The organism is Bacillus canaveralius, from assembly GCF_002860125.1.
In the GTDB taxonomy this organism is placed as follows: domain Bacteria; phylum Bacillota; class Bacilli; order Bacillales; family Cytobacillaceae; genus Bacillus_BJ; species Bacillus_BJ canaveralius.
The window spans coordinates 1-51627 of record NZ_PGVA01000007.1; the positions used below are offsets into that span (position 1 = coordinate 1).

49 protein-coding genes, 1 tRNA gene and 1 other RNA gene are annotated in these 51627 nt (G+C 44.2%); 43 read left to right on the forward strand and 8 right to left on the reverse strand.

The genetic code is table 11. The features are described from left to right. Positions 1-287: 287 nt before the first annotated feature. From CU635_RS04210 to CU635_RS04240, 7 genes are all read left to right on the forward strand, one after another. The gene (locus CU635_RS04210) at positions 288-1136 is read left to right on the forward strand and encodes an STAS domain-containing protein (RefSeq protein WP_101575933.1); all 849 of its coding nucleotides are present in this window, start codon (positions 288-290) and stop codon (positions 1134-1136) included. A 48-nt stretch (positions 1137-1184) separates the two neighbouring features. Next, entirely contained in the window at positions 1185-1418 is a 234-nt protein-coding gene (locus CU635_RS04215) for a CsbA family protein (protein ID WP_101575934.1), read from the forward strand. A gap of 293 nt (positions 1419-1711) precedes the next feature. Further along, positions 1712-3691 (forward strand): excinuclease ABC subunit UvrB, encoded by a 1980-nt coding sequence (gene uvrB, locus CU635_RS04220; RefSeq protein ID WP_101575935.1) that lies wholly within the window; start codon positions 1712-1714, stop codon positions 3689-3691. A 7-nt stretch (positions 3692-3698) separates the two neighbouring features. Then, the gene (uvrA, locus tag CU635_RS04225) at positions 3699-6575 is read left to right on the forward strand and encodes an excinuclease ABC subunit UvrA (protein WP_101575936.1); all 2877 of its coding nucleotides are present in this window, start codon (positions 3699-3701) and stop codon (positions 6573-6575) included. 335 nt (positions 6576-6910) lie between these two features. After that, positions 6911-8032, forward strand: coding sequence for a DUF4097 family beta strand repeat-containing protein (locus CU635_RS04230; RefSeq protein ID WP_101575937.1), 1122 nt, complete (start codon positions 6911-6913; stop codon positions 8030-8032). Positions 8033-8037: 5 nt separating this feature from the next. Beyond that, positions 8038-8232: a PspC domain-containing protein gene (locus CU635_RS04235; protein WP_101575938.1), complete on the forward strand. Its 195-nt coding sequence runs from the start codon at positions 8038-8040 to the stop codon at positions 8230-8232. Positions 8233-8235: 3 nt separating this feature from the next. Beyond that, on the forward strand, positions 8236-8592 hold the full coding sequence (locus tag CU635_RS04240; protein WP_101575939.1) for a phage holin family protein: 357 nt from the start codon (positions 8236-8238) through the stop codon (positions 8590-8592). A 49-nt stretch (positions 8593-8641) separates the two neighbouring features. Here CU635_RS04240 and CU635_RS04245 read toward each other — a convergent pair whose 3' ends face one another. The 6 genes from CU635_RS04245 to CU635_RS04270 all read right to left on the reverse strand — a co-directional run bounded on the left by CU635_RS04245 (position 8642) and on the right by CU635_RS04270 (position 15141). Continuing rightward, complete coding sequence (locus CU635_RS04245) at positions 8642-9370, reverse strand: GntR family transcriptional regulator (RefSeq protein WP_101575940.1); 729 nt, start codon at positions 9368-9370, stop codon at positions 8642-8644. A 23-nt stretch (positions 9371-9393) separates the two neighbouring features. Beyond that, positions 9394-10119 carry a glucosamine-6-phosphate deaminase gene (gene nagB, locus CU635_RS04250; RefSeq protein ID WP_101575941.1) on the reverse strand — a complete coding sequence of 242 codons (726 nt, stop codon included), beginning with the start codon at positions 10117-10119 and terminating at the stop codon, positions 9394-9396. Continuing rightward, positions 10116-11309 carry an N-acetylglucosamine-6-phosphate deacetylase gene (nagA, locus tag CU635_RS04255; RefSeq protein WP_101575942.1) on the reverse strand — a complete coding sequence of 398 codons (1194 nt, stop codon included), beginning with the start codon at positions 11307-11309 and terminating at the stop codon, positions 10116-10118. The genes nagB and nagA overlap by 4 nt, the downstream gene beginning before the upstream one ends. A 281-nt stretch (positions 11310-11590) precedes the next feature. Then, the gene (gene murQ / locus CU635_RS04260) at positions 11591-12484 is read right to left on the reverse strand and encodes an N-acetylmuramic acid 6-phosphate etherase (RefSeq protein WP_101575943.1); all 894 of its coding nucleotides are present in this window, start codon (positions 12482-12484) and stop codon (positions 11591-11593) included. A 1-nt stretch (position 12485) separates the two neighbouring features. After that, a complete protein-coding gene (locus CU635_RS04265) occupies positions 12486-13553 on the reverse strand; it encodes a DUF871 domain-containing protein (protein ID WP_101575944.1) in 1068 nt (355 codons plus the stop codon). 214 nt (positions 13554-13767) lie between these two features. Beyond that, positions 13768-15141 carry a PTS transporter subunit EIIC gene (locus tag CU635_RS04270; protein WP_101575945.1) on the reverse strand — a complete coding sequence of 458 codons (1374 nt, stop codon included), beginning with the start codon at positions 15139-15141 and terminating at the stop codon, positions 13768-13770. 327 nt (positions 15142-15468) lie between these two features. Between CU635_RS04270 and hprK the strand changes: the two genes are divergently transcribed. The 20 genes from hprK (at position 15469) to CU635_RS04370 (ending at position 33092) form a co-directional block, all read left to right on the forward strand. Then, positions 15469-16404: an HPr(Ser) kinase/phosphatase gene (gene hprK / locus CU635_RS04275; RefSeq protein WP_101575946.1), complete on the forward strand. Its 936-nt coding sequence runs from the start codon at positions 15469-15471 to the stop codon at positions 16402-16404. A gap of 30 nt (positions 16405-16434) precedes the next feature. Next, the gene (lgt, locus tag CU635_RS04280) at positions 16435-17250 is read left to right on the forward strand and encodes a prolipoprotein diacylglyceryl transferase (protein WP_101575947.1); all 816 of its coding nucleotides are present in this window, start codon (positions 16435-16437) and stop codon (positions 17248-17250) included. Between the two features lie 16 nt (positions 17251-17266). Continuing rightward, the gene (locus CU635_RS04285) at positions 17267-18214 is read left to right on the forward strand and encodes a nucleoside recognition domain-containing protein (RefSeq protein WP_101575948.1); all 948 of its coding nucleotides are present in this window, start codon (positions 17267-17269) and stop codon (positions 18212-18214) included. Next, positions 18204-18848 (forward strand): pyrophosphatase PpaX, encoded by a 645-nt coding sequence (gene ppaX / locus CU635_RS04290; RefSeq protein WP_101575949.1) that lies wholly within the window; start codon positions 18204-18206, stop codon positions 18846-18848. Before CU635_RS04285 ends, ppaX begins: the two co-directional genes overlap by 11 nt. A 1-nt stretch (position 18849) precedes the next feature. Next, on the forward strand, positions 18850-19395 hold the full coding sequence (locus tag CU635_RS04295; protein WP_101575950.1) for an acyltransferase: 546 nt from the start codon (positions 18850-18852) through the stop codon (positions 19393-19395). A gap of 248 nt (positions 19396-19643) precedes the next feature. Continuing rightward, positions 19644-20831 carry an ATP phosphoribosyltransferase regulatory subunit gene (locus CU635_RS04300; RefSeq protein WP_101575951.1) on the forward strand — a complete coding sequence of 396 codons (1188 nt, stop codon included), beginning with the start codon at positions 19644-19646 and terminating at the stop codon, positions 20829-20831. After that, on the forward strand, positions 20824-21462 hold the full coding sequence (gene hisG / locus CU635_RS04305; RefSeq protein WP_101575952.1) for an ATP phosphoribosyltransferase: 639 nt from the start codon (positions 20824-20826) through the stop codon (positions 21460-21462). The genes CU635_RS04300 and hisG overlap by 8 nt, the downstream gene beginning before the upstream one ends. Before the next feature lie 30 nt (positions 21463-21492). Next, positions 21493-22764 (forward strand): histidinol dehydrogenase, encoded by a 1272-nt coding sequence (hisD, locus tag CU635_RS04310; protein ID WP_101575953.1) that lies wholly within the window; start codon positions 21493-21495, stop codon positions 22762-22764. Between the two features lie 198 nt (positions 22765-22962). Next, entirely contained in the window at positions 22963-23550 is a 588-nt protein-coding gene (hisB, locus tag CU635_RS04315) for an imidazoleglycerol-phosphate dehydratase HisB (protein WP_101575954.1), read from the forward strand. Beyond that, entirely contained in the window at positions 23551-24183 is a 633-nt protein-coding gene (gene hisH, locus CU635_RS04320) for an imidazole glycerol phosphate synthase subunit HisH (protein WP_101575955.1), read from the forward strand. It abuts the gene before it with no gap. Further along, positions 24183-24914: a 1-(5-phosphoribosyl)-5-[(5-phosphoribosylamino)methylideneamino]imidazole-4-carboxamide isomerase gene (gene hisA, locus CU635_RS04325; RefSeq protein WP_101575956.1), complete on the forward strand. Its 732-nt coding sequence runs from the start codon at positions 24183-24185 to the stop codon at positions 24912-24914. The genes hisH and hisA overlap by 1 nt, the downstream gene beginning before the upstream one ends. Continuing rightward, on the forward strand, positions 24915-25673 hold the full coding sequence (gene hisF / locus CU635_RS04330; protein WP_101575957.1) for an imidazole glycerol phosphate synthase subunit HisF: 759 nt from the start codon (positions 24915-24917) through the stop codon (positions 25671-25673). It begins immediately after the preceding gene. After that, on the forward strand, positions 25670-26311 hold the full coding sequence (gene hisIE, locus CU635_RS04335) for a bifunctional phosphoribosyl-AMP cyclohydrolase/phosphoribosyl-ATP diphosphatase HisIE (protein WP_101575958.1): 642 nt from the start codon (positions 25670-25672) through the stop codon (positions 26309-26311). Before hisF ends, hisIE begins: the two co-directional genes overlap by 4 nt. Positions 26312-26484: 173 nt before the next feature. Continuing rightward, positions 26485-27990 carry a tetratricopeptide repeat protein gene (locus tag CU635_RS04340; RefSeq protein WP_101575959.1) on the forward strand — a complete coding sequence of 502 codons (1506 nt, stop codon included), beginning with the start codon at positions 26485-26487 and terminating at the stop codon, positions 27988-27990. 121 nt (positions 27991-28111) lie between these two features. Then, complete coding sequence (gene trxB, locus CU635_RS04345; protein ID WP_101575960.1) at positions 28112-29065, forward strand: thioredoxin-disulfide reductase; 954 nt, start codon at positions 28112-28114, stop codon at positions 29063-29065. Between the two features lie 399 nt (positions 29066-29464). Beyond that, on the forward strand, positions 29465-29923 hold the full coding sequence (locus CU635_RS04350; RefSeq protein ID WP_101575961.1) for an NUDIX hydrolase: 459 nt from the start codon (positions 29465-29467) through the stop codon (positions 29921-29923). A 27-nt stretch (positions 29924-29950) separates the two neighbouring features. After that, positions 29951-30841, forward strand: a complete 891-nt coding sequence (gene rapZ / locus CU635_RS04355) for an RNase adapter RapZ (RefSeq protein ID WP_101575962.1) — start codon at positions 29951-29953, stop codon at positions 30839-30841. Then, positions 30838-31821 (forward strand): gluconeogenesis factor YvcK family protein, encoded by a 984-nt coding sequence (locus tag CU635_RS04360; RefSeq protein WP_101575963.1) that lies wholly within the window; start codon positions 30838-30840, stop codon positions 31819-31821. The genes rapZ and CU635_RS04360 overlap by 4 nt, the downstream gene beginning before the upstream one ends. A 37-nt stretch (positions 31822-31858) precedes the next feature. Then, the gene (gene whiA / locus CU635_RS04365; RefSeq protein WP_101575964.1) at positions 31859-32812 is read left to right on the forward strand and encodes a DNA-binding protein WhiA; all 954 of its coding nucleotides are present in this window, start codon (positions 31859-31861) and stop codon (positions 32810-32812) included. Between the two features lie 22 nt (positions 32813-32834). Next, entirely contained in the window at positions 32835-33092 is a 258-nt protein-coding gene (locus tag CU635_RS04370) for an HPr family phosphocarrier protein (RefSeq protein WP_101575965.1), read from the forward strand. A gap of 36 nt (positions 33093-33128) precedes the next feature. Here CU635_RS04370 and clpP read toward each other — a convergent pair whose 3' ends face one another. Beyond that, positions 33129-33743 carry an ATP-dependent Clp endopeptidase proteolytic subunit ClpP gene (clpP, locus tag CU635_RS04375; RefSeq protein WP_101575966.1) on the reverse strand — a complete coding sequence of 205 codons (615 nt, stop codon included), beginning with the start codon at positions 33741-33743 and terminating at the stop codon, positions 33129-33131. A gap of 327 nt (positions 33744-34070) precedes the next feature. On the opposite strand from clpP, the gene CU635_RS04380 reads away from it, so the two are divergent. The 15 genes from CU635_RS04380 (at position 34071) to ssrA (ending at position 48913) form a co-directional block, all read left to right on the forward strand. After that, positions 34071-34142, forward strand: a tRNA-Arg gene (locus CU635_RS04380). A 319-nt stretch (positions 34143-34461) separates the two neighbouring features. Next, on the forward strand, positions 34462-35784 hold the full coding sequence (gene rpoN / locus CU635_RS04385) for an RNA polymerase factor sigma-54 (RefSeq protein ID WP_101575967.1): 1323 nt from the start codon (positions 34462-34464) through the stop codon (positions 35782-35784). A gap of 16 nt (positions 35785-35800) precedes the next feature. Further along, positions 35801-36043, forward strand: coding sequence for a glutaredoxin family protein (locus CU635_RS04390; RefSeq protein WP_101575968.1), 243 nt, complete (start codon positions 35801-35803; stop codon positions 36041-36043). Between the two features lie 143 nt (positions 36044-36186). After that, positions 36187-37209 carry a sugar-binding transcriptional regulator gene (locus CU635_RS04395; RefSeq protein ID WP_101575980.1) on the forward strand — a complete coding sequence of 341 codons (1023 nt, stop codon included), beginning with the start codon at positions 36187-36189 and terminating at the stop codon, positions 37207-37209. A gap of 51 nt (positions 37210-37260) precedes the next feature. After that, a complete protein-coding gene (gene gap / locus CU635_RS04400) occupies positions 37261-38268 on the forward strand; it encodes a type I glyceraldehyde-3-phosphate dehydrogenase (protein WP_101575969.1) in 1008 nt (335 codons plus the stop codon). 151 nt (positions 38269-38419) lie between these two features. After that, entirely contained in the window at positions 38420-39604 is a 1185-nt protein-coding gene (locus tag CU635_RS04405; protein ID WP_101575970.1) for a phosphoglycerate kinase, read from the forward strand. A 51-nt stretch (positions 39605-39655) separates the two neighbouring features. Then, positions 39656-40417, forward strand: coding sequence for a triose-phosphate isomerase (gene tpiA, locus CU635_RS04410; RefSeq protein WP_101575971.1), 762 nt, complete (start codon positions 39656-39658; stop codon positions 40415-40417). Then, the gene (gene gpmI / locus CU635_RS04415) at positions 40410-41945 is read left to right on the forward strand and encodes a 2,3-bisphosphoglycerate-independent phosphoglycerate mutase (protein WP_101575972.1); all 1536 of its coding nucleotides are present in this window, start codon (positions 40410-40412) and stop codon (positions 41943-41945) included. Before tpiA ends, gpmI begins: the two co-directional genes overlap by 8 nt. Positions 41946-41971: 26 nt before the next feature. Beyond that, positions 41972-43267, forward strand: a complete 1296-nt coding sequence (eno, locus tag CU635_RS04420) for a phosphopyruvate hydratase (RefSeq protein WP_101575973.1) — start codon at positions 41972-41974, stop codon at positions 43265-43267. A 167-nt stretch (positions 43268-43434) separates the two neighbouring features. Further along, positions 43435-44145 carry a hypothetical protein gene (locus CU635_RS04425; RefSeq protein ID WP_101575974.1) on the forward strand — a complete coding sequence of 237 codons (711 nt, stop codon included), beginning with the start codon at positions 43435-43437 and terminating at the stop codon, positions 44143-44145. A 130-nt stretch (positions 44146-44275) separates the two neighbouring features. Further along, complete coding sequence (gene secG, locus CU635_RS04430; RefSeq protein ID WP_101575975.1) at positions 44276-44509, forward strand: preprotein translocase subunit SecG; 234 nt, start codon at positions 44276-44278, stop codon at positions 44507-44509. A gap of 192 nt (positions 44510-44701) precedes the next feature. Continuing rightward, positions 44702-45448, forward strand: coding sequence for an alpha/beta hydrolase (locus CU635_RS04435; protein WP_101575976.1), 747 nt, complete (start codon positions 44702-44704; stop codon positions 45446-45448). A 30-nt stretch (positions 45449-45478) separates the two neighbouring features. Further along, complete coding sequence (rnr, locus tag CU635_RS04440) at positions 45479-47800, forward strand: ribonuclease R (RefSeq protein ID WP_101575977.1); 2322 nt, start codon at positions 45479-45481, stop codon at positions 47798-47800. A gap of 133 nt (positions 47801-47933) precedes the next feature. After that, positions 47934-48401, forward strand: coding sequence for an SsrA-binding protein SmpB (gene smpB / locus CU635_RS04445; protein ID WP_101575978.1), 468 nt, complete (start codon positions 47934-47936; stop codon positions 48399-48401). Positions 48402-48550: 149 nt separating this feature from the next. Further along, positions 48551-48913, forward strand: a transfer-messenger RNA (tmRNA) gene (gene ssrA / locus CU635_RS04450). A 565-nt stretch (positions 48914-49478) separates the two neighbouring features. Here the strand turns inward: ssrA and CU635_RS04455 are convergent. Then, positions 49479-51020, reverse strand: coding sequence for a hypothetical protein (locus CU635_RS04455; protein ID WP_101575979.1), 1542 nt, complete (start codon positions 51018-51020; stop codon positions 49479-49481). A 370-nt stretch (positions 51021-51390) separates the two neighbouring features. On the opposite strand from CU635_RS04455, the gene CU635_RS23225 reads away from it, so the two are divergent. Further along, positions 51391-51564 carry a hypothetical protein gene (locus CU635_RS23225; RefSeq protein WP_180956490.1) on the forward strand — a complete coding sequence of 58 codons (174 nt, stop codon included), beginning with the start codon at positions 51391-51393 and terminating at the stop codon, positions 51562-51564. The last annotated feature ends 63 nt before the right edge of the window (positions 51565-51627 follow it).

The window sequence follows — 51627 nt, forward strand, 5'->3', positions numbered from 1 at the left end:
AGGTGGAACACCCTGAAACCCGAGGACAAGAAGACAATATCTAATTCCTGTTTTCTACTCTACGTGCTTCACTTAGTCTCTCTTTCGTTGTCTTTCTGGAGACAACTATAGTAAAATATAAAAGAGCTTCGCAATGCTGATAACTAGCATTAACAAGGTATTTTTAAAAAAGAACTCGCCTTTTCAAATTTCATTTTACGAACTGCATACTAATAGAATTGAAATTGTTCTGATTCACAGCGCAGATTTTGCTTGCATTCGATTGTTACCAGGGGGAGGACGCGGCTATGGAAAATAATAATAGCCAGCTTCATGATTATATGATCAGCCATACAAACGAAATGACAGATGAATGGCTTTCAAGCCGGGACACAGCTGGATCGCTGATGTATTCGCCGGATGCTCCTGAGGAAGTTGTCAACAGGCTTCGTGAACAGAATGGCCTGACGGTTGTGGCGGTCTCAAAAGTGTTTTTAGATTCTGAAAATGTTTTTAACGAATATATAGAAAATTGGGCGTCGGAAGTTGGGAAGGACCGGGCTAACAGCAGCGTACCGATTTTTGAGGTTATCCACCATGTGAAGGTTTTTCGGGACATCTACTGGAAGCAGGTTAAAAACTATTTCCTTGAACATCAAAAAGATGCACACCTCGAAGAGATCTTTCATTGGAGCAGCCGCGTCAATTCTGCTTTTGACACGATTATTGAAAAGTTCTCTGAGCACTATTACCGGGCAACGCTCGATATGCTTGTTTCTCAGCAGGCGTTGATCCAGGAGCTAAGCAGTCCGGTTATACCGATTTCCGATGACATTGGCGTGCTGCCGCTGATCGGTGATATTGATACCCGGCGGGCGAAGATTATACTGGAATCGACCTTAAATCAATGTATTCAAAAGCAAGTAAAGCATTTATTTATCGATTTGTCAGGCGTGATTATTATCGATACAATGGTCGCCCAACAGATCTTTCAAGTGATCGCTGCATTGCGAATTGTCGGCGTCAAAACGACTTTATCCGGTTTGCGGCCGGAGGTTGCCCAAATCGCGACGCAACTTGGCGTCAACTTTAAAGATGTAGATATTCAAAACAATCTGGCGCGGGCTCTTCGTAAACTGGGATTCAACCATTCCTAAAGCAATGTGAGGGTTTACAGCTAATTATGTTTAAAAGAGGTGTGGCTATTGGCTATTAAGTATTTATCAGCCCTTATATTGCCTGGACTGCTGGTGCTATTTTTCGCCAGGGTCACATACAGTAATGTTATCGGCTTAGTGTTAACCGTTGCATTAATTGCAGCTTCTGTCTATAAAGGCTACACGGATTCGTTCCTGTTGATCATTGTTGATGCTTTCTCATTAACAGCAGGATTCTGGTACGCTAAAAGAATGAAACAAAAGATAAAGAAAAGTGCTTAAAAAACCTGCCCCGGGAAGCCGCTGGCAGGTTTTTATTGTCGTGTTTAGAATCGTTACCCAGTATAAAGGAATCTACCTAGATTAGCATTGGTCAAAAAAGGTTAAATCTAACCATTTTTGGAAAAAACGAATATCCGTTCGCATTTTATTGGTTTGTTTTAGGTGGTTTGTGGTAGAATGTTGATATGAGTTTTTTGATGAAAACCTATAAAACGATCTTTTGTTTCTATATTTAAGGAAATGAGTAGATTGTTTCGATATATTTCTGTTTTGTTTGAAAAGGAGGTTTGTTTATGAAGGGCCAATTTGAGTTAGTCTCGAAATATTCCCCGCAAGGCGACCAGCCGGAAGCGATTAAAAAAATCGTTGCCGGACTCAAAGCGGGCGAGCGTTACCAGACCTTGCTCGGGGCAACCGGAACAGGGAAGACATTCACGATTTCCAATGTTATTAAGGAAGTCAATCGACCTACGCTCATTATTGCTCACAACAAAACACTGGCCGGACAGCTATATAGCGAGTTTAAGGAATTCTTCCCGAATAACGCCGTGGAGTATTTTGTAAGCTATTACGACTATTATCAGCCAGAGGCATATGTCCCGCACACGGATACATTTATCGAAAAAGATTCAAGCATCAATGATGAAATTGATAAACTGCGCCACTCTGCGACTTCTTCGTTATTTGAGCGGAAAGATGTCATTATTATTGCCAGTGTTTCCTGTATTTATGGTCTCGGTTCCCCGGAAGAATACCGGGAACTTGTTGTATCGCTAAGGTCAGGAATGGAGATTGAACGTAACCAGCTGCTCCGGCGTCTTGTTGATATTCAATATGCACGAAATGATATTGATTTTAAACGGGGAACATTCCGGGTTCGCGGCGATGTCGTTGAAATTTTTCCTGTCGCAAAGGATGAACACTGTTTGCGTGTAGAGTTTTTTGGAGATGAAATTGACAGGATTCGTGAAGTAGATGCATTGACAGGTGAAATTATCGGCGAGCGCGACCATATTGCGATTTTTCCTGCTTCCCACTTCGTTACCCGGGAAGAGAAAATGCGCAAAGCAATTGAGAACATTGAACAAGAGCTGGAGGAGCAATTGGCGAAGCTTCGTGCCGAGGATAAGCTATTGGAAGCACAGCGCCTCGAACAACGGACCCGTTATGATCTGGAAATGATGCGGGAAATGGGCTTTTGCTCGGGTATTGAAAACTATTCCCGCCATTTAACGCTGAGAGCTGCCGGGTCAACTCCTTATACTTTGCTTGATTATTTTCCCGAAGACCTCCTGATTGTAGTCGATGAGTCTCATGTTACACTCCCGCAAATTCGTGGTATGTACAATGGTGACCAGGCCAGAAAGAACGTCCTCGTTGAGCATGGTTTCCGCTTGCCATCTGCGCTGGACAACCGACCGCTCATGTTTGATGAATTTGAAAAACACGTCAATCAAATTGTCTACGTATCCGCTACACCTGGACCGTTTGAGATAGAGCATACGCCGACAATGATTGAACAAATCATCCGGCCAACCGGACTGCTTGACCCAACCATTGAAGTTCGCCCGATTGAAGGGCAAATAGACAATTTAATCGGCGAAATCCAGGAGCGAATTGACAAGAATGAGCGGGTTCTTATTACGACGCTGACGAAAAAGATGTCAGAGGATTTAACAGATTATTTAAAAGAAATCGGTATTAAAGTTCAGTATCTGCATTCCGAGGTCAAGACACTGGAACGAATCGAAATTATTCGTGAATTGCGCCTCGGAAAATATGATGCACTGGTCGGGATCAACCTGTTACGGGAAGGACTTGACATTCCGGAAGTCTCGCTCGTTGCGATTCTTGATGCGGATAAGGAAGGCTTCCTCCGTTCTGAACGTTCGTTGATCCAGACGATAGGCCGGGCGGCGAGAAATGCCAATGGCCAGGTAATCATGTATGCCGATCGGATCACCAATTCAATGGAACTGGCGCTTAATGAAACGAAACGGCGCCGTGAGATACAGGAAGAATATAATACGAAGCACGGTATTACACCGCAAACAATTCAAAAAGACATTCGCGACTCGATTCGTGCAACCTATGCGGCCGAAGAGAAGGAAGAATATAAACCGGCGGCATCTATTGGCAAGCTCAATAAGAAAGAACGTGAAAAACTGTTAGTCAGCATGGAAAAAGAAATGAAGGACGCGGCCAAAGCGTTAAACTTTGAACGGGCCGCCGAGCTTCGTGATTTAATATTAGAGTTAAAAGCGGAAGGATGACGGTTACATGGCTATGGATAAACTGATTGTGAAAGGTGCGAGAGCCCACAATTTAAAGAATGTTGATGTCACGATTCCGAGAGATAAGCTTGTTGTTTTGACAGGATTGTCGGGATCCGGAAAGTCGTCATTGGCTTTTGACACGATTTACGCAGAAGGCCAGCGCCGCTATGTTGAATCGCTTTCCGCCTATGCCCGCCAATTTCTCGGGCAAATGGATAAGCCGGATGTCGATGCCATCGAAGGGTTATCCCCGGCTATTTCGATTGACCAGAAAACGACGAGCCGGAATCCCCGTTCGACTGTTGGAACGGTGACGGAAATTTATGATTATTTGCGTCTGCTTTTTGCGCGGGTGGGCCGGCCGGTTTGTCCGGTCCACAACGTTGAAATCTCCTCGCAAACGATTGAACAAATGGTCGACCGTATCATGGAGTATCCGGAAAGAACAAAGCTGCAGGTTCTTGCTCCAATCGTTTCCGGAAGAAAAGGTACGCATCTTAAAGTACTTGAGGATATAAAAAAGCAAGGCTATGTCCGGGTCAGAATCAACGGGGAAATGCACGAAATCGGTGATGACATTGAGCTTGATAAAAATAAGAAGCACTCGATCGAAGTGGTCATCGACCGTATTGTTGTTAAAGAAGGGGTGGAAGCGCGTCTTGCAGACTCCCTTGAAGCAGCTCTAAGTCTGGGGGAAGGCAAAGTTGTCATTGATGTCATCGGGGAAGCTGAGCTTCTTTTCAGCGAGCATCATGCTTGCCCGCTCTGCGGATTTTCTATCGGCGAGCTTGAACCGCGCATGTTTTCTTTTAACAGTCCTTTCGGTGCTTGTCCTGACTGCGATGGCCTTGGCGCAAAGCGCGAAGTCGATGAGGATCTGGTCATACCTAACCGGGACCTGTCGTTGCGGGATCATGCGATTGCTCCATGGGAACCGACGAGCTCGCAATATTATCCGCAGCTTCTTGAAGCGGTATGCAATCATTATGGAGTTGATATGGATACACCTGTTAAAGACATCCCCGGCCATTTGCTTGATAAAATCCTTTACGGTTCAAACGAGGACAGAATTTATTTTCGTTATGAAAATGATTTTGGCCAAATACGGGAAAATTATATTGAATTTGAAGGCGTTATTCGCAATGTTGAGCGGCGCTTTAAAGAAACAAGCTCCGATTATATTCGCGAACAAATGGAAAAATATATGGGTGAAAAGCCTTGTCCAACCTGTAAAGGCAACCGTCTAAAAAAGGAAAGCCTTGCGGTTCTCATAGCAGGACAGCATATTAGCCAGGTAACGGCTCGTTCGATTGAAGAGGCATACCAGTTTTTTGAGAATTTACAGCTAACAGATAAAGAAATGAAGATTGCTAACCTTATTTTTCGCGAAATAAAGGAACGCCTTGGCTTTCTGATTAATGTTGGGCTTGATTATTTAACGCTAAGCCGGGCAGCCGGAACCCTTTCAGGCGGGGAAGCCCAGCGGATCCGCCTTGCAACACAAATCGGATCCCGTCTAACGGGCGTTCTCTATATCCTGGATGAACCATCAATCGGCTTGCATCAGCGCGACAATGATCGCTTGATTGAGACCTTAAAAAACATGCGTGACATCGGTAATACATTGATTGTCGTTGAGCATGATGAGGATACGATGATTGCTGCGGATTACTTGATTGATGTCGGGCCAGGTGCCGGGGTTCACGGCGGTGAAATTATTTCAGCCGGGACCCCTGAAGAAGTTATGAATGATCCGGCCTCATTAACCGGCCAATACCTGTCTGGCAAAAAGTTCATCCCGCTTCCGGTTGAACGGCGCAAAGCAAATGGCCGTTATCTTGAAATTAAAGGGGCACGGGAAAATAATTTAAACAATGTTTCCGTAAAGCTACCATTAGGGCTGTTTATTGCGGTTACAGGCGTGTCCGGCTCTGGTAAGAGTACGCTTATCAATGAAATTCTTCATAAAAAACTTGCCCAGCAGCTTCACCATGCGAAAAGCAAACCGGGTGAGCATAAGGACATAAAGGGAATTGACCATTTAGAAAAGGTCATTGATATAGACCAGTCGCCAATCGGGCGGACGCCTCGTTCAAATCCGGCAACCTATACCGGTGTGTTTGATGATATCCGCGATGTGTTTGCTTCGACGAATGAAGCAAAGGTGCGGGGCTATAAAAAAGGCCGTTTTAGCTTTAATGTCAAGGGCGGACGCTGTGAAGCATGCCGTGGGGATGGAATTATCAAGATCGAAATGCACTTTTTACCTGATGTATATGTTCCATGTGAAGTTTGCCATGGCAAGCGGTACAACCGGGAGACGCTCGAAGTGAAATATAAAGGCAAGAATATTTCCGACATTTTAAATATGACGGTTGAAGACGCGAATGAATTTTTTGAAAACATTCCGAAAATCAAACGAAAGCTGCAAACGATTGCTGATGTCGGGCTTGGCTATATTACATTAGGGCAGCCGGCCACAACGCTGTCAGGAGGAGAAGCACAAAGGGTTAAACTGGCCTCCGAGCTGCACCGCCGTTCATCCGGACGATCACTTTATATTCTTGACGAACCGACAACCGGACTGCATGTTGATGATATCTCGAGACTTTTGGTTGTCCTGCAACGGCTTGTCGACAACGGTGATACAGTGCTGGTGATTGAACATAATCTTGACGTCATCAAAGCGGCTGATTATATCGTTGACCTCGGTCCGGAAGGCGGGGACCGGGGTGGCACCATTGTTGCTTCTGGAACACCGGAACAGGTAGCCAAAGTGCCTGCTTCGTACACTGGAAAGTATTTAAAGCCGGTCCTCGATCGAGACCGATTGCGAATGAAGAAACTGATTGAAGAGAAAGAACGCGTTGCGAATTCATAAAATGAGCGAGCAGCTGTCTTAAAATAGGCAGCTGCTCTTTTAGTTTTTAAATAGATGTTGATCTCTTTTCACAACGTTAAAGGTCTTAATCCAAACTCATTCCCGGGGCCGAGGTGTCGATCCGATGCAGTGTGGTAAAGTAATAGTAAGTATATTACCGAAAATAAAATTGGCTGAAACTTTGGGTCACTTCCTTGCGTACTACAATTAAGGAGTTGAACGTAATCAATACAAAAAGGTTGCTTTAAGTTATTTTAATGTAATATTTGCCGTGTGTATTCAGTGATTGTAACTCAGAAATCCGTTCATAAATCATTCTTGTTGGAGGGAAGATAATGAAAGAGGAACGCAAGCGCATATTAAAGTTGGTCGAAGAAGGCAAGCTTTCTGTGGAAGAAGCATTAACCCTGTTGGAAGGGCTTGACGATGCAAGCAAGTCGAAGGAACCAAAGCAGCAGGATAGCGTCCATGAAATATCGACAAACGTCGAATTTCAGGAAGCAAAGAAAGAGCAGTCTACCCACCAAAAGCTGCAATCGACAAAAGACAAGATTTTTGAATTTGTCGATACCGCTTTCCAGAAAATAAAGGATTTCGATCTGGATTTTAACTTTGGTCATTCGGTCGATATATCGCATATTTTTCAGCATGGCGATGCGTTTTTAAAGGAGATAGACATTGACATAGCGAACGGGTCTATTCGAGTTTTACCGGGGAACGAGCGCGATGTCCGGATAGAATGCCACGCCAGGATCTACCGTGTCGAAAATCAGGACGAAGCGAGACGAAGCTTTTTAAAGGATACGATCTTTGCAATTGAAGGTGAGAAGCTCCGTTTTGTGACCCAGCAAAAGTGGATGAAAATTGATGCAACAGTCTATATTCCTGCGGACGAATACGAGCATGTGAAGGTGCGGATATTTAACGGGTATATTGCCGGCAATGGTTTATGCGCGAAAAATTGCAAAGTAAAGACAGCTAACGGGAAGATTAATCTTGATGGCGTAAGCTGCGAAAAGCTGGAAGCAGAAACAGCCAACGGTCCGATCACGATTGTTGGCAGCAGGATTGGAGAGGTTGATGCGGAAACGATTAACGGGCCGATAAAATTAGAAGGGGACTTTGCCGAGGTAGATATCCAGACCTTTAATGGCAATGTTCATTGCTCACTTACAGGGGATAGGGCCGAACGCATTATCGCAAAAGGAGCAACGGGGAGCATTGAATTATTCATTCCTGAGAAGCTCGCGGTCAATGGGAATTTGAGAACGAACCTCGGTGGTTTTACCGTAGACCTTGAGGGTATTCAAATAGTTGACGAAAAAAACGAAATTGCCCAAAAAACAATGACCTTCAAGCCTGTTAACGAGGAGATCAGAACTGTAAATCTGTCTGCAGAAACAAAAACAGGCTCGATTTCGGTGCGGAAATCTTTTGGAATTAATTTAAAAAAATAGGAGGAATGGAAATGAAGCTTGTCCGATCGCGAACAGACCGCAAGCTGGCAGGTGTCCTTGGTGGTTTAGCCCAGTCACTTGGCATAAATGCAACGATTTTACGAGTATTATTTGTCATTCTCCTTTTCTTGACCGGGTTTTTCCCGTTGACGATTGTTTACCTCGTTCTAGTGTTTATTTTGCCTAATAAGGAGTACTAACAGATGAGATGGCTGCTCGGTATAGGAATTAACTCGGTGTTATTTATGGCAATAGCCGGTTATTTTGAAGATTTTTATTTAGAGGGTTTTGGTTCGGCACTTGCTGCGAGTGTTATTTTAGCGGTGCTTAATATTCTTGTTCGTCCGATTCTGATTTTGCTCACATTGCCTGTTACAGTTCTGACCCTCGGTCTGTTTTTATTTGTCGTGAATGCAATCACGTTACTTTTGACAGATGGAATCATGGGCACTGCGTTTGAAATTGAAGGATTCGGTATGGCGTTGCTTGTAGCAGTGCTTATGGCGGCAGTTAACCTGATTATTCAAAAAGCTGTGATCAAACCTGCAAGTCAAAAATAAATCAGGGAAGCCGGCACTCCAATCGGTGCCGGCTTTTCCTTTTTCGAACCTATTTGCCACGCTGCATTGAGTGGATAAATTTATAACGGTCAGCGCGGTATGCCGATTTGACGTATTCAAACGGTGTGCCATCCTTTAAAAAGGAAGAGCGATGGATTAATAAGATAGGCGCGCCTTTTTCAATCTGTAAATGCTTTATTTCTATGTCTTTTGCGATTGCAGCCTCGATCTGCTGGGTAGCCTCATGGATAGTGAATGACAGCTTCTCCTCAATATAACGGTAGAGGGATTGGTTGATGATCTCTTCAGTGAGGCCCTTTATTAAGTTCGCAGGTAGATAAGTAGTCTCCAGCGCCATCGGAGCTGCATCTGCAAGGCGAACCCGCTTAATTTCGTAAACAGGTGTATTTTCTTTTATGTTTAGGCGGTGAGCTGTTTCAGCCCCGGCGGCAATGATCTCGAAAGAAAGCAGCTTACTGCTCGGCTTCATTCCCCGTTCGATCATATCCTCGGTAAAGCTCGTTAATCCGTGGAGCCGCTGCTCTACTTTTTTCTTATTGACAAATGTTCCTTTTCCTTTTTGTCGGTATAAATAACCATCACTAACTAGATTGTTCAGCGCCTGCCTGACGGTCATTCTGCTGATCTGGTACCGTTCCGCATATTCCCGTTCGGATGGAATCGCCTCGTCCGCTTTAATGGCACCGCTCTCAATTTTGCTTTTAAGGTGTTCTTCAAGCTGATGATATATAGGAATCGGTGAGTTTTTATCAATCATGGTCGATTCTCCTTGTCTTTATGCTAAATCAAATTCAATGCGTCCTCATCAGCAAAAATCGTGACGTTTTTATGCAACTTCAATGCTGAAGCCGGAAATTGTTCATCGGCATCACCGCCAATTAGCCGCGCGATCGCGTCTGCTTTGGAAGATCCGGACGCCAAAAGGTAAATTTCCGCACTGTCTAAAATTGTTGCAATTCCCATTGTGATTGCCGAAGTCGGAACTTCATCGACGGACGTGAAAAATCTGGAATTTGCCTGCCGGGTACTCTCTGCAAGGGAAACAACATGGGTTCTGCTAGTAAAAGGGGTACCTGGTTCATTGAAGCCGATATGCCCATTATGCCCGATTCCCAATATTTGCAGATCGATTCCGCCAAGAGCTTGAATCGTCTTTTCATAGCGGGCGCACTCAGTAAGCAGGTCCGTCGCAGTGCCGTTAGGTATGAACGCCCGCTCAAGCGGAAGATCGATATGATCAAAAAACTCACGGCACATGAAAGAATGATAGCTGTTCCGGTCCTTTTGATCAAGGCCGATATATTCGTCAAGATTAACGGAGGCAGCCTGCTGATAGGAGGTGCCGCAATGCTTGTGGTCTTCAATGATGCAACGATAGACGCCTTTCGGTGTGCTGCCGGTAGCAAGCCCTAAAGTAATATCGGGTTTGCTGCGCACCTTCTCAATAATCCCTTTTGCAGCTTTCATGCTCATTTCTTCATAGTTGCTTGCACGAACAATCTTCATTGCTTGTCGAACACCTCTTTTCCGTAGGCGATTTGGCCGCGGCATAATGTGATGATCACTCGAAGCTGTTCATCAAGGATGACAATATCGGCATCTTTTCCAGGCGCAATGCTGCCTTTGCGATCAAACATGTTCAGCTGCTTTGCCGGGTTGGCGCTTGCAAGCTTAATCACATCGAGGAGCGGGGCGTTTGTAAATTCATTCACATTTTTAACCGCATTATTCATTTTTAGAATACTGCCGGCAAGGGTACCGTCAGCTAACAGCGCTTTTCCATCGGCTACTTTTACGTTTTGTCCCCCAAGATCGTATTCACCATTTTTGAGGCACTTAGCTCGCATCGCATCCGTGATTAATATCATTCCATCCTTGCCCTTTGCGTTGAGAACGAGTTTGACCATTTCAGGACGGACATGGATTCCGTCTGCAATCAGTTCGATCTTAAGTTCATTGAGCAGCAAAGCCGCTCCGGCTGTTCCCGGCTCGCGATGGTGAAGCCCGCGCATTCCGTTAAAAAGGTGTGTCACGTGTCGGGCTCCGGCCCCGGCCGCTTTCGCCATTACCTCATAGTTGGCATCTGAATGGCCGATTGAGGCGATCACACCTGTTTCGTGCAAATAGTGAATAAAATCGAGGCCGTTCGCAAGCTCAGGAGCTACAGTGACAAGCTTAATTTGGTTTTCTGCCGCCTGTTGCCAATCTCTGAACAGGTCTATATCCGGATCAATAATATATTCCTCCGGCTGGGCGCCGGCACGAATTTTATTAATAAACGGACCTTCGAGATGGATGCCGAGCATTTCTGCTTTACCTGGTTTATTTTGCGTTGTGCTGTACTGGGCCGCATTTTCAAGCGCTTTTTTAATCGCAGTTTTCTCCTGAGTAATCGTTGTTGCCAGAAAGCTTGTCGTCCCTTCTGAAGGCAGGGTGGCTGCGATTGTCGTTAACGCATCCGGGGTGGCGTCCATTGTATCTGCCCCGCCCGCACCATGAATATGGACATCAATGAATCCGGGGACGGCGGTATAGCCGGCGGATAAATCGATAATTCGAGCTTGTTCATCAAGATTAGGAAGCTGGTCCATTGTGCCGATTTCCTTAATGGCAGTGCCTTCTATATAGATGAACCCATTATTAAGCCACTCGTTTTCAAGAGCGATCCTTCCGTTAACAATAAGAAGACGATCCAACCTCTTCATCTCCATTTCCTAATAACTTTATAGTTGAATGAATTCATAAAGCAATTCTTTAATTGAAAAACGAACAGTTATTTAAAATTAAGACAGTATTATTCGTTTCCTACGGCATACTCCTGTATATCCAGACAACTTCATTCGTTTTTCGGTTTAGCTTATTATTGTGAAATTGACTTAGTTATATTATAAACGTTTTATTATATAGTTGTCTATACCAGTTAGTGTAAAATAGACCCCCATACCACTATTAGCAAGGGTATGGGGGCCTGTTTTTTCTATTCTCCAATCGCTTTCCGCAAATAGCCAGAATGCTTTTCAAGCAGGTCTGCTGCTGCTTTCGCTTCCAACCCGGTGAGAATTTGTACAATCGCTGCTTTTGTATTGTAATTTTGTTCGTCCAATGCAGCTTTTACAGTTTCTTCGTCAGCACCGGTTGCCATTTTGACGATATTCTCGGCCCGTTTAAACAGCTTTTCATTCGTCATTTGCACGTCAACCATGAGATTGCCGTAAACTTTCCCCATCTTAATCATCGATGCGGTTGTCAGCATATTTAGAACGAGTTTTTGCGCGGTCCCTGCTTTCATCCTTGTTGATCCGGTCACGACTTCCGGCCCGACAATCGGGGCTATCGTTACCTTTGCGACCTTTTCCATTTCAGAATCCTTACTGCAGACGACAGCAACAGTGGCAGCACCGATTTGATTGGCATATTCAAGAGCGCCGATCGTGTACGGGGTGCGGCCGCTCGCAGCAATGCCGACGACAATATCCTGTGCCGATAAGTGAATGTCCTCTAAATCCTTCCGACCTTGATCGTGGTCATCTTCGGCACCTTCAACGGCTTCCGTCATCGCCTTTTTCCCGCCTGCAATGATGCCGACCACCATCTCGGGTTCTGTTCCATATGTAGGCGGGCATTCGGAAGCATCGATAATGCCGATCCGTCCCGATGTTCCTGCGCCGGTGTAAATAAGCCTGCCGCCGCTTTTAAAAGAAGCAACGATCATGTCAACTGTTTTTGAAATGGACGGCAGCTCCCGGGCGATCGCAATCGGAACGAGGCTATCCTCTTCATTGATAGTTGAGATGATCTCATCTGTTGCCATTAAATCGATATTCATCGTTTTTGGGTTACGCTGTTCTGTATTTAATTTCGATATATTCATATTAACCCTCCATGATAAATGTAAATTTTCCGCCAGCCCGAATTTGCCTGAGCAGGGGAATATCCTCATTCTCTACATAACCGATAACATTCACTCGTTCATCTTTCGGCAAATCTGTTAACGTGACCTGGAGCTCACCAGAGTATCGGCCGTAAAGCTGATTATCGAGCGTAATCGCGCCTGTACGGCGTTCAAGCTGATTTGCCGGCAGAATTTGTCCATTTCCGGTTTGGGCATATGACCGGGATTCTACGGAGCGAATGACGTCCCGGGCCGGATCCATCCGGTTTGTATGGATCTCGTTAAGTATCGGAAGAGAGTCGTTTTGATCGACAGGCTTCATTTTTAACAGTATCACGCCATTTACAAGGCTTGATAGCTGCTGTAAAGTGCTGTCAGTAACAGTATGATCTCCGATTAAAACTTTGTCTGTATAGAGTGAATACATTAATTCAGCGGCTGAAGCTGTCGGGGAAGCGCTTCGATGTTCCTCAACCGTTGGCAAACCGGCAAAGACCGGACCCCTTAAATCCAGGTTTCCCGGTATAAATGCCATTGTTGTCAAGCCTTTATTTTTTAAAAATTGATTTCTTTCCGATAGGAAGCGTGCATCGAGCCCGGTCTCAGGACGTGGGTAAAAGTTATGCCATGCTTCAACATTTCTAACGTTTAAGCCCATACTGATCCATTCATCAAGCTCCGTATGTGACACTGTACTGGCATTCATACCTACTTTCATCAGCGCTGACAACTGGACGATTTGTTCGGCACTAAACCCGTAATCAGCCCGGATTCCAGTAAGGCCCCAGTTTGTTAATTGGCCAATCGTTTCCCATGTCAAGCCAAGATAGCTTAATGATAAGGGAGAAACATCTGCCAGAAGCTCCATGTCATTTTCTTTGGCCAAGGTTCCTAATTCAATGAGCAGGTCTTTATACTTGGCATGGTCATCTTCGGGAATATGGAGCGATGTAAAGATAGACTTTAAGCCGCACGAAGAAGCTTTTTCAATCCAGATGCGGTTTTGCTCTCTTTTATTCTCTGTTAAATACACGGAGATCCCAATCAATATGTCCACCTACAATCATTCCGGATTTTTGAAAAACAAACACCAAGAAGGAGGAATAAGGTTTCCTCCTTGTTTTATTTTGTGCTTGAGCGTATACAAGCAACATTTGAGCCTACACCCATATTAAAAGTTATCAAGTATACGAGTTAAATGCAATTTCCTTCGGGACGAATCATTGTACAACCGGGTTATCCGGTCAAGTTGCACAGCGTCATTAAATATTTCTGGCCATTTCTTCTTTGAAACCAAACAGCCATGTGAAAAGGAATCCGAAAAAGTAAGCGATAAGCAAGCCGACTAAATACAAGACCATTTCGTTTGTATTGACGAGGAAGACAAGCGGAATTCCGGAAACGCCAATCGCAATGGTTGCGACATTAAAGAATGCCTGGAAGGCGCCGCCGACTGCTGCTCCTAAACATGCGGTTAGAAACGGTCGGCCAAGCGGGAGGGTGACCCCGAAGATCAACGGTTCGCCAATGCCGAGCATTCCAACCGGAAGTCCGCCTTTAATGACTTTTTTGAGGCGGGCATTTTTTGTTTTAAAGTAAATGGCGAATGCTGCCCCGACCTGGCCGGCGCCGCCCATCGCAAGAATAGGGAGTAGCGGGTCATCGCCAATCGTATTAATCAATTCCATATGGACGGGTGTCAACCCTTGGTGCAGACCTGTAACAACGAGTGGCAGGAATGTTCCGGCAAGGATCAGCCCGGCAAAAATTCCACCCATTTCAATTAATCCAAGCAGACCTTTTGTAATCAAGTCAGAGATGAGTCCGCCGACTGGCTGCAAAATAAACAGTGTTGCAACGCCAGTAATTAATAAGGCGAGAGTGGGTGTGACAATAATATCAATAGATGCCGCAACGACTTTGCGAAGTCGCCGTTCCAAGAAAGCGATAAATGCGGCAGCGAGCATAACGCCAATTAAACCGCCCCGTCCCGGAACGAGTGCCTCACCGAATAATGTGATGTCAGCAAGACCGGGATTATATAAAATAATCGCAGCTGCGCCGCCAAGTGCTGGTGAGCCTCCAAATTCTTTGGCCGTGTTAACTCCAACGAATACAAATAAATAGCTAAACAATCCCCAGCCGATCAAGCTTAATACTTTAACGACCGTCGATTCTGGATCGGCCCCTGACCGGATAATCACATTTGTAAGCCCGGCAATTAACCCGGATGCGACGATCGCCGGGATCAGCGGAATGAAGATGCTCGCGATTCTTCTTAAAAACAGCTTGAACGGGGTAGCATTTTTTTTCTTTAAATCCGCTTTTGTTTTGTCTGCCAATCCTGCAAATGGATTGTCGCTGTCTTCATCTACTAAACTGACATCTCTTCCGGTAATCTTTGAAACTTCATCCGCTACTCTCGTAACAATGCCCGGTCCGAGGATAATTTGGATCGTTTCTTCCTCAACAATTCCCATAACGCCATCAATGTTTTTAATGCCTGTGATGTTTACCTTGCTTTCGTCCACCGGCTGTACCCTGAGCCGGGTCATACATGACGCAAGGTTTGCAATGTTCGCTGCTCCGCCCAATTGCTCAATAATCTCCGTGGCTAAGCGTTCCTCTTTGCGCATAGTTGGTTCCCCCTTTTAAAGAATAATAGAATAAAAAATTCCAAAAATTAAAAAATGAATTCGTTTACACTATCATCATAGCAATTAGAAGTATAGTTGTCTAGACCTATTTCAAAAAGAATTAATACTATTTGTCCATGATAAAATGTATGTGTTTTTGTCTGGATTTATACCTATTAACATAAATCTCTTCCTGAATTTAAAAAACTCGAATGAAAAGATTTCTGTATCCATTCGTTTGGTTCTTTCTCAAAAAGTGCTAAAATAAGAGAAGTTAAACTTGCGAGCCCGCAGGTTACGAGTGCGCACAAAGGGAGGAAGCTTAGGTTGCCAAAAGTTCGTACGAAAGATATTATCGAAAAATTCGATCTTGAGCTCATCAGCGGGGAAGAAGGAATTAACCGCCCGATTACAACCAGTGATATTTCACGGCCGGGAATTGAGATTGCCGGATACTTTGAATATTATCCTGCTGAAAGGATCCAGCTCCTTGGAAAGACGGAGCTCACCTTTTTTGCAAAAATAAATGGTCAGGAACGAAAATCCCGGATGGAGCAGCTCTGCACCGATATCACTCCGGCGATCATTGTGACAAGGGAAATGGACGTTCCAGAAGAACTCATTGAAGCGTCAGAGCGGGAGTCTGTTCCTGTGCTGCGCGCAAAATGGAAAACAACCCGTTTTTCGAGCCGTTTAACAAACTTTCTTGAAAGCAAGCTCGCCCCGACAACCGCTGTGCATGGTGTTCTTGTCGATATCTACGGTGTCGGTGTGTTAATTACCGGAAAAAGCGGTGTTGGTAAAAGTGAAACAGCGTTGGAACTTGTAAAACGGGGGCATCGCCTGGTCGCGGATGACTGCGTTGAGATTCGCCAGGAAGACCAGGATACATTAGTGGGAAATGCACCCGAGCTGATTGAGCATTTGCTTGAAATCAGGGGACTCGGCATCATCAATGTCATGACATTATTTGGCGCCGGCTCCGTCCGCAGCTACAAGCGAATTTCCCTCGTTATCAGTCTTGAACTGTGGGATCAAAATAAAACCTATGACCGGCTCGGATTAGATGAAGAGAAAATGAAAATCATTGATAGCGAGATTACAAAGTTGACCGTTCCAGTGCGTCCAGGCCGAAACCTTGCTGTTATTATTGAAGTCGCAGCAATGAACTTCCGCTTGAAACGAATGGGGATGAATGCGGCTGAACAGTTTACAAACCGACTGACAGATGTGATTGAAGATGGCGAACATGAAGATGTGTAAGGTCAATAAGCTGAAAGAGGAGAAGTGAACATGAAAGAAAATATTCAGCCGCTTGATCCGATTGCCTTTACGCTTGGCCCGATACAAGTTCATTGGTACGGGGTGATTATCGGTGTCGGAATTGCACTGGCGCTCTGGATTGCGATGCGAGAAGCGGACAGAAGGGGCCTTTCTAAGGATCTGCTTGCCGACTTAATGCTATGGGCGATTCCGATAGCGATCATTAGTGCGCGGATTTATTACGTCATTTTTGAATGGGACTATTATGCGCAAAACCCAAGTGAAATCGTGCAGATTTGGAATGGCGGCATTGCCATCCACGGGGCGCTGATCGGTTCGGTTATCACAGCGTATATTTTTGCAAAGAAAAAGAAGATATCTTTTTGGAAGCTTGCCGATATTACTGCACCGAGCATCATCCTCGGCCAGGCAATCGGCAGATGGGGAAATTTTATCAACCAGGAAGCGCATGGCGGAGAAGTAAGCCGCGCCTTTCTTGAAGACCTGTTTCTGCCCGAATTTATCATCAATCAGATGTACATAGGCGGAAGCTATTATCATCCGACGTTTTTATACGAGTCGGTTTGGAATCTGGCCGGATTTATTGTATTACTCCTGTTGCGGAGAGTAAATCTGCGGCGCGGGGAGCTTTTCCTTACTTATGTGATTTGGTATTCAATCGGCCGATTTTTTATCGAAGGATTGCGGACCGACAGCCTGATGTTGACTGAGAATTTAAGAATGGCACAGACGATTTCGATCGCCTTGATTATCGGGGCAGTTGTTTTACTTGTATACAGAAGAAAAACGGGGTTAGCGAAAACCCGCTATTTAGATAAAGCATAAAAGAGGGGAAGAGAATATGCTTCTTGGTTCAATCAAAAAGGGATTAATGGTTGGTTTACACACGACATGGTCACTGGGGAAAATTGTATTTCCGGTAACGCTAATTGTGACACTGCTTCAATATACTCCAGTGCTGCCATGGGTAGTTGATATGATTGCACCATTAATGTCGGTGTTCGGCTTGTCAGGGGATGCAGCCATTCCACTTGTTCTCGGCAATTTTTTAAACTTATATGCTGCAATTGGTGCGATTCTTTCTCTCGACTTAACCGTTAAAGAAGTATTTATCCTTGCGGTGATGCTGTCATTTTCCCATAATTTACTTATTGAAACCGGTGTCGCTCTAAAGGTTGGCGTTAAGCTGTGGATCGTTATCGTGGTCAGGCTCGGGCTTGCTTTTGTATCCGCCGTCGTTATTAATCTTGTCTGGCAGGGCGGCGCCGAACTGGCGAAATACGGGCTGATACCTGCAAAAGAGGAGCCGGCACAAGGATTTACTGAAATATTTATCGAGGCGGTCGAAAAAGGCGGTATCGGCATCATTCAGCTCGCCGCCGTCGTAATCCCGTTAATGGTTGGAATCCAATTTTTGAAGGATTTAAAATGGCTCAATGTTTTCTCGAACTGGATGGCCCCGGTTACGAGGCTGCTTGGCATGAAAGATAATACTTCGACGACGCTCGCATCCGGGCTATTATTCGGCCTGGCAATGGGGGCGGGCGTGATGATCCAGGCGGTGCGAGAGGACGGGGTCAGCAAAAAGGATGTCACGATTGCGTTTATTTTCCTCGTCGCCTGCCACGCTGTTGTCGAGGACACCTTAATCTTTATCCCACTGGGAATCCCAGTATTGCCGCTGTTATTGATTCGCCTTACTGTCGCGGTCCTATTAACACTTGCTGTCGCATTTGTATGGAATCGGGCCGAGCTTGCAAAAGGAAAGGAAGCTACGTATGAGCACTAACATTAACGCGATTTTATTTGATTTAGACGGAACATTAATCGACACAAATGAACTGATCATTTCTTCATTTTTGCACACGCTTGACAGCTACTATCCGGAAAAATATCGGCGTGAAGATGTGCTGCCGTTCATCGGCCCGCCGTTGACCGACACGTTTAATTCTATCGATCCGGCGTTGACAGAGGATATGATTAAGACGTACCGGAAGTACAATATCTCGAACCACGACCTGCTTGTCAAAGAATTTACAGGCGTTTTCGAAACGGTTCGAACCTTGAAGGAAAATGACTACAAGCTAGCAATTGTCTCGACGAAAATGGAGGATGTCATTTTAAAAGGCTTAAAGCTGACCAATCTTGATCCATTTTTTGATGTGATTGTCGCCCTTGATCATGTTGAGAAAGCAAAGCCCGATCCGGAGCCGGTGCTAAAAGCTTTAAACCAGCTGGGTTCACATGCTCATGAAGCGATCATGGTCGGCGACAACCATCATGATGTGTTGGCAGGCAGAAATGCCGGAACGAGGACGGCAGGCGTAGCCTGGACCGTAAAAGGGCGAGACTATATCGCTTCCTATCAGCCTGATTACATCCTTGAAACAATGCCGGATTTATTGGATATTGTTGGAGTGTAGGATGAGAAAGACAACCCGCTATCCTGTTGAAGGAGCAAATTCTCTCTGGCATGTCTATAAAACGGTTCCCTTTTTCAAGGTCGTCAAAAATTTCACAGTGATTCAGGCAGCCCGTTACACTCCGTTTCTTGGTATGAAAAACTGGCTGTATCGCACCTTTTTAAAAATGGATGTCGGCGAGCAAACCTCATTTGCCTTGATGGTGATGCTTGATATCATGTTTCCCGAAAAAATCAGCGTCGGCCGTAATACGGTCATCGGGTACAATACGACGATTCTTGCCCATGAATACCTCATTACAGAATACCGGCTTGGGCCGGTTGAGATTGGCAGTGAAGTGATGATTGGTGCAAACACGACGATATTGCCGGGGATTTCGATTGGGGACGGGGCGATTGTCTCGGCTGGTACGCTTGTCCATAAGGATGTTCCTGCGGGGGCATTTGTCGGCGGAAACCCGATGCGAATCATCTATACGAAGGAACAGCTGGCCGAACGCCGGGCGGAAGATCCGATTTACGATCAGAGCTTTATTAACGAAGGTTAATAAGGCTCTTTTTAGTTGAAAACAAGGCAGTTTTTTGGTTGACGACACACCGCAAAACCGTTACACTACAAATAACTTCATTTTGCTAATACATTAGCGAACTAAAGCATTTAATTTAAGATAAACAATTAGCAATAGAGTTGTTAAGCTAGATCGCGGAACAGAAAGTCATAGCAAAGCGCTTTAAGAACAAAATAAAACGTAACTTCAAAAATGTGCGTGTTAGTTTTCAGCAAAGGATGAATAAAATGAGCCAGTTATTTATGTTTGAAAAGCCGTTAGGCATGAGAGATACATTGCCCGAATTATTCGAAATGAAGGACAAAGTCCGAACGTCGATTGAGGATGGGATGAAACAGTGGGGCTACCAGTTTATTGAAACACCGGCCCTTGAGTACTTTGAAACGGTCGGATCTGCTTCAGCGATTCCCGATATGCAACTATTTAAATTGCTGGATCAGCAGGGGCACACCCTTGTATTGCGGCCCGATATGACTGCACCGATTGCGAGAGTCGCTGCTTCGAAGCTATTGGATGATGATATGCCGTTAAGGCTTGCTTATGCGGCAAATGTATACAGGGCCCAGCAGAGGGAAGGCGGCCGGCCAGCTGAGTTTGAGCAGATTGGGGTCGAGTGCATCGGGGATGAAACGATCAGCGCGGATGGAGAAGTAATTGCGTTATTGATCTCGGTTCTTGAAGACACAGGTTTGAGCGATTTTCAGCTGTCTGTTGGCCATATCAGTTTTGTCCGTGAATTGTTTTTGCAAATTCTTGGCACGGATGAGCGCGCCGAATCATTAATGAAGTTTTTGTATGAAAAAAACTATGTTGGTTACCGTGAACATGTAAAAGCCCTGTCTTTATCGTCGATTGATAAACAGCGTCTACTCGATTTCCTAAAGCTGCGCGGCGGCCGGGAAGTAATCGAAAAAGCTTTAAGCCTGATTGAAAACGGGACAGGAGCGGAAGCGGTCGCGCAATTAAGCCAGCTTTGGAACATTATTGCTGATTTTGGCATGGCGGATAACATAAAGTTTGATCTGACGCTTGTCAGCCATATGAGCTACTACACGGGCATTGTTTTTGAAGTTTATGCGGGCCAGGTGGGCTTTCCGATCGGCAATGGAGGTAGGTATGACCGCCTGCTGCGAAAGTTTGGCAAATCGAGCGGTGCAACCGGTTTTGCGATCCGCCTCGACAACCTGCTTGAAGCGCTCGGACCGATCGAAAGTAATGAGCCTATCCATTGTATCCTGTTTAGCGGTGAGCGCCGTAAAGAGGCATATGAATTGGCAAAAACGAAACGCCAAAGCGGGCTTAAAGTTGTTCTCCAGGATATTAACGGTGTCAAAAATGTTGATGCCTATACGAACAAGTATAATGAGACCAGCTTTTTGCTTGGCAACGCAGGAAAGGAGTCTCCTCATGAATGATTTTTTAACGATTGCGATGCCGAAAGGGCGAATTTTTGAAGAGGCGGCAGACCTGCTTCGAAAAGCAGGGTACAAGCTTCCGCCCGAATTTGATGAGTCACGGAAGCTGATTTTGGAAGTGGAAGAGGAAAGGCTCCGCTTTATTCTTGCCAAGCCGATGGATGTGCCGACATATGTCGAGCATGGCGTTGCTGATCTAGGGATGGCCGGGAAGGATGTCATGCTTGAGGAAGAACGGGACGTGTATGAGCTCCTTGATTTAAAAATTAGCAGCTGCTATTTGGCAGTGGCCGGGCTGCCTGGTACGAAGATGAACGATGTAGCCCCAAGAATTGCAACAAAGTATCCGAATGTAGCCGCAGCTTATTTTCGCCAGCAAGGAGAACAAGTGGAAATAATTAAGCTGAACGGTTCGATTGAATTGGCCCCGATTATCGGGCTGTCAGACCGGATCGTCGATATTGTGTCGACCGGCCGGACCTTACAAGAAAACGGGCTGGTCGAATACGAAAGAATTGCCGATATTACAACGAGACTGCTTGTCAATCCGGTCAGCTACCGGATGAAAGATAGCAGAATCAGCGAACTTGTTGAAAGATTAGGAGCAGTTATCGACGGAGAGCCTGTCTAATCATGCTTCAGGCTTGAAAGGGTGGAAGAAATGGAGATTCGAAAAATTGATAAGCAAATTTCTTTGAAAAGGTCAATTGACAGCGGCACAGAAGAGCAGCGTTCGGCCGTAAAAGCTATTATCACCGATGTTCGAAAACAAGGTGATGGCGCGTTATTGGCTTATACGGAAAAGTTTGACGGTGCCAGGTTGAAAGGCTTAACGGTTGACCAGGCTGAGGTTGAAGCAGCGTATGCGGATCTTGATGGAGAGCTTGTTTCGATTATAAAAGAAGCGGCTGTGAACATTCGATTATTCCATGAGAAACAACTGCACCCGTCCTGGATGACAAGCGACGAATCAGGAACAATGCTTGGCCAAAAAGTAACTCCGCTCGATGCAGTCGGTGTTTATGTTCCTGGAGGAACCGCGGCCTACCCGTCATCAGTGCTTATGAATGTCGTTCCGGCAAAAGTTGCAGGCGTTCAGCGGATTGTGATGGTTTCTCCGCCCGACGCAACAGGCAAGCTCCCGGCTGCCGTTCTGGTCGCTGCCAAGGAAGCCGGAGTTGAGGAAATATATAAGGTCGGGGGTGCTCAGGCAGTTGCTGCACTCGCATATGGAACGGAATCGATCCGGCAGGTCGATAAAATTGTCGGTCCCGGAAATATTTATGTTGCCCTTGCCAAGCGTGAAGTATTCGGTGATGTCGACATCGATATGATTGCCGGCCCGAGCGAAATTACAATACTGGCTGACGATTCGGCTTTTCCTGATGAAATAGCTGCTGACCTTCTTTCCCAGGCGGAGCATGACCCAAGAGCATGCAGCATTCTTGTCACGACATCGCAAGCGCTGGCAGAAGCAGTGTCGCTGGAAGTTGAAAAGCAGTTGGAACTGTTGCCGCGAAAGGAAATTGCGGCGCAAGCGATAAAGGAGTTTGGCATCATTTATGTAGCAGACAACATCGATGAAGCAATTGACACTGTCAATCAGCTTGCTCCAGAGCATCTCGAAATTTTGACTGAGAACGGAATTGAGCTGTTGGGTAAAATCCGCCATGCGGGAGCGATTTTCATCGGCAGATTCAGTCCCGAGCCGGTCGGTGATTATTTTGCCGGCCCAAACCATGTTTTGCCGACAAATGGCACTGCCCGATTCTCGAGCCCGTTAAATGTCGAAGATTTTCAGAAAAAATCGAGTATTATTTATTATAGTGAAAAGAAGTTAACCGAAAATGCTGAAAAAATTGCAGCGTTCGCCCGCCTCGAAGGGCTTGAAGCCCATGCCCGTGCTGTAGAGGCGAGATTTCATAAAAAATAAGCCCGTCAGAAAAATAATTAAGCGTTCATGCAGATAATTAAGCGCTCAGAAAAATAATTAAGCGTTCACGCGGATAATTAAGCGTTCAGAAAAATAATTAAGCGCTCAGCGCAATAATTAAGCGAAATCTGTTTCGCCAGCACCGGACGGATTCAAGCGATCATCACATTTACTTTAGGACATGGAGGGATGACAAACATGGCAAGAACAGCGGAAATTAGTCGTAAAACAAACGAAACAAATATTCAGCTATCTTTTGAAATAGACGGATCGGGCCATTCGAAGCTCGAGACAGGGGTCCCGTTTTTAACGCATATGCTCGATTTATTCACAAAGCACGGGCAATTTGATTTGATGGTCAATGCAAAGGGCGATACTGACGTAGATGACCACCATACGACAGAGGATATCGGCATCTGTATTGGACAGGCGTTGCGCGAAGCGCTTGGCGATAAAAAAGGAATCAAGCGCTACGGCAATGCATTTGTGCCGATGGATGAGGCGCTTGCCCAGGTGGTTGTTGATTTGAGCAACCGTCCGCATCTTGAAATGCGCGCCGATTTTCCAAGCCAGAAGGTTGGCACGTTTGACACTGAGCTTGTCCATGAGTTTTTATGGAAGCTGGCGCTTGAGGCAAGGATGAATTTGCATGTGATTGTTCATTATGGGCAAAACACGCACCATATCATTGAGGCGATTTTTAAAGCGCTGGCAAGAGCGCTTGATGAAGCAACCACAGTTGATCCCCGCATCAAAGGGGTCCCATCAACGAAAGGGATGTTATAAATGATCGGGATTATCGATTATGGAATGGGAAACCTGTTCAGCGTTAGCAAAGCGCTTGAACGGCTCGATGCCCCGTTTTTTATCTCCGAAAACATCGGGGAGCTTGAAGCTGCCGATACATTAATTTTGCCGGGAGTCGGATCGTTCCGGGATGCGATGGAAAGGCTGAAGCAAACCGGGCTTGCCGAAATGATCATTCGTTTTGCCCGGACTGGAAAACCGTTGCTTGGAATTTGCCTCGGTATGCAGCTGCTATTTGAAGAAAGTGAAGAAAACGGATTAACAGCAGGACTGTCGCTATTGCCGGGCAAAGTGCATCGTTTTCCTGGGATCACTGCCACCGGGGAGTTGTATAAAGTCCCGCATATGGGCTGGAATCGCCTTCGGTTCCTCCACGATTCTCCTATTTTAAAAAATATCGATGCCGACTTTGTTTACTTTGTCCATTCCTACTATGTAAGTACCGATCAAGAAGTCATCATCGCAGAAGCTGATTATGACGTTGAAGTTCCTGCCGTTGTAGGCAGGGCAAATATATTTGGGATGCAATTCCATCCTGAAAAAAGCGGTGCTCTCGGCATGGAGCTGCTTCGCAATTTTACCGAGCTTGCAGGGGAAAGGAAGAAGGCCTGATGGGATTTACGATTTATCCGGCGATTGATATGAGAGGCGGGAAGTGTGTTCGCCTTCTCCAGGGAGACTATGCGAAAGAAACAGTCTACGGTGATTCGCCTTTTGCGATGGCGAAGCAGTTTGCCGCTGATGGTGCTGAGTGGATTCATATGGTTGATCTTGATGGCGCAAAGAATGGAAAACGGGTCAATGATCAATATGTGATTCAGGCAGCAAGGGATTTACAGGCGAACGTGCAAATTGGCGGAGGGATTCGTACCGAAGCTGATATTGCTCATTATCTTGAAAATGGAATTTCCCGGGTGATTATTGGCAGTATCGCCGTTTCAAATCCCGATTTTGCGACTGAGATGATCAAAAAATATCGAGAGCAAATCGCTGTCGGCATTGATGCGAAGGATGGCTTTGTCGCCACGCACGGCTGGGTAACGACGAGTGAAGTGTCAGCGATTGAGCTTGGAAAGCGGTTTGCAGATGCTGGAGCGGAAACGTTTATTTTCACCGATATTGCAACAGACGGGACATTGTCAGGACCTAATTTGCAGGCAGTGAAGCAAATGGCTGAGGAAACCGGCAAAAGTGTCATTGCCTCTGGAGGAGTCAGCACGCTTGATGATTTAAACCAATTAAAAGCTTACGAGAAAAGCGGGATTACTGGAGCGATCGTCGGTAAAGCTCTTTATGAAAAGCGTTTTACGCTTGCAGAGGCATTAAGAGAGGTGAAAGCGTAAATGCTTACAAAAAGGATTATCCCTTGCCTGGACGTCAAGGAAGGCCGGGTTGTAAAAGGGATCCAATTCGTTCAGCTCCGCGATGCAGGTGATCCGGTCGAGCTGGCGCGTTTTTATGATCAACAGGGAGCAGATGAACTTGTATTTTTAGACATTTCTGCTTCGCATGAAGGCAGAAAAACGATGATCGAAGTCGTAAAGGCTGTCGCTTCACAACTGGCAATTCCGTTTACGGTTGGCGGCGGTATCAATTCGCTTGAGGATATGAAACGAATTTTGCGCGCGGGTGCTGATAAAGTGTCATTAAATACAGCGGCAGTGCTAAATCCCGGTTTGATTTCCGAAGGAGCTGGATTTTTCGGAAATCAATGCATTGTCGTCGCGATCGATGCAAAATATGATTCGGAAATCGGTTCATGGCGGGTATACACCCATGGCGGCAGGACACCGACAGATCGTGAAGTCGTCGCCTGGGCACAGGAAGCTGTGAAGCGGGGCGCAGGAGAAATTCTCCTGACGAGTATGGATAGCGACGGCGAGAAAAACGGCTTCGATCTTGCTTTAACAAAAGCGGTCAGTGAGGCAGTAACAGTTCCTGTCATCGCTTCAGGGGGAGCGGGCAGCAGTGCTCATTTTGCCGAAGCTTTTATAAGCGGCAAAGCGGATGCAGCTCTTGCTGCTTCAATTTTTCACTATAAAGAGACATCTGTCAGCGAAGTAAAAGAATTTTTACGGGAGAAAGGAGTGCATGTCCGTTGAATATCGACAACATCCGCTTTGATGAAAAGGGACTTGTAACGGCAATCGTGCAGGATGCTGTGACAAAAGCAGTTCTGACGCTCGCCTATATGAATCGGGAATCTCTCGAAAGATCGATTGAAACAGGAGAAACCTGGTTTTTCAGCCGTTCGCGCCAGGAGCTCTGGCATAAGGGAGCGACGAGCGGGAATACGCAGAAAATTATCGAGATGACATATGATTGTGACGGGGACGCCATTCTCGTCCTCGTCAACCCGAACGGACCTGCATGCCATAACGGTACAGTCAGCTGTTTTACCAACTCTTTATATGCAACGCAGTCAAACGCGGCTGAAAATGACAGCGCGGCGAACTATGAGATTCTCACCAAGCTTGAGCAGGTGATTAAAGAGCGGGAACAGCAACGCCCTGAAGGAGCGTATACGACCTATTTATTTGAAAAAGGTGTCGATAAAATCCTTAAGAAGGTCGGCGAAGAAGCAGCAGAGGTGATCATTGCTGCGAAAAACCGCGACTCTGAGGAACTGAAATGGGAAGCGGCAGATCTTATCTTCCATCTGTTTGTTTTGCTGAGGGAGCAGGAGCTTTCTTTTAGCGAGATTCTAAGTGTTTTGGAAGAGCGGCATACAAAAAAATAATCTTGAAACGGCGGCCCATTGTGGACCGCCTCTTTATTTGATGATACCACCGGAACACACTCGTTTTAATAAGGGCAGTACTAAACGTTTGCGATTCAGTTTCATTCCCTTCTCTACTTGCTTGCACATATGGTATACTACTGTAGTTAAAATCGATTTATTTGGAGGATTTCATGGGGAAAGACTCAGAAGCTAGACAACAGCGTGGAAAACTATTACCGTTTGCCCCGACTGGTGAGTATTACTTCGCAAAAGGGATTAAAGCATACCAGCGCAGGGATTTAAATAAAGCAAAAAAATATATGCACCGTGCCATGCAGCTTGAGCCAGGCGAGCCGATGATTGTTTGCCAGCTTGCCGTCGTTTGCACGGAGTTGGGAGATTATCAATATTCAAATAGTCTTCTGCATACGATTCTTGAAGATCTTGATGAAGAAATGGCGGAATGCCATTATTTTTTAGCCAATAATTATGCCCATCTTGGATTTTTTAAAGATGCTTATCATCATGCCAATTTATACTTGGATCTGGATCAGGATGGTGAGTTCACGGAAGATACGGAGGACCTGCTTGAACTGCTTACTTTGGAAGCGGAGGAGTTTGAAGAAGATCTTTACGACCAGGATGATCTTATTATCAGGCAAGAGCATGCCCGGGAGCTTCTCGAATCAGGCCATTTCCCAAAGGCTGTAGCAATACTGAATGGCGTCATCAAAGAATATCCGGAATATTGGTCAGCCTATAACAATTTGGCGCTTGCGTATTTTTATCTCGGTGAAACCGAGAAGGCGTCCGGCATTCTTGACGAAGTTTTGAAACTTAATCCAGGGAATTTGCATGCGATTTGCAACAGGCTCGTATTTTCCTATTATGAAAATAATGCAGAGGAAGTAAACGAAATAAAAGAAGTGCTTCGTAAAATAAAGCCGATTTCCGTTGAACACCAATATAAGCTAGGCACAACGTTCGCGTTGATCGGCGAGTATGAGAGTGCCTACGTGTGGCTTCGAAAGCTGCAGCGCCAAGGTTACGAAGGGGACGGCGGTTTTTATTATTGGCTCGCTTATTCGGCATACTTTACGGGACACGAGCAGGCAGCAAAAGCGAACTGGAAAAAGGTGCTTGAAATAAATCCGGAAAAGGAAGGTCTCGAACCATGGAATGAAGACCGTCATCAGGCAAATGGCTTAGAAGAACACATCCCTTCGATCATGAAGAAGCTTGCCAGCGACTATCCGGAAGAGAGATTATTTGCGTTGTTCTTAACATCACATTCGAATAAAAAAAATGACATTCTTACGTCTGATGAAACGATTGCGAATCAAAAATTCACTGCAATTGAAAAGCAGTATGTCGTTTTATTGACTACGGAAGCAGCGGGACTCGAAGCCCATTTAGCAAAAATGGCCCACGATACCGCTGAATTGCTCTACCGTTCTCATAGGCCGATCGGAACGAAGGAGGCGGGCCTGTATTTGATGTGGTTTTCCGTGTTTGTGGAGGCTGTGAAGGCAGGCCTGGATCTGAAAAATACAAAAGCTTGGGCAGCGGCTATCGAGTATATATGGCATAAGCTCAGAAACGAAAAAGTGCCGCAGCAGACAATCGCCAAGCAATACGGGCTTTCAGGCTCAACATTGCAAAAGTATGTAAAAATCGTGAACAGCTGCCTGCAATGAGCAAATACTTGGACGATAGCAGCCTTTATTTTATAGGATAAGAGTAGATAGGATATAAATAAAGTGAGTGAAAAAATCCATGAAGTCATGCGAATCCTCGTGGACGAAGGAGTGGACCAACGTGTCAGAAGAAAAAATTTATGATGTGATTATTGCCGGTGCAGGTCCTGCTGGAATGACGGCCGCTGTTTATACATCCCGTGCCAATTTATCAACTTTAATGATCGAACGCGGCGTGCCAGGCGGCCAGATGGCCAACACTGAAGAGGTGGAAAACTATCCTGGTTTTGACCATATTTTGGGGCCGGATTTATCAACGAAGATGTTTGACCATGCCAAAAAGTTTGGTGCAGAATATGCCTATGGCGATATAAAAGAGATTATTGACGGCGAAGAATATAAGACGGTTGTTGCTGGATCCAAGCGGTATAAGGCCCATGCTGTCATTATTACGACCGGTGCCGAATATAAAAAGATCGGTGTACCTGGTGAAAAAGAACTCGGCGGCCGCGGTGTATCTTATTGTGCGGTTTGTGACGGAGCCTTCTTCAAGGGAAAAGAGCTGGTTGTTGTCGGCGGAGGAGACTCAGCAGTAGAGGAAGGGGTTTACTTGACCCGTTTCGCTACAAAGGTTACGATTGTTCATCGTCGCGATGAGCTTCGCGCCCAGGCGATCCTTCAGCAACGTGCCTTTGCCAATGACAAAATCGACTTCATCTGGAACCATACAATTAAAGAGATCAACGGTAAGGATGGAAAAGTCGGCAGTGTTACCCTTGTTTCCACAGAAACAGGGGAAGAGCAGGATTTTCCGGCCGATGGCGTATTTATATACATCGGAATGGTGCCTCTCTCCAAGCCGTTTGCCAATCTTGGCATCACAAATGCAAATGGCTATATCGAAACGAATGAATTGATGGAAACAAAGGTGCCTGGTATCTTTGCTGCAGGTGACATTCGTGAAAAAACACTCCGACAAATTGTTACGGCTACTGGAGACGGAAGCATCGCTGCCCAAAGTGCCCAGCATTTCATCGAAGAACTGAAGGAAGCACAAAAAGCCGCGAAAGCTTAGGTTTTGTGAACAAATTTTCGGATTGGAACATTCAATGACATTCAAGCGTGTATCACGATTTCACTATGGTGAGCTGTTGGATGTCGCCATTCCTTTACAAAAAAGTCATTATGTTTTAATTCTGCTGTAACAGTAGTGAAATAATATTGAGGTAGAATAGGAATAGAAATTGACCCCCTTTTAAGAATATATTTTTCTACAGCACAGGTTATCCTGTGCTATTTTTTTTATCAATGTAATATTGGCTAAGCGTGAACAATATGGATCATTTTTTTTTACCTAAAATTATCCGATTTGTATTCATTGTAGCTGTATGTCAAAAATAGTATAATGAAAAGAATGAAATATCGGCGTTTCGAAAGCCGGGTGACAATGGACGGATAAGTTGAGGTGGAATTCGTGCAGCGGGTAACAAATTGTGTCTTGCTTAAAGAGGACAAAATACTTTTATTACAAAAGCCCCGTCGCAGCTGGTGGGTCGCTCCCGGCGGAAAAATGGAACCGGGAGAATCCGTAAGGGATTCATGTATAAGGGAATATCGGGAAGAAACGGGCATATACTTGCGAAACCCAAGTATTAAAGGGATTTTTACCTTCATTATGATGGATGGTGACCAATTGATCTCGGAATGGATGATGTTTACTTTTTTTGCCACCGAGGCAGATGGTGTTCACCTTGAAGAATCCGAAGAGGGCATCCTCGCCTGGCACCGCCTCGAAGATATAAAAAATTTGCCAATGGCAGCGGGCGATTATCATATACTTGATTATATGATCCACGGTAAAGGAGTCATGTATGGGACGTTTACATACACTCCGGATTTTGAACTAATCAGTTACCGTCTTGATCCGAGTTAGAAAGACTTTATTACAGGGGGAAATGAAATGAGTACCGGTGCTAACGATACCCAATTGGTTATCATTACAGGAATGTCAGGAGCAGGGAAAACGGTAGCGATCCAAAGTTTTGAGGATCTCGGTTTTTTTTGCGTCGATAACTTACCGCCTACTTTATTACCAAAGTTTCTTGAACTGATGAAGGAATCTGGGAATAAAATGAATAAAGTGGCGCTGGTTATGGATTTAAGGGGGAGAGAATTTTTCGACCACCTCTTTAAAGCTTTGGATGATCTTGCCGAAAAGTCATGGGTTGCGCCACAAGTACTTTTCCTCGATGCAGATGACAATACACTCGTAAGAAGATACAAGGAAACACGCCGTGTTCATCCCCTTGCTCCGGCAGGCCTGCCACTCGAAGGGATTAAGCTGGAGAGACAGCTTCTTGAAGAGCTGAAAGGAAGAGCACAGCTTATTTATAACACGTCTCAAATGAAACCACGCGAACTTAGAGAGAAAATTTTAACCGAATTCTCAGCTGATAAAAAACTAATTTTTACGGTCAATGTCGTGTCTTTCGGCTTCAAGCATGGCCTGCCAATCGATGCGGATCTTGTCTTTGATGTCCGTTTTTTACCGAATCCACATTATATTGAACATATGCGGCCAAAAACAGGACTTGATGAAGAGGTTTCAAGTTACGTCTTAAAATGGATTGAAACGCAGAAGTTTTTGGAAAAGGTAACCGAACTGCTTAGCTTTATGCTTCCCCACTATAAGCGTGAAGGGAAAGGCCAGCTCGTTATCGCGATTGGCTGTACAGGCGGGCAGCATAGATCGGTTGCGCTTGCCGAATATATTGGCCACTATTTTGAGAACGACTATCATACAAAAATTGCGCACCGGGATATTGAGAGAAGAAAGGACCCAACGACATGACCACCGAACAACAACCTAGAATAGTCATCATCGGAGGCGGAACGGGGTTGCCGGTCTTGTTGCGCGGACTTAAGCAGCTCCCGGTTGATATTACCGCAATTGTCACAGTTGCTGACGATGGTGGAAGCTCGGGTCGGATTAGAAATGATCTTAAGATCCCACCGCCCGGCGATATCAGGAACGTTCTGGCCGCTCTTTCTGATGTTGAGCCGCTGATAGAAGAAATGTTTCAGCACAGATTCAAGACTTCGAATGAACTTTCAGGCCATTCGCTTGGAAATCTAATCTTGGCTGCCATGACTTCGATAACCGGAAATTTTGTGCATGCGATCCAGGAAATGAGCAAGGTTTTGAACGTTCGCGGCAAGGTTCTGCCAGCCGCTAACCAAAGCGTTGTCCTCCATGCCGAAATGGAAGATGGCACGATTGTGTCCGGAGAATCGAAAATTCCTTTCTCCGGAAAGCGCATCAAAAAAGTATTTTTATCACCAAAAAGAATTAAATCATTGCCGGAAACGCTTCACGCCATCAGGCAGGCCGATTTAATTATCATCGGTCCCGGAAGTTTATATACCAGCCTTCTTCCCAATTTGCTTGTTCCGCGGCTTGGTCAAGAAGTATGCCGATCAAAAGCGAGAAAGGTATATATCTGCAATTTAATGACGCAGGCAGGAGAAACACATGATTTTACTGCGAGCGACCATGTGAAAGCCATTTATGAACATATGGACTGTGCTTTTATCGATACCATTTTAGTCCATAATCAAGAAATTCCGCTCGATGTCCAGTATCGCTACAGGGAAGAGCTGGCCAAGCCTGTCCAGTATGATTTGCCAAAGCTTTACGACCTCGGCCTTAAAGTTGTATATGGCGATATTATCAGCGTTGAAGATGGAGTCATTCGCCATGACACGAAAAAAGTTTCCGATTTATTATTTTCTTTGCTTATGGATGAAACTAAAAAGAGGTTCAATGCGTAATACGTAATGCAACCGTTTGTCTACAGGGGGTGGAGGGATGTCTTTCGCTTCGGAAACGAAAAAAGAATTGACGAATATGGAGATAAAGGATTGCTGCGGAAAAGCGGAATTGTCGGCATTAATCCGCATGAATGGGTCTCTGTCTTTTTCCAATCGAAAGCTGGTTGTTGACATTCAAACAGAAAATGCAGCAATCGCAAGAAGAATCTATACACTGATCAAAAGGAGTTACGAGCATGTACAGGTCGAGCTCCTTGTCCGCAAAAAAATGCGTTTGAAAAAGAACAACGTTTATATTGTGCGTCTTTCAGAAGAAGGAAAGAGGATTTTAGAGGATTTAAAAATCCTTGGGGACGGGTTTACTTTTGTCCACGATATTTCCCGGGAGCTTGTTAAAAGGAAATGCTGTAAGCGTTCTTATTTACGGGGAGCCTTTTTGGCGGGAGGATCGGTGAACAATCCGGAAACCTCCTCCTATCATCTTGAAGTGTTTTCCCTTTACCAGGAACACAACGACTCTCTATGTGAATTAATGAATTTGTTCGATTTAAACAGCAAAACGCTTGAGCGGAAAAAAGGCTTTATTACGTATTTAAAGGAAGCAGAAAAAATCACTGAGTTTCTGAATATTATCGGTGCCCACAATGCACTCCTGCGCTTTGAAGACATCCGCATTGTCCGCGATATGAGAAATTCGGTCAACCGCCTTGTCAATTGTGAAACAGCAAACTTAAACAAAACAATCGGTGCAGCATTGCGGCAAGTAGAAAATATTCGCTTTATTGAGCAGACTGTCGGTCTTAAGGTTTTACCTGTAAAATTAAGGGAAATTGCGGAGCTGCGTGTCGCTTACCAGGATGTTACGTTAAAGGAGCTTGGCGAGATGGTCTCCGGAGGGGAGATCAGCAAATCAGGAATTAACCACCGGCTAAGAAAAATTGATGAAATAGCTGAGAAGCTGCGCGCTGGACAGCCAGCAGGTGATTTATAGAGAAAAACCGGGAGGAATTGTGATGGTAGAAACAAAAGTAGAAGTAAAATTAAAAACGGGCTTACAAGCACGGCCAGCCGCTTTGTTCGTCCAGGAAGCGAATCGTTTTTCTTCCGATATATTTCTGGAGAAAGACGGCAAAAAAGTGAATGCGAAAAGCATCATGGGGTTAATGAGCCTTGCAGTCAGTGCCGGTTCGACGATAACCTTGATTGCGGACGGACATGATGAGCAGAATGCGCTTCAAGAGCTCGCAAATTACATCCAAAAAGAAAATTAAAAAAACTCGCGCCGATTGGCACGAGTTTTTAATTGGTTATTTTTTGTCTTTTTTGTCGGTATTTTCGATAGGGTTTCTAGTGATAATTTGGTCTACTAAGCCGTATTCAAGCGCTCTGTCGGCGGTCATAAAGTTATCGCGTTCTGTATCCCTTGCGATCACTTCAAGTGGCTGGCCTGTGCGTTCAGAAAGAATTTCGTTTAGCTTGTCACGCAAGAATAAAATGCGTTTTGCAGCAATTTCAATTTCAGTTGCCTGGCCTTGCGCGCCGCCAAGCGGTTGATGAATCATGACTTCGCTGTTAGGAAGCGCATAGCGTTTGCCTTTTGTACCTGCAGCAAGTAAAAATGCTCCCATTGAAGCAGCCATTCCGATACAAATTGTTTGCACATCCGGCTTGATAAACTGCATCGTGTCATAAATCGCCATACCGGCAGTAATGCTTCCTCCCGGGCTGTTAATGTAGATGGATATATCTTTCTCGGGGTTTTCCGCTTCAAGGAACAGCAACTGGGCGACAATTGAATTGGACACATGGTCATCAATTCCACTTCCAAGCATAATGATGCGGTCTTTTAGCAGGCGTGAATAAATATCGTAAGCACGCTCGCCCCGGTTTGTCTGTTCAATAACTGTTGGGATTAAATTCATTAACGCTTCCTCCTCCAATATCAAGAGATCAAACATACATTAGTAATGCAGTTCTTCCAATAGAAGAATAGTATGTATTGCTATCATACAATGATGGTCAATAAAGGTCAAACGAATCGCATTCGAGAATGGGATGAATCGTTCGACACTTTTATGACTGGAAAAAAACCGCTCCGTTTCCATCTTACCCAAAGTATATTTTTTTAAACGCCGAACTTGCTTGCAAAGAATGAAAACATGCCCTATAATAGTAAATCGTAGTGCTTAAACGATTAGCAGCTTTTTATGCGAAAGAAGGCGCTTGACAAGCGATTTATATTTTAATATGCCCTCGTGGTGCAACGGATAGCACGTAAGATTCCGGTTCTTGAGATGTGGGTTCGATTCCTGCCGAGGGCGTTGCCAAAAACCTTTTCCTGATTCACAACATCAGGGAGAGGTTTTTTATATTATCGGGGTGAGTGCCGCTGGTCAGTTGCGTCTCTCTGACAAAACTGGTTTCGCTCATAAATTCGACAACCGCTCATAAATCAACCTCATAAATTCGGAGTGTTGTAAATAAAACTGGAATACATATTATAATACAGTGTAACTCAGTGCACCCAACGAAAATCTTCCTGCAACGAGGTCCTTATTTCTACCGGGATCTGCATTATAAATAAATTTCCATACACCATTGCTGATCCTTATTGTAAAATGGGTGCAGGGGGGATGCAGAATGGATTTTAAAGCGGGACTTTGGCAGCAGCAAACTTTAAAATTGATGCTTACGCAGGAGCTGACTCAAGCGATTGCGCTTTTGCAGTATTCTGCTCAGGAGCTTAACGCTTTCCTCGAAAATAAAGCAGCAGAGAACCCCCTTTTACAGCTGGATTCAGGCAATTTTCAAACCGCCATTGATCCGCGGATGGACCGGAGTAAATCCTCATGGAAAAATAGTCAAAAAGACAAGAAAAACTGGATCGAACAAATAGGCGAGAAGGTTGTCTCATTAGATGAATACTTGCGTTCACAAATCAATTTTAAACAAGTCACAACACGGCAAATACAGATTCTCACCGATTTCATCCTTAATTTAGATGAAAACGGTTACTTCTATGATTGGCATGAAGCTGTGGCTAAATATCCACTGCAAGAGGCGGAAGAATGTTTGCACATCCTCCAGCAGCTCGATCCTGCCGGCATCGGTGCGCGCAGCCTTCAGGAATGTCTGTTACTGCAGTTGCAAAGACTCGGAAACAGAAATGCATTGGCGGAGATGATTATAACCGATTATTTTCACCCATTTGCCAATAAGAATTGGAAGCTGATCTCGAAAGAGGCAGGAATTGAGCTAAAGGAGATCCAGCAAACATTTGATTTTATTCAAACGCTCAATCCCAGACCGGGTGCTCTTTTTCAGCAGCAAAAGCCGGTCTACATGATCCCGGATGTAATTATTGATTGGAATGGCATCGATTATACGGTGACCATCCTTGATTCCGTCATTCCGAAGCTGAGCTTTAACCATGCTTATTTTACGGAAATGTCAACCTATAAGGACGACCAGGTCAGCCGCTTTCTTCAGGAAAAAAAACAGGATTATTATTGGATTTTAAAAAGCCTGGAGCAAAGAAAAGAAACGCTGCTGAAAGTAACAATGAAAATCGTTGAAAAGCAGCAAGGTTTTTTCAAAAAAGGACGCGAGGGTCTCAAGCCATTAATCATGAAGGAAATATCCGATGAATTGGGCATTCATGAATCGACAGTCAGCAGGGCGGTCCGGGAAAAATATGCACAAACCCCATTTGGAACGATGGAATTAAAATCATTTTTTACGAGTACAATTCAAACCGTTTCAAGTGAAAATACTTCATCGGCACAGGTGAAAAGTAAAATTGAAGCATATGTTGCCGCTGAAAATAAACAAAAGCCGTTATCTGATCAGGAAATTGTCGCCAGGCTGCAGGAAGAAGGAATGATCGTTTCAAGAAGGACAGTCGCCAAATACCGGGATCAGCTAGGGATAGCTTCATCCTCAAAAAGGAAAAGATACGAATAGAAGGAGAAATAAACTGGTGCTTAAGCTTATTTTTTATACGCGAACTAAATGCCCTTTATGTGACAAGGCAAAAACCGCTTTAATTGAGATGCGATCAGAAAATCCTTTCGAATTGGAAGAATGGGATATTGACGAAAGCGACGAATTAACCGAGAAATACGGTTTGATGATTCCGGTTGTCGAACTTGACGGAGAGATGCTTCAATATGGTCATATTGATAAATTCGAATTAAGTAAACGTTTGCAAAAAAAAGATTAAACATATATGTTGAATTAGCCGTTCACTCCTGTTAAAATGAAAATGGAATCAGGAGTGATTTTTTTTTACCGTTAGCGGGACATAATATGTCACACCGGGACGTTTTGTGACCAACATCACTTCATTCAAGGAGAAACGGTATGATGAATTCATTATTTGATATCCAAAGAAGATTATTGCCTGATCTGCTTGATGTTATGCAAAAACGTTATCTGATCCTCCAATACATAAACGTGATGCAGCCAGTGGGGAGACGAAGTCTGGCGATCAGCCTCGGGCTTACCGAGCGCGTGCTTCGTTCAGAAGTCGAGTTTTTAAAGGGCCAGAGCTTGCTTTATTTTACAAGCCTGGGAATGAGTTTAACAGAAGAAGGCAAGGCCCTGTTGGAAAGACTTGATAGCATAATGAGAGGCATAACGGGTATAGACAAATTAGAGCGCCAGCTCGAAGCCCAGCTTGGCATCCAAAAAGTGATTATCGTCAATGGCGACAGCGACCAGTCACCATGGGTAAAGCATGAACTTGGGAGAGCGTGCGCGATCTCCATGAAAGAGCGTCTTCACGACGAAAATATCATTGCCGTAACCGGTGGATCTACAATGGCGGCAGTTGCTGAAATGCTGACACTCGATTTTGGCAAGAATGATTTGCTGTTTGTGCCTGCAAGAGGCGGGTTGGGTGAAGATGTACAAAACCAGGCGAATACGATCTGTGCAAAAATGGCCGCGCAAACAGGGGCAAAGCACCGCGTTCTTTATGTACCTGACCAGGTAAGCCGTGAAATTTACCAATCATTTATAAAAGAGCCTTTTATTCATGAAGTGCTTGATTTAATCAAATCGGCTAGCATGGTTTTACATGGAATTGGAGACGCTATAACAATGGCGGAGCGCCGGAAAACGAGTGCGGAAGATTTGGAGATCATTCGTAAAAAGAAAGCTGTTGGTGAAGCTTTCGGCTATTACTTTGATGAAACTGGGGAAATTGTCCACAAAGTCCCAACGATTGGTTTGCAGCTTGGAGACTTGCCCGGCGTTGACAGCGTTTTGGCTGTTGCGGGCGGCTTCTCAAAGGCAAAGGCCATTCGCGCCTACATGAAACAGGCTCCGGCATCGACGATTTTAATTACCGATGAAGGTGCCGCTAAGCAGTTGATACAAGGGTAACCCCCTTTATATAAATAAAAAGCCTTATATATTCAAAGGAGGAAAATCATCATGGCAGTAAAAGTTGGTATTAATGGTTTTGGTAGAATTGGACGTGTTGTATTCCGTGCAGCACTGAACAACCCAAATGTAGAAGTAGTGGCAGTAAACGACTTAACAGATGCAAATATGCTTGCGCATTTATTAAAATATGATACTGTTCACGGTAAGCTGGACCAGGATGTGACTGTTGATGGAGATTCCCTCGTTGTCGGCGGGAAAAAAGTAAAAGTTCTTGCTGAACGCGATCCTGCCCAACTAGGCTGGGGCGACCTTGGTGTTGAAGTGGTTGTTGAATCAACAGGCCGTTTTACAAAGCGTGCTGACGCTGCAAAACATTTAGAAGCCGGCGCGAAAAAAGTTATTATCTCTGCTCCTGCGAGCGATGAGGATATCACAATTGTTATGGGTGTAAACCATGATAAATATGATGCTGCAAACCATCATGTAATCTCGAATGCTTCTTGTACTACTAACTGTTTAGCTCCTTTCGCGAAAGTTCTTAATGATAAGTTTGGAATTAAACGTGGAATGATGACAACTGTCCACTCATACACAAATGACCAGCAAATCTTGGACTTGCCGCATAAGGATTATCGACGTGCCCGTGCCGCGGCAGAAAATATTATTCCGACAACAACTGGTGCTGCAAAAGCAGTGTCCCTCGTTTTGCCTGAACTCAAAGGTAAATTAAATGGAGGCGCAATGCGCGTACCAACTCCAAACGTATCTTTAGTAGACTTGGTGGCTGAACTTAATTCAGATGTAACAGCTGAACAACTAAATGCCGCTTTCAAGGAAGCTTCTGAGGGAGAATTAAAAGGGATTTTAGGCTACACAGAAGAGCCTTTGGTATCAAGGGACTTTAACGGAAGTGAGTATTCTTCCACTATCGATGCACTTTCCACAATGGTTATGGAAGGTAACATGGTAAAGGTTATTTCTTGGTATGACAACGAAACAGGCTATTCAAGCCGTGTAGTTGACCTTGTTGATTACATCGCTCAAAAAGGACTATAAGACTAAAAGAATAAATATCCATGCATTATATAATTAATGGATATTAATATCGTGAACCACTATAATATAGACGGATGAAAAGGGGAGCGGGGATCATTCCCCACTCCCTTTTACTCGTCCAGGCTGATAATCCAAAGGAGGTTCTTTTGCCATGAATAAAAAAACCGTAAAAGATGTGGATGTAAAAGGGAAGAAAGTGTTTTGCCGTGTTGATTTTAACGTTCCGATGAAGGATGGAACCATTACGGATGAAACACGGATCCGCGCTGCGCTGCCGACAATTCAATATTTAACAGAACAGGGCGCCAGGGTTATTTTGGCATCCCATCTCGGCCGTCCTAAAGGCCAGGTTGTTGAGGAATTGAGGCTTACCCCGGTTGCCGCTCGATTGTCAGAGCTTCTTGGCAAAGAAGTGAAAAAAACGGATGAAGCATACGGAGAGTCTGTCAGCAAAGAGATTGACACAATGTCTGATGGCGATGTACTCCTCCTTGAAAACGTCCGATTCTACAAGGGCGAGGAAAAAAATGACCCCGAGCTGGCAAAAGCGTTTGCAGATTTAGCTGACATTTATGTCAATGACGCGTTCGGAGCTGCCCACCGTGCCCATGCATCAACAGAAGGAATTGCTCACCATCTTCCAGCGGTTTCAGGCATTTTGATGGAAAAAGAATTGGCGGTGCTTGGGAAAGCATTGTCTAATCCGGAACGGCCTTTCACAGCAATTATTGGCGGTGCCAAGGTAAAAGATAAAATCGGTGTCATCGATAATCTGCTTGAAAAGGTTGATAACTTAATTATCGGTGGCGGCTTGGCTTACACATTTGTAAAAGCAAACGGAAATGAAGTCGGAAAATCATTGCTTGAGGAAGACAAAATCGATCTGGCAAAATCGTTTATGCAAAAAGCAGCAGAAAAAGGCGTTAACTTCTATATGCCAGTTGATGCAATTGTCGCAGATGATTTTTCACCTGAAGCAAACACTCGAGAAGTAGCGATTGAAGAGATTCCTTCTGATTGGGAAGCTTTGGATATCGGTCCGAAAACGGCGGAAATTTATCGCGATGTCATCAAGAATTCAAAATTAGTCATTTGGAACGGTCCAATGGGTGTTTTTGAGTTTGATAAATTTGCAGGGGGAACGAAAGCTGTCGCCGAAGCACTTGCCGAAGCGTCTAATACATATTCGGTAATCGGCGGCGGAGATTCTGCAGCAGCAGTTGAAAAATTCAACCTGGCTGAAAAAATGAGCCATATCTCCACCGGCGGAGGTGCGTCCCTCGAATTTATGGAAGGCAAAGCACTTCCTGGGGTCGTGGCTTTACTGGATAAATAAACCGGGGAGCAGCTTTTGCTCCCAGAATTGACACACGAAAGGATGTGCGACATGCGCAAACCAATTATCGCAGGAAATTGGAAGATGCATAAAACTCTTTCAGAGGCAAAAGCCTTTATTGAAGAAGTAAACGGGCTGGTCCCTCCTAAAGAAAACATCGAATCGGTCGTCTGTGCCCCGGCATTGTTTTTGGAACAGTTAGTCGAAAGCACAAGAGACTATGATCTCGAAATCGGTGCCCAGAATATGCACTTTGAAGAAAGCGGTGCTTTTACAGGGGAAGTAAGCCCGAAAGCCCTTGCTGACATTGGAGTTAAATATGTAATTATCGGACACTCCGAGCGCAGGGAAATGTTTAACGAAACCGATCATTCGGTCAACAAAAAGACGCTTTCCGCATTTAATTATGGTTTAACACCAATTGTTTGCGTCGGTGAAACACTTGAACAGCGTGAAAACGGCGAAACGAATCAGCTTGTCGGCGACCAGGTAAAAAAAGCATTAAACAGTTTAACAGAAGATCAAGTTAAGCAAACTGTCATTGCTTACGAACCAATCTGGGCGATTGGAACAGGTAAATCTTCAACTGCGCAAGATGCAAATGAAGTTTGTTCCCATATCCGCCAGGTGGTTGCGGAACAATTTTCACCGGCTGCAGCTGATGCAGTCCGCATTCAATACGGCGGAAGTGTAAAGCCGGGCAACATTAAAGAATATATGGAACAGCCAGATATTGACGGAGCCCTTGTAGGCGGAGCAAGCCTTGAGGCCCAGTCATTCCTACAGCTATTGGAGGCAGGCCAGAATGAGTAAAGCCCCTGTTGCGCTCATCATTCTTGACGGGTTTGCTATAAGAGGCGAGCGAAAAGGGAATGCTGTTGCGCAGGCGAACAAACCAAATTTCGAACGATATTGGAACAAGTACCCACATGCTAAGCTGATTGCATCCGGAGAAGCAGTCGGGCTTCCGCAGGGGCAGATGGGGAACTCCGAAGTCGGCCACTTAAATATTGGAGCGGGCCGAACCGTGTTTCAAAGCTTAACACGAGTCAATATTTCGATTCGTGAAGGCGAATTTGCGAAAAATCAAACCTTTCTTGATGCAATCAAGCATGTAAAAGAAAAAGGGAAAAGACTCCATTTATTCGGGCTTCTTTCTGACGGTGGCGTCCACAGCCATATTGAGCATATGTTTGCGCTTTTGCGCCTTGCCGCTGAGGAAGGAGTCGAAAAAGTCTATCTTCACGCGTTCCTGGACGGACGCGATGTCGGGCCGCAAACGGCCCGGAAATATATTGAAGAAACTTTGGAGAAAATGAATGAGTATGGTGTAGGAGAGTTCGCGACAATCTCAGGCCGATATTATTCGATGGACCGGGACAAGCGTTGGGAGCGTGTTGAAAAATCATATCGCTCGATGGTGTACGGAGAGGGTCCAGCCTATTCGAATCCATTGGAACTTATTGAAGACTCCTACAAAAACGGAATTTTTGATGAGTTTGTGTTACCATCGGTATTAACGAGACCCGATGGAAAACCGGTTGCAACAATCGAAGATGAAGATGCGGTTATTTTTTATAATTTCCGTCCTGACCGGGCCATTCAAATCTCGAATACTTTTACAAACAAGGATTTCCGTTCTTTTGACCGGGGAAGGAAGCATCCGCAAAACCTTCACTTTGTCTGTTTGACGCATTTCAGTGAGACAGTTGACGGCTATGTGGCTTTCAAACCAGCGAATCTCGATAACACCATTGGAGAGGTTCTGGCGCAAAACGGCCTGAAACAGCTGCGTATTGCTGAAACCGAAAAATATCCTCACGTTACGTTCTTTATGAGCGGCGGACGCGAAGAGAAATTTCCTGGTGAAGAACGAATTTTAATTGCATCACCAAAGGTTCCGACCTACGATCTTCAGCCAGAGATGAGTGCATACGAAGTCACGGATGCGCTCGTGAAAGAGATAGAGGCGGATAACTTTGATGCGATTATTCTAAACTATGCAAATCCGGATATGGTCGGCCATTCAGGCATGCTCGAACCGACAATTAAAGCGGTCGAAACGGTCGATGAATGCCTCGGTCGCCTTGTCGATTTGATTATCGCAAAAGGCGGAACAGCGATTATCACCGCTGACCATGGGAATGCTGATGAAGTAGTCACCATCGAAGGGCACCCTATGACTGCACATACAACGAATCCGGTCCCTGTCATTGTTACAAAAGAAGGCGCTGAATTACGGGAAGACGGAATTCTCGGCGACCTGGCACCAACAATGCTCGATCTTTTAAATTTAGCAAAACCAGTTGAAATGACTGGACGATCTTTATTAAAAAAATAACTGATCCAAAAGGAGAGATTTTGATTATGCCATTCATCGAAAATGTATACGCACGTGAAGTTCTTGATTCCCGCGGAAATCCAACAGTTGAAGTAGAAGTGATTACCGAATCTGGTTTCTTCGGCCGTGCAATCGTGCCATCAGGCGCTTCAACCGGTGAGTATGAAGCGGTTGAGCTTCGTGACGGTGACAAATCACGCTACCTTGGCAAAGGCGTACAAAAAGCAGTTGAAAACGTCAATGAAGTAATTGCAGAAGCGGTTATCGGTATGGACGTTACAGACCAGGTTGGCATTGACCGTACAATGATTGAGCTTGACGGCACTGACAATAAAGGGAAATTGGGTGCGAACGCAATTCTTGGTGTTTCAATGGCGGCAGCTCATGCTGCAGCTGAATCTGTTGGCTTGCCTTTATACCGTTACCTTGGCGGATCAAATGCGAAGCAGCTGCCAACGCCAATGATGAATATCATCAACGGTGGGTCCCATGCTGACAATAACGTGGACTTCCAGGAGTTCATGATCATGCCTGTCGGAGCGCCTACTTTTAGAGAAGCAATCCGCATGGGTGCAGAAGTGTTCCATTCCTTGAAGAAAGTTCTATCCAGCAAAGGCCTGAACACAGCAGTTGGTGACGAAGGCGGATTCGCTCCAAACCTTGGTTCAAACCGTGAAGCATTAGAAGTGATCATCGAAGCAATCTCTAACGCAGGTTACGAAGCAGGTAAAGACGTCTTGCTCGCAATGGATGTTGCCTCCTCTGAGTTCTTTAACAAGGAAACAGGCAAATATGACCTTGCCGGCGAAGGCCGCACAGGTTTATCTTCAGAAGACATGGTCAGCTTCTATGAAGACCTTGTTAATCAATTCCCAATCGTTTCTATTGAAGATGGATTGGACGAAAATGACTGGGAAGGCCATAAGCTGTTAACGGACCGCATCGGCGGCAAAGTCCAGCTTGTTGGTGACGATCTATTCGTTACAAACACCAAAAAGCTTGCTGAAGGAATCGAAAAAGGGATTGCCAACTCAATCCTGATCAAAGTAAACCAAATTGGTACACTAACAGAAACATTTGACGCGATCGAAATGGCGAAGCGCGCTGGATACACAGCAGTTGTTTCCCACCGCTCCGGTGAAACAGAAGACGTAACGATTGCTGATATTGCTGTCGCAACAAATGCCGGACAAATCAAAACTGGTTCGATGTCCCGTACAGACCGGGTTGCAAAATACAACCAACTTCTTCGCATCGAAGACGAGCTTGGTGAATTAGCCGTGTATGGCGGGTTAAGCTCTTTTTATAACCTGAAGAAGTAATTTTCCTTGATAGTAACAAAATAAATAAACAGAAAAACCTCCTACTTTTTATTTTTCATGGAAAAGTAGGAGGTTTTTTATATGTTTTCTTCCTTACTAAGAAAGAATAAAGGAAATGGTGGTAAAATAATTATTATAAATCGAATCATTAGAGGCAGGTATCATAGGTGAAAAGAAATAGTTGGTTTATTATATTATTTATTGCGACAATCGCCTTAACCAGTTGGTTCTTTTATCTTAAGGTAATTGATAATAATCATTCCGGGACGTCGATTATCCCTGAACAAGAAGATGACATTCCGTTGTTTGAGGGTTTAGAGCCGGATGAACATGAGTATGTTCTCGTCGGCAATCACGTCAATGATATCTATGATTTTTATGAAAAAGAACTGCCGAACAATGGTTGGAAAGTATCGCAGAGACCAATATTTGAAATCAACAAAGAAAAACATGAATCAAGCTTCCATTCACAGTGGCAGAAGTCAGGGTTTGAAGGAGAGCTGTCGGTTTCCGCTTATTATAACGAACAAGAGGGACGCACCGAGGTAGTGTTCGATAAGACCCCTATTCACACGTTCACAACATGGATTGTGCAAATTCCTGACAGTATTTGTATTTATGCCAGTTCCCACAATGAGGCATGTATAGAAATAAACGACAAAGATACGATCAATCAAATTGCCTATATTATTAATCATGCTATAGATTGGGATAAAGAAGCGTCCACCCGTGAAAAAATCAGTGAGATTGATTTCGGCAGCTTAAAGGTCAATGTTTCATTTGGAGATGACCAGGCAATCTATTTTCAATCAGATAAGGGCACGAAATATATGAAGCCGGAGCAAGAGTTTTTGGATCTGCTGCACATTCAAGAATGATTACAGATGAATTTCGAGCAGACCACCCCCTGGTGTAGTGATCACCTGACTCAGATTGTTATTGTTTAATGTAAGGAAATATGATACATTAAAAATACTGTGAAGGTACGTTTTATAGGAGGTGGACTTCTTGCACGCAGTATTAGTCACACTATTGGTTATTGTATGTATCGCACTTATCGTTGTTGTACTTCTTCAATCGGGAAAAAGCGCAGGGCTTTCTGGAGCCATTTCCGGTGGTGCTGAGCAATTATTCGGTAAGCAAAAAGCACGTGGGCTTGACTTGATTCTCCACCGCATTACAATCGTTCTCTCGGTTTTATTTTTTTTCTTAACGATTGCGGTTTCGTATTTTGACCTATAAGAATACAATAAATCCTGGCCTGTGACGGGTCAGGTTTTTTTATGCTTTTTTTTCTATATGCTGAAATTACATAGATGAGTACGTTTTAGTGGAATGTTATCGGTATGTTTGCTAAAAATAAAGTACTTGTGGTTAAACGTTTAATGAAGAGGATGTAAGGAAATATTACGTTAGAAAAGGAGTTTTTCATAAATGAATATTGTTATGCCGAAGCCGTTTACTTTTGAAGGGGGAAAGAGAGCGGTTTTGCTGTTGCACGGATTTACAGGAAATTCAGCGGATGTCCGCATGCTTGGCCGCTTTCTTGAGAAAAAAGGTTATACCAGCCATGCCCCTCATTATAAAGGCCATGGCGTTCCTCCGGAAGAGCTTGTCCATACCGGTCCTGAAGATTGGTGGAAGGATGTGATCGGAGGCTATGAATTTTTGAAAAACAAGGGCCATAACGAAATTGCCATTGCCGGCCTTTCTTTAGGCGGAGTCTTCTCTTTGAAACTGGGTTATACAGTACCGGTAAAGGGTATCGTACCGATGTGTGCACCGATGCATATTAAAAGTGAGGAAGTCATGTATAAAGGAATCCTGGCATATGCCCGCGAATATAAAAAACATGAAGGCAAAAGTGAAGAGCAAATTGAACAGGAAATGACTGAATTCGAGAAAACACCGATGAATACATTAAAAGCACTGCAAAACCTCATTGCCGACGTCCGCAATCATGTTGATATGATATATGCCCCGACCTTTGTCGTCCAGGCCCGCCATGATCATATGATCAATACAGAAAGCGCGAATATTATTTATAATGAAGTTGAGTCCGAGCGGAAGGAACTGAAATGGTACGAGGAATCGGGACATGTCATCACACTCGATAAAGAGCGCGACCAGCTTCATGAAGATATTTATCAGTTTTTAGAAAGCTTAAATTGGCAAGAATAAAAACAGAAGCCCTGAAAAGGAGGGATTACAATGGATGAAACCATCCAGCACCACATTGACCGACTCTTACAATATATGAAGGATGAGGCGTATAAGCCGCTGACAGTCCAGGAACTTGAAGAAGCCTTCGGGATTGAGGACTCATCAGCCTTTAAAGATTTTGTTAAAGCACTAGTTGTCATGGAAGAGAAAGGGCTCGTTGTCAGAACGCGCAGCAACCGCTACGGCCTGCCGGAAAAAATGAATCTGATTCGCGGGAGAGTATCTGGACATGCGAAAGGGTTCGCCTTCGTTGTGACGGACGAGCCGGGCATGGATGATATTTTCGTTCCACCAAACGAAACGAATAATGCGATGCACGGCGATATTGTATTAGTGCGTGTTTCAACAGAAAGCTCGGGACAACGGCGCGAGGGTACAATTGTCCGAATTCTTGAGCGTGGCATCAAGCAAATTGTCGGAACCTACACAGAGAGTAAGCATTTCGGATTTGTGCTTCCCGATGATAAAAAGTTTACGAGCGATATTTTTATTGCGAAGTCTGCATCTAAAGGTGCCATCGAGGGACATAAAGTCGTTGTTAAGCTGACAACTTATCCAGAAGGACGCAAAAGTGCAGAGGGAGAAGTTGTCGAAATTCTCGGCCATAAAAACGATCCGGGTGTTGATATTCTCTCTATCATTCACAAGCATGGCTTGCCGATGGCCTTTCCACAAGATGTGCTTGAGCAGGCGAATGAAGCGCCGGAAATCATTGCTGAAAGTGAAATTGCCAATCGCAGGGATTTAAGAAATCAAACGATCGTGACGATTGACGGTCGAGATGCTAAGGATCTTGATGATGCGGTTACGGTCACAAAATTGGACAATGGTCATTACAAGCTCGGTGTCCATATTGCCGATGTTAGTCATTATGTTCAGGAACATTCGCCGATTGACAGGGAAGCAGAGGAACGCGGAACGAGCGTGTACCTGGTTGACCGAGTGATTCCGATGATCCCCCACCGTCTCTCCAATGGAATATGTTCATTGAATCCGCAGGTGGACAGGCTTACCCTTTCGTGTGAAATGGAAATTGCACCTGACGGGGAAGTGGTTCATCATGAGATTTTTGAAAGCGTCATTAAAACGACAGAGCGCATGACGTATACGGATGTAAAAAAGATCCTCGTTGATCAGGATGAAGATTTAATCGAACGATATGCGCCGCTTGTGCCAATGTTTAAATTGATGGAAGAGCTTTCTTTAGTATTGCGGAAGAAACGGATGAACAGAGGGGCGATCGATTTTGATTTTAAAGAGGCGAAGGTTCTCGTTGAGGAAGATGGGAGGCCAACGGACGTTGTCATTCGTGAGCGTACAGTAGCCGAGCGTTTGATTGAAGAGTTCATGCTTGCTGCGAACGAAACGGTTGCCGAGCATTTTCACTGGATGGATGTCCCGTTTATTTACCGGATTCATGAAGATCCGAAGGAAGATAAATTGCGGCGCTTCTTCGAGTTTATCACCAACTTTGGCTATATTGTAAAAGGTAGCGCCAATTCGGTCCATCCAAAAGCGCTTCAGGAAATTATTGAAGAAGTCCAGGGCAAGCCTGAAGAAATGGTTATCTCTACTGTCATGCTCCGCTCGATGCAGCAGGCAAAATACAATCCGAACAGCCTTGGGCACTTTGGGCTTTCGGCTGAATTCTATACGCATTTTACATCACCGATCCGCCGCTATCCCGATTTGATTGTACACCGCTTGATTCGCACCTATTTAATTGAAGGGAAGCTGGATCCGGCAACAAGGGAGAAATGGAACACACGCCTTCCGGAGATAGCTGAACACTCTTCCAACATGGAACGCCGCGCTGTCGATGCCGAGCGGGAAACAGATGAACTGAAGAAGGCTGAATTTATGGAAGACAAAATTGGCGTCGAATATGATGGCATCATCAGCTCTGTCACAAATTTCGGGATGTTTATCGAGCTTCCAAACACGATTGAAGGGCTTGTGCACGTCAGCTATATGACCGACGATTATTACCGTTATGACGAGCGCCATTTTGCGATGATTGGTGAACGGACTGGCAATGTTTTCCGCATTGGTGATGAAATAACAGTACGTGTTGTCAAGGTAAATACGGAAGAACGGTCGATTGACTTTGAAATCGTCGGCATGAAAGGGACACGCCGCCGCGACACAACTGGGGCACCCCGAGTCTTTAAAGCAGGTGACGGTCCGAGGAAACCGCGTGCCAAAAAAGCAGCAGAAAAAGGCGAAGACAAAAAGAAACCGAAGAAGAGCAAACGGTTTTATGAAAATGCACCGAAAATAAAGCGGGATAAAAAGAAAAAAAGCCGTTAACTTGATTAATGAGAGAGCTTTCCTCGGCCTCTCTTTCCCGCTCGAACGTTGTGAGCCCGGCTTATTTTTGATAAAATAGAGGGATAAATAGAAACGTTGTTTTTCCCTGCTGAGGGGAAAAGGGGGAAATATCATGCCAAAGGGCGAGGGAAAGACTGTCGCACAAAATAAAAAAGCATACCATGATTACTTTATTGAAGAAACATATGAAGCAGGTATCGTATTGCAAGGTACTGAAATTAAAGCAATTCGCGCCGGCAGAGTGAACCTTAAAGATGCCTTCGCACGAATCCAAAACGGCGAAGTCTTTTTATACAATATGCATGTCAGCCCGTACGAACAGGGAAACCGCTATAACCACGACCCATTGCGAACGAGAAAGCTGCTCCTTCATAAAAAGCAGATCAGTAAGCTGATCGGTGAAACAAAAGAAGAGGGATACTCACTTGTTCCTGTCAAGCTTTATTTGAAAAACGGATATGCGAAGGTATTAATTGGCCTTGCCAGAGGTAAAAAGAAATACGATAAGCGTGAAGACTTGAAAAAGAAAGAAGCAAAACGCGACATCGAGCGGGCCTTCCGGGACAGACAGAAGATATGATATGAGTATCCACTATTGAAAAATGCCAGCAATATGGTATAATAGTAATTGTCACTGTTGGTGGCAAAACTTAATGCTCATGATCTTGAGCGTACGTAACGCCTGCCTGTGACAGTCTGAAAAAAAAGACTTGCAGGACCTTTAATAATGGGGACGCTACGGATTCGACAGGGATAGTTTGAGCTTAGGTTGCGAGTCGAGGGGATCGGCCTCGTTAAAACGTCAAAGCCTATAACTGGCAAAGAAAACAACAACCTCGCTTTCGCTGCTTAATAACAGTCGATAGCGGTTCCTCCCTCCATTGCCCATGTGGTAGGGTAAGGGACTCACTTTAAGTGGGCTACGCCGGATTCCACCGTCTGAGGATGAAGGAAGAGAACAACCAGACTAGCTGCCCGGACGCCTGTCGATAGGCAGAAGGTTGCCGCGAAACGCTAATATGTCGACTACACTCGTAGAAGCTTAAGTGCCAATATTCTTGGACGTGGGTTCGACTCCCACCGTCTCCACCATACATAAGAATGGTGGATTTTTTATTTTGTGTGACTTAAAGCATAAATATGTCATCATTACACCTTTATGCTTTAAAAAGAAAGTGACCATATTATGCTTTAAAAGAACTTGGGAGTTAGATTATTTTGAACCCATCACTTCACTAATTTTGACTTAAAGCATAAGTTTTCGATTTGGAAGACTTATGCTTTATTTTATCTTTGACAAACTCGTTTGGAATTAAAAAATGAACCTTCTTACTTTTCTAAATTCTGACCTAGTCAGTTATCACTGACTAGGTTTTTTAACACACAAATGTTCAATAGTGTTGCTCAATTGAATTAAAGTTGTAATCCTATGGAATAAGATACTGATATGAGTTTAGTCAATTGAATCGCATCTTATTTCCATAGTGAGTAAATCAACTCACCTGGTTTTATTTTTTTACTGAGCCCGCTTTAAGAGCCGTCTGTTGGCAGGCAGATCTGCAACTAAGCACTTCGTTAGTTCAATAATTTTGCTAGTTCACTCTTAAACCATTGTTCCCACTGCTGCATACTCATTGTCAATGCGCTTGTAGGTCATTTAATGAGTAACGAACTCATTAAGTATATTTTCAAACCAAATGTTTTCATTCGCTATACGATTTTGATTCACTAGAAAAACTTTAAGGCTTTCTGAAGAGTTTAATCTTAACTTTTCTTTATATTCCCTTTCTACCTGAACTTCGGAACGGGTATCGTTCTTATAGTGAAAGATGAATAATCTTTTATGTTCTTGCTCCACTAGACTTCTGAACATCCCATTAATGTGACCATCATCCCCATTAAATGCATAGCCAATGACACATACTACATCTGATTGAACAAAATGATCATATAATTCTACATACTTTCTGGACATTTCAACAGATGTTAACGGCTTAATGCCACTTTGTGTGAACATAAAAGGAACAAGTATACGACCTTCTCTTTCTTCATGCGTTGGATTCGTTAGAATTTCGTTTTTAAAAGGATCGTAGTATTCGTTTACACTCCCATTTAAGTGGTAAATAGGAGTTTCTCCTAATGCTGTTTCCGAAATAACTTGTTGCACAAAGTTGTTGTAATTTGTGGTTCCGATAGCTTTGACCTCATATTGCTCTCTTAAGTTTAAAAGGTCGTGGTAATAACCTGGTCCCCCTGAAATTTTTAATGGGTCAACCTGAACATATTGCGTAATATACCTTCTAACCGTATGAAGAAAAATAGCAATCCGAGTAAACTTTGCCCAATGAGCTTTAGGGTTGTATAAATAGCGAAAGTGACTATCAATTAAGGCTTGATAATCCATTGCTTGGCAGTAGATTTCTTCCAAAATGGTGCGTCCTAGTTCCTTAAAAATGGTTAATCCTTCTGTGCCTTCGTCAATATCTAGGGGACGTTCTTCAATGACAATTTCCATCCCAGTTTGTCCTACACCTTGGTAGTTTAAAGAAAAAATACCTGATAAGTCATCGAACACACTCAGTTCGTCTGGTGCTTGCGTAAACAATTCTTCGTTCAATTGTGAGACCAGGCTCTGTCCAAATGCTCCTACTAACAATTCCAAGAAAGCTCGTACAATTCGTTTTATTTGTTGATCCTGAGGGTGCTTGGCTAATATTCTTAAGAAAGCAGAAAAATATTCAGAATCAAATAGAGGAACTTGGGAAGCCAATTTTTCATTGAGTCTGATAGACTGACTGTAAAGCATTTCTCCAATCTGCTCATCTGTTTCTTCGGTAAATTTTCGCCGAATTATTTCGTCGTTTACATACCAGTGTTGAAGAAGGTAAGTGACCTTTTCATCAAAGTGGTTGAGATAGGTTAAAATGTTATTTCGTCTATTCTCTAGGCTTGAGGCAATCAATCCCTCAAATTCCCCTTTACCGAATACATTTAGACGCTTATTTGAGTAATTATCAGGGAGCCATTGTGTAGCGATTTGAGACATACGATTGATGTTTTGAATTTGCTGACGAAAAAACTCTTTATCTTCTTCGTTTGAACATCTAAATATTTCTAATGCAAACTTCCCGCCTGACGGCAGCCCGTAACCTATTTCTGCTCCAGCGCCAAAAAATATCGATAATTTTGGTTTGCTCAATGATATTCCCCCTCAAATGCTCTTTTCTATTATTTTACAGTACTAAACAAATTTGTACAAAACTAAATATTTTCCTTAAATTTTAGTATAAAAACAAACAACAGAGTGTTTTTTATTCTCATTCTGTTTTTTATCTCAATATTATTATTTAGACCCAGTTAAATTTTAAGTTCGGGCTTTTCCTTACTACGTTTTTTTTGGTTAAAATTATATTGCAATTATAAAAAACAATCAGTTCATTTTTATTCATGTACAATATTATTTAGTTTTATATTTGAAAACTATTAGTTGGGCTTTAAGAAAGAAATGACTACAATTACATACACTATAAAATAAATAATCAATTCTTATTATTGTGGAGGTGTTTTGAATGAGAAGAGATGATCGTAAAATTGCCCTTAAAAAGAAGATTTCTGTTGAAGAGTTGTTTAAAATTGGTGAAGCTGTAGAAATAAAGGCAGTTTTCCCCTCGAAAAATGGAGAAGAAGTTGGAACAATAGTATATAAACGTAAAGCAGTATATAGAGGACTAGAAGAGGAGTGATGTAAACGAGCACATTATTTCAGGCTCTATTTTTCACTTTAATCCCGAAAAAAATCTGAAATA

Coding starts and splice junctions, on each gene's coding strand:
- ppaX (WP_101575949.1), top strand. CDS start 18,204: ATGAGCACTAACATTAACGCGATTTTATTTGATTTAGACGGAACATTA.
- rpoN (WP_101575967.1), top strand. CDS start 34,462: ATGGATTTTAAAGCGGGACTTTGGCAGCAGCAAACTTTAAAATTGATG.
- whiA (WP_101575964.1), top strand. CDS start 31,859: ATGTCTTTCGCTTCGGAAACGAAAAAAGAATTGACGAATATGGAGATA.
- rapZ (WP_101575962.1), top strand. CDS start 29,951: ATGAGTACCGGTGCTAACGATACCCAATTGGTTATCATTACAGGAATG.
- CU635_RS04435 (WP_101575976.1), top strand. CDS start 44,702: ATGAATATTGTTATGCCGAAGCCGTTTACTTTTGAAGGGGGAAAGAGA.
- uvrA (WP_101575936.1), top strand. CDS start 3,699: ATGGCTATGGATAAACTGATTGTGAAAGGTGCGAGAGCCCACAATTTA.
- gap (WP_101575969.1), top strand. CDS start 37,261: ATGGCAGTAAAAGTTGGTATTAATGGTTTTGGTAGAATTGGACGTGTT.
- CU635_RS04240 (WP_101575939.1), top strand. CDS start 8,236: ATGAGATGGCTGCTCGGTATAGGAATTAACTCGGTGTTATTTATGGCA.
- hisG (WP_101575952.1), top strand. CDS start 20,824: ATGAATGATTTTTTAACGATTGCGATGCCGAAAGGGCGAATTTTTGAA.
- CU635_RS04285 (WP_101575948.1), top strand. CDS start 17,267: ATGCTTCTTGGTTCAATCAAAAAGGGATTAATGGTTGGTTTACACACG.
- CU635_RS04295 (WP_101575950.1), top strand. CDS start 18,850: ATGAGAAAGACAACCCGCTATCCTGTTGAAGGAGCAAATTCTCTCTGG.
- CU635_RS04230 (WP_101575937.1), top strand. CDS start 6,911: ATGAAAGAGGAACGCAAGCGCATATTAAAGTTGGTCGAAGAAGGCAAG.
- hisA (WP_101575956.1), top strand. CDS start 24,183: ATGGGATTTACGATTTATCCGGCGATTGATATGAGAGGCGGGAAGTGT.
- lgt (WP_101575947.1), top strand. CDS start 16,435: ATGAAAGAAAATATTCAGCCGCTTGATCCGATTGCCTTTACGCTTGGC.
- uvrB (WP_101575935.1), top strand. CDS start 1,712: ATGAAGGGCCAATTTGAGTTAGTCTCGAAATATTCCCCGCAAGGCGAC.
- hisH (WP_101575955.1), top strand. CDS start 23,551: ATGATCGGGATTATCGATTATGGAATGGGAAACCTGTTCAGCGTTAGC.
- CU635_RS04270 (WP_101575945.1), bottom strand. CDS start 15,141: ATGCGCAAAGAGGAACGCTTAGCCACGGAGATTATTGAGCAATTGGGC.
- CU635_RS04235 (WP_101575938.1), top strand. CDS start 8,038: ATGGAAATGAAGCTTGTCCGATCGCGAACAGACCGCAAGCTGGCAGGT.
- nagB (WP_101575941.1), bottom strand. CDS start 10,119: ATGAAGATTGTTCGTGCAAGCAACTATGAAGAAATGAGCATGAAAGCT.
- clpP (WP_101575966.1), bottom strand. CDS start 33,743: ATGAATTTAATCCCAACAGTTATTGAACAGACAAACCGGGGCGAGCGT.
- hisD (WP_101575953.1), top strand. CDS start 21,493: ATGGAGATTCGAAAAATTGATAAGCAAATTTCTTTGAAAAGGTCAATT.
- CU635_RS04395 (WP_101575980.1), top strand. CDS start 36,187: ATGAATTCATTATTTGATATCCAAAGAAGATTATTGCCTGATCTGCTT.
- CU635_RS04210 (WP_101575933.1), top strand. CDS start 288: ATGGAAAATAATAATAGCCAGCTTCATGATTATATGATCAGCCATACA.
- rnr (WP_101575977.1), top strand. CDS start 45,479: ATGGATGAAACCATCCAGCACCACATTGACCGACTCTTACAATATATG.
- tpiA (WP_101575971.1), top strand. CDS start 39,656: ATGCGCAAACCAATTATCGCAGGAAATTGGAAGATGCATAAAACTCTT.
- hisF (WP_101575957.1), top strand. CDS start 24,915: ATGCTTACAAAAAGGATTATCCCTTGCCTGGACGTCAAGGAAGGCCGG.
- eno (WP_101575973.1), top strand. CDS start 41,972: ATGCCATTCATCGAAAATGTATACGCACGTGAAGTTCTTGATTCCCGC.
- CU635_RS04340 (WP_101575959.1), top strand. CDS start 26,485: ATGGGGAAAGACTCAGAAGCTAGACAACAGCGTGGAAAACTATTACCG.
- CU635_RS04370 (WP_101575965.1), top strand. CDS start 32,835: ATGGTAGAAACAAAAGTAGAAGTAAAATTAAAAACGGGCTTACAAGCA.
- CU635_RS04360 (WP_101575963.1), top strand. CDS start 30,838: ATGACCACCGAACAACAACCTAGAATAGTCATCATCGGAGGCGGAACG.
- CU635_RS23225 (WP_180956490.1), top strand. CDS start 51,391: ATGAGAAGAGATGATCGTAAAATTGCCCTTAAAAAGAAGATTTCTGTT.
- hisB (WP_101575954.1), top strand. CDS start 22,963: ATGGCAAGAACAGCGGAAATTAGTCGTAAAACAAACGAAACAAATATT.
- CU635_RS04405 (WP_101575970.1), top strand. CDS start 38,420: ATGAATAAAAAAACCGTAAAAGATGTGGATGTAAAAGGGAAGAAAGTG.
- gpmI (WP_101575972.1), top strand. CDS start 40,410: ATGAGTAAAGCCCCTGTTGCGCTCATCATTCTTGACGGGTTTGCTATA.
- murQ (WP_101575943.1), bottom strand. CDS start 12,484: ATGAATATATCGAAATTAAATACAGAACAGCGTAACCCAAAAACGATG.
- smpB (WP_101575978.1), top strand. CDS start 47,934: ATGCCAAAGGGCGAGGGAAAGACTGTCGCACAAAATAAAAAAGCATAC.
- CU635_RS04245 (WP_101575940.1), bottom strand. CDS start 9,370: ATGATTGATAAAAACTCACCGATTCCTATATATCATCAGCTTGAAGAA.
- CU635_RS04300 (WP_101575951.1), top strand. CDS start 19,644: ATGAGCCAGTTATTTATGTTTGAAAAGCCGTTAGGCATGAGAGATACA.